This window comes from Pseudomonas sp. ATCC PTA-122608, from assembly GCF_001952855.1.
Classification (GTDB): domain Bacteria; phylum Pseudomonadota; class Gammaproteobacteria; order Pseudomonadales; family Pseudomonadaceae; genus Aquipseudomonas.
In genome coordinates, this window is sequence record NZ_LPNO01000012.1 from 55,780 (window position 1) to 111,034 (window position 55,255).

Consider the following 55,255-nt stretch of genomic DNA (forward strand, 5'->3'; position numbering starts at 1 on the left):
GGCTGCCGAGATCCAGCGTCTGGCCAATGAATTGGGCGGTGCCGACGTACTCAATCAAGTGATTTCACTCAATAGCGTTTACCCCGTTCTCAAGAGCCTGCCGCTGGCAGTGTGGCGTGATACCAGGGGCCGTGAAGAGTGCCTGAACAGCTTTTTGCTGGTGATGGACGAGTACGCACGCACCGAGCGCGGCGCCCGGCATGGTATGGCCTTGCAGGGCCCCGATGCATGAGCGCATTACGGGTCATCAATGGCGTGCTGCTGAAGGTTGCACAACGTGCCGAAGTCTTGGGCGCGGTGGTTATCATGGCCATTGTGTTTATCTTTATTGTGCCGCTGCCCACCTGGCTGGTGGACATCCTGATTGCCCTCAATATCTGTATCTCGTGCCTGTTGATCGTGCTGGCGTTGTACCTGCCTGGGCCGCTGGCGTTTTCCTCGTTTCCGTCGATCCTGTTGCTGACCACGATGTTTCGCCTGGCCCTCTCGATTGCCACCACGCGATTGATTCTGCTGGAGCAGGACGCCGGCGATATCGTCGAGGCCTTCGGCAATTTCGTGGTGGGCGGCAACCTGGCGGTGGGGTTGGTGATCTTCATGATCCTGACCATCGTCAACTTTCTGGTGATCACCAAAGGTTCGGAGCGTGTTGCTGAAGTGGCGGCGCGCTTCAGCCTGGACGCCATGCCCGGCAAGCAAATGTCCATCGACAGTGATTTGCGTGCCGGCCTGATCGATGGCGAGCAGGCCCGGGACAAACGTGAGCAGTTGTCCCGCGAGAGCCAGCTGTTCGGGGCCATGGACGGGGCCATGAAATTCGTCAAGGGCGACGCGATTGCCGGGCTGATTATCGTGGTGATCAACTTGCTGGGCGGTTTCTCCACCGGCATGTTCCAGCACGGCATGAGCGCCGGCGATTCCATGGCGCTGTACTCGGTATTGACCATCGGTGATGGCCTGATTGCGCAGATTCCCGCGCTGCTGATTTCCTTGACCGCCGGCATGATCATCACCCGCGTGGCGCCGTCCGGGCGTAACAAGGGCGCCAACAACATGGGCGCCGAGATCGCCCGGCAAATGACCAGCGAACCCAAGAGCTGGATCATCGCCTCGGTCGGGATGCTCGCGTTTGCGGCGCTTCCCGGGATGCCGACGATGGTATTCATCCTCATTTCATTGATCACCGGTTCCCTGGGTTATTACCTGGTACGCAAGCGCCAGCGGCTAGAGCAGCCGGAGCAAACGAATGCCGATACGGTCGCCCCGCAAGACAATGGTGAAGAAGACTTGCGCGGCTTTGATCCGTCGCGGCCTTACCTGTTGCAGTACCCCGCAGCTTTGCACGGCAGTGCGCAGGTGGCGCAGGTCACCCATGGCATTCGCCAGGCGCGCAATGGCCTGGTCACGCAAATCGGCCTGACGCTGCCGCCGTTTGAAGTCGAGTTCGCACCGGCACTGGCCGACGATGAGTTCCGCTTTTGCGTGCATGAAGTGCCGATGATCAAGGCCACTCTTGGCAATCGCATGGCGGTGGTCCGTGACACCCTGGCCGCTGAGCCCGAAGACGGCGCCAAGGGACTGCCTGAGCGCGACGAACAGGAATGGGTGTGGTTGGCGCCCGATGATCCATTGCTTGACGATGAGCAATTGGAGCGCTTCACCGCAGAGAGCTTGATCATCGAGCGCATGACCCGCGCGATGCTGCTGAGCGGGCCGCAGTTCCTCGGGATTCAGGAGAGCAAGTCGATCCTCAGTTGGCTCGAATTCAACCAGCCGGAACTGGTGCAGGAACTGCAACGCATCATGCCGCTTTCACGTTTCTCGGCGGTGTTGCAGCGCCTGGCCAGCGAGGGTGTTCCGCTGCGTGCCGTGCGTCTGATCGTCGAGGCCTTGATCGAGTACGGCCAGCATGAACGTGAGCCGGACGCCTTGGCCGACTACGCGCGCATCGCCCTCAAGTCGCAGATTTTCCATCAGTACAGCGAAGCCGATGGCCTGCATGCCTGGCTGTTGTCGCCCCACACCGAAAACGTGCTGCGCGATGCATTGCGCCAGACTCAAACGGGGGTGTTCTTTTCCCTCGACAACGACAGCAGCGCGGTGCTGGTAAGCCTGCTCAAACAAGCCTTTACCGTGCGGGCCAAGAGCAAGAGCGTGCTGTTGGTCGCGCAGGATTTGCGCAGCCCTTTGCGTACCTTGCTGCTGGAAGAATTCAACCATGTGCCGGTGCTGTCGTTTGCCGAGTTGGGCAGCTCCTCGAAGGTGAAGGTGCTGGGGCGTTTTGACCTGGGTCAGGATGATCTGTTGCACGGCGCAGTGGCATGAGGGCTTGATGATGTTTGAGTTGCGCGTGCTGGATGGCCAGCACCAGGGGGCGGCGTTGCCGCTGTTTGGCGAGCAGTGGAGTATTGGTGCCGATCCTGATGCGGACCTTTCACTGTTCGACCCGGGCATTGCCGAGTGGCACGTGTGGTTGCGCCTTGCCGGCGGGCAATGGTTGCTGCAGGCCGAGCAAGGGCTGGTGCAGAACGCCGAGGGTCAACTCGTCGCTCAGATCAGTGACTTGCCACTCAACGTGCCTTTTTCGATTGGCCAGATTCGGCTCTGCGTCACCCGGGCCGATCAGCCCTGGCCCAAGGCGCCTGTCGTTACGGCGACGGAGCCGGCATCCGTCAGTGAGACGCCGCCGACGCTGACGTTGTCCTCGATCTCGAGGTCGCAGCAGAAGCGTTTGATCAGCCTGGTGGTGGTGGGGGCGGTCATCATCACGGCGATCGGTATGGCTACCAATGGTGAACGCCAGGCACAGGCATCGCTGATGCCACCAGAGGTCCGCAAGCCCGAGTTGGGCTCGCCCTACGAGGTGCGTCAGCAGTTGCTCAAGATGCTCGGCGAGCGGGAGTTGGGCCATCGCGTGAGCCTGCACGTGATCAATGGCCAGGTCAGCCTCAACGGCGATGTTTCCCGGGATGACGTGGAGTTGGTGTCGCGCATGCTCAGCCGTTTTGGCGAGCAGTTCGAAACCTCGGTCCCGGTGCTCAGCCGTGTCAGCGAACGCAACAGTGAACTGCCCTTCAAGATTTTGCAGATCGTCGGCGGGCCTCATGGGCATGTGGTTCTGGAGCAGGGCAACCGGCTGTTCGTCGGTGACGAGGTGGAGGGTCTGCGGCTGGTGCTGATCGACAACACCAAAGTGGTATTCGATGGCAAGCAACGGTTCGAGGTGCGCTGGTGAGTGAGCAGATACAGGCCCGTCTTGAGGCTTGGCAGCAGCGCCAGTCGAGTGCGCTGGCCAGCTTTGCGCCGGTGGCGGTGCGCGGTCGTATCCAGCGGGTCAACGGCATGTTGCTGCAATGCCGGCTGCCTCAGGCGCGCATCGGCGATTTGTGCCAGGTCGAAAAAACCGTGGGCGATTACATGCTCGCCGAGATTATCGGGTTCGATCAGCAGGATGCCGTGCTCAGTGCCCTGGGCAACCTGGAAGGCGTGCGGGTGGGCGCCAGCGTGCAGCGCCTTGGGGTGCCGCATCGGGTGCGGGTCGGGGACGATCTTTTGGGGCAGGTACTGGATGGCTTTGGCCGGTCGATTGCGGGCGAAGGGCCGAGCGCCTTTGTCGAGGATGACGCGGAGGATGCGAGCCCTGTGTTGTGCGAGGCACCCTTGCCCACCGAGCGGCCGCGGATCAACCGGGCGCTATCCACCGGGGTGCGCTCGATCGATGGGTTGGTGACGCTGGGGGAAGGTCAGCGTGTCGGCCTGTTCGCCGGAGCGGGCTGTGGCAAGACCACCTTGTTGGCCGAGATCGCCCGGAACGTGGAGTGCGATGTGATTGTGTTCGGCCTGATCGGAGAGCGCGGCCGCGAACTGCGCGAGTTTCTCGACCATGAGTTGGACGATCAGCTACGAGCCAAGGCGGTGCTGGTGTGTGCGACCTCTGATCGCTCCAGCATGGAACGGGCGCGCGCCGCCTTCACGGCGACCGCATTGGCCGAAGGGTTTCGACGCAAGGGCAAACGTGTGTTGCTGCTGATTGACTCCCTGACCCGGTTCGCCCGGGCCCAGCGCGAGATCGGCCTGGCCGCCGGTGAGCCACTGGGCCGTGGCGGCCTGCCGCCGTCGGTGTACAGCCTGATGCCGCGCTTGGTGGAGCGCGCCGGGTTGACCCGCGACGGGGTGATCACCGCGATCTACACCGTGCTGATCGAGCAGGACTCGATGAACGACCCGGTGGCCGATGAAGTCCGCTCGCTGCTCGATGGCCATATCGTGTTGTCCCGCAAGCTGGCCGAGCGCGGCCACTACCCGGCGGTGGACGTGTTGGCCAGCCTTTCCCGAATTTTAAGCAACGTGGCTGAGCCCGTGCACATCAAGGCCGGCACCGCATTGCGGCGTTTGTTGTCGGCCTACCAGCAGATCGAGCTGATGCTCAAGCTGGGCGAATACCAGCCTGGCAGCGATGCCCTGACAGACCTGGCGGTGAACAGCCGCCAGGCAGTCGATGGTTTCCTGCGCCAGGACTTGCGTGAGCCGGCGCCGATGCAAGCCACCCTTGATCTGCTGATGGAGCTGACCTGCGATGTCCCTTTCTGAAATAGACACCCTGCGGCGCCTGCGCAAGCATCGGGCTGATCGCGCCGAGCGCACGTTGCGGGCGGCCAAGCGGCTTCAGCAAGCGCTGCTGTTGCAGATCCAGCAGGCACAGGAAGCGCTTGAACACACCCGCCAGGAGGAGGCGCGCAAAACCGCAGAGCTGTTGGGCAAGCATCAAGGGCAAGTGATCTCGTTTCGCGACCTCAAGTCCTGGAATACCCAAGAGCGCACGTTCTCGGCCGAGACCCGGCGCGAGGAAGGGCAGTTGCATGCATTGCACGGCCAGCGTGAGGAGCAGTTGACCCATATCGACAGCGCACAGCGGCACGTTACCCAGTGTTTGCGCGAGGTTGAAAAACTCCAGGAGCTATCCCTTTTGTTGGTGCAGGAAGAGAACGATGACGCAAGTTCCAGTGAACAAACCTGAGCGTCCGCGTCCGCGCGAGCCTCGGGATGAACGTGAGCCCGGTACGGGGGCGTTCGTGCCCGTGGAGCAGAGGCTGTTATTTACCCAACTGTTTACCCGCGACCGTGAGGGGGGCGGCTATGGTTCCTCCCGCACGGCACTGACAGCGCCAACCGAGGCGCTGATGATCGAGGCGATGACTGAGCAATTGGCGCCCCGGATACAGGCCGCTGCGCAGTGGCCGTTGCAAGCGATGTTGTACCTGCCGCGCCTGGGGCGGATCACCGCGAGCGTGCGCCGCGAACAAGGCGCCTGGAACGTTGAGCTGACGGCTGAGGAAACGCACACCGCACGTTGGCTGCCAGGCGTGCGGCAACGCCTTGAGGACGGCTTGGCCGGAGCGCTGGCCCAACCAGTGCACGTGCACCTGGCACACATGGCCCCGGCATGATCATGCCGGTTTTGAGCGTGCCCGTGGTCAACGCAAACACAGTGGCGGCGCGGCGCAGATTAGGGCGTGGCATGCGCATGTCATTTCAGGTCTCTGGGCAGCACGGTGAGTTGCTGATGGTGCCCGGTCGTGCGCCCGTGGGGGGCAAACCGCTGTGTTTCGAGAGTACCAGCGGGGTGCTGGCGTTCGCCGAGCCCGGGCCGCTGTTCAGCCTGCTGGGGGAGTGCCCGGTGACACTGGCAGAGGCCGGCAACGACCCGGATTCCTGGTTCTGGGAATTGTTCCAGCACCACCTGAGTCCCGAGGTGCGAGCGCTGTTCGGTTACCTGCGGTTGTTGCCTGTCCCCAGGAAGTTGACGTTCGGCTGCCGGTTGACGGTGACGCTGGGTGCGTCCCGCGTGGTGGGTTACCTGTGGCTGGCGCCCGAGACCTTGCTGGCGCTGTGCGACGCCGGCCCCTGGCGGCCCATAGCTGCGCCGCTGCCCGCGTCGTTTCAACTGGCGCTTGCGGTGACGCTGGGGTGCCTGCGGCTGCCGATTCTCCAGGTGCGCCACCTGCGTGCCGGTGATGTGGTGATGCTTGAACAACCCACGTTCGACCCTCAGGGAAACGGCCTCCTGCACGTTGGCAGGCACCGGCTGCACGGCCGTATTGATGATGAATCCGGGCCGTTGTGCCTGACGCTTATTTCGATTGAGGAAACGTCCGTGGACGAGGATTTTGCAACACAACAATACCCTGGACATGCGGATGATCAGCCCGTGGTGGACGTCTTCGGCCATGAGCCCTTCGACGAGTTGAGCATGGCTCTGAATGTGCGCTGTGGCACCCTCAGCCTGACCCTCGGCGAACTGCGCAACTTGGCCCCCGGCGCGGTATTGGGCATCTCCGGTTACGCCCCCGGCATGGCGGGGCTCTATTACGGCGATCGGCCGATTGGCCAGGGGCAGTTGGTGGAAGTGGACGGGCGCCTGGGGTTGCAGTTGTCTCGCGTGGTTTTTGCCCGATGATGTTCCAAGGGATTGACCCCCTGATTCTCGCGGTTTTTTTCGGTGCGCTGTCGTTGATGCCGATGCTATTGATCATCTGCACGGCCTTCTTGAAGATCGTCATCGTGCTGATGATTACCCGCAACGCCATTGGCGTGCAGCAGGTGCCACCGAGCATGGCTATCAACGGTATAGCACTGGCCGCGACGTTGTTTATCATGGCGCCCGTGGGGTATGAAATTGCTCAGAACGTGAAAGCCTCCCCTGTGGACACGAGCAATGTGCAGACGCTTATGGACACAGGGGTTGAGGCCATCGCGCCGTTGCGCGCATTCATGCTGCGCAACACCGATCCGGATGTGTTGACTCACCTGCTGGAAAACAGCGCACGCATGTGGCCGCCTGAAATGGCACAAAGCACTCAACGCGAAGACCTGATCCTGTTGATCCCGGCGTTTGTGCTTTCCCAGTTGCAGGCGGGGTTCGAGATCGGCTTCCTGATCTATATTCCGTTCATCGTCATCGACCTGATTGTCTCCAATCTGCTGTTGGCCCTGGGGATGCAAATGGTTTCGCCCATGACCATTTCCCTGCCGCTCAAACTGCTGTTGTTCGTCATGGTTTCCGGGTGGTCGCGATTGCTCGACAGCCTGTTCCTTTCTTACCTCTGAGTGACCTATGGAACCGATCGTGCTGTTCAAGCAGGGCATGCTGCTGGTGGTGGTGCTGTCGGCACCGCCGTTGATCGTAGCGGTGATTGTCGGCGTGCTGACGTCACTGGTGCAGGCCCTGATGCAGATCCAGGACCAGACGCTGCCCTTCGGCATCAAGCTGGTGGCGGTGGGCATTACCCTGGTGTTGACCGGTCGCTGGATCGGCCTGGAGTTGATCCAACTGATCAACCTGATGTTCGACATGATCGCCCGTTCGGCATTGAACTGAGGGACTGCGCGTGCTGCTTTATCTTGAATATTTGCCAAGCCTGCTGGTGGCCATGGCGCGCATTTATCCCTGTGCGTTCCTGGTGCCGGCGTTCAGTTTTCAACATATCCGCGGCCTGCCCCGGCACGTGATTGTGATGGTCATGGCGTTGATTCCGGCGCCCGGTATTCATGCCGTCATGAGTGGCCAGGACTACTCCGCGCTGATGATCTGCGCGCTGCTACTCAAGGAAGCGGCCCTGGGTATTTTGCTGGGTGTCTTGCTGGCCATGCCGTTCTGCATGTTCGAGTCGGTGGGCGCGCTGCTGGATAACCAGCGCGGCGCCTTGGCGGGTGGCCAACTCAACCCGTCGCTGGGGCCGGATGCCACCCCCATCGGGCACCTGTTCAAACAGTTGGTGATATATCTACTGATCGTCATGCTGGGGCTGAGCGTGTTGACCCAAGTGATCTGGGACAGCTACCTGATCTGGCCGGCAACCGCCTGGCTGCCGCTGCCGGCTATCAATGGCTTCAGCGTTTTCCTCGGCGTGCTCGGCGACACCTTTACCCACATGATGCTGTACGCCGCGCCGTTCATTGCGGTGCTGCTGTTTCTCGAATTCGGCTTCGCGGTGCTGGGCTTGTACAGCCCGCAGCTGCAGGTTTCCACCTTGGCAACGCCGGTCAAGAGCCTCGCCGGGCTTGGGATTCTGCTGCTGTATTTTCCATTGCTGCAGGATTTGATCGTCACCCGTATGGCGCAGCTGGCAGACCTTAAACATTCCATCGGCCTGATGTTTCAGGGGGTTGCACCATGAGTGATTCGGGGGAGAAAAAACACGCCGCCACCCCCAAGAAGCTCAAGGACCAGCGCAAGAAAGGCCAGGTCGCGCAGAGCCAGGATGTCGGCAAGTTATTGGTGCTGACCGCCTTGAGTGAAATCGCCTTGCTCACCGCTGAAACCAGCATGCAGCGCCTCCAGCAATTGATCATGCTGGCGATGTCGGGCATCGGCCGGCCCTTCGTGCGGGCCCTGGAAGAAGTGCTGATGGAAGGCCTGCTGATGTTTTTCTCGTTCGCCCTGTTGATGGCCGGGGTGGCGATTGCCGTGAAGCTGATCAGCGGCTGGTTGCAGTTCGGCTTCCTGTTCGCGCCGGATAACTTGGCACCGAACTTCAGTCGCCTTAACCCGCTCAGCCAACTCAAGCAGATGTTCTCCGCCCAGTCGGTGATGAACCTGTTGATGGGGCTGGCTAAGGCGCTGCTGCTGACCCTGGTGTTGTACGTGGTAATCGAGCCATCGTTGGCGGCGTTGATCAACCTGGCCACCAGCGATTTGCAAAGCTACATCCTGGCACTGATCACCTTGTTCCGGCACTTGCTGCATGCCTGCCTTGGATTGTTGCTGGTGCTGGCGCTGATCGACATGGCGATGCAGAAGCACTTCTTCGCCAAGCGCATGCGCATGACCCAGGTGGAGGTGATGAAAGAATACAAGGACATGGAAGGCGACCCCCACGTCAAGGGTCAGCGGCGTCAGCTGGCGTATCAACTGGCCCAGGAAGAGCCGAAGGTCAAGCTGCCCAAGCTTGAAGAGTCCGACATGCTGGTGGTCAACCCGACGCATTTTGCCGTCGCGCTCTACTACCGCCCCGGGAAAACCCCGCTGCCAATGTTGGTAGACAAGGGTACGGATGCCGAGGCCCGCAAACTGATCGACCGCGCCAAGGCGGCCGATGTACCGGTGATCCAGTGCGTATGGCTGGCGCGTACGCTCTATGAGAAGAAACTGGGGGCGCCCATTCCACGGGAGACACTGCAGGCGGTGGCCCTCATCTACCGTACGCTGCGTGAGCTGGATGATGAGGCCAAGCGCGACACCCTGCATTTGCCGGAGCTGGAACAGCGTTAACGCGTGCGGCGTACATCCAGCGCTTCGAGCCTGGCCAGGGACAGTATTCGGCTGACGATGTCACTGAGCGCAGCGTCGCCCACCGGCAACGCGTGCCAGATTACCAGCGCACCCTTGGCATCAAGGTAGACAAAGCACCCGTCGAACGCCTGCGCATGTTCAAAGCGCCGTTCAAGCACGTGTTGCAACTGCCTGGCCTGTAAAGTCTCGGGTGTTATCTGCAAGGCCAGGCCCCGCTGGGTACCGGCCTTGATGGGGAGCAGGGTAATACCTGGAGACAGGGGCAGGTGAGCGTCATTGCCGCTCACCAGCTGGTCCAGGAAAACCTGGCGATGTTGATCATCGTCGGGTAATCCCATGGGGTTCACCGCTCCAGGGATATGGTCTGATAATCCGACCGCTCGCCGGCCGGGCCGGCTTCTACGCGCATCTGTGGCGGCCACCAGACCACCATTTTATCGGCGCTGGATTGTGGGCGTGAGCAGGAGTCGCCCTTGCACGTTGGCGTGCAACCGACGATGAGCAGGGCCAGGCCAATCAAGGTGGCGCAGGACAGTTGTCGTTTCATTGTGGGTTGCTCCGGGCAGGCGTGAGCAGGGAAGGGCGGGGCACGCCGATGTGCTCGTCTTTGATGACAGGGCGGATGGCGATAAACACTTCAGCCTCTTCGCCCGGCTTGAGCCAGGCACGTGGCCAGACGCTGACTGCCAGGGTCTGGGAGTTGCTGCATTCCTTTTCATCAATGCGCACGTGGCGATTGAACTGGTTGCGCAGCACCACCACCGCTACGGTGAACTGCGGGCCGGCGTACCACTGGCTGCGCTCGGTATTGAGGGCCAACAGGTCCCGGGTGGCGCACAAGGTATTCAGGCCAAGTGGCATCGGCGCGGCCTTGAACCCCCTGGGCACTTGCCCGCTGACGAGGTGAGCCAGGGTGCTGGTGATGTCGCTGCGCTTGATCACCGGTTGATGCTCGGCATAGCGCCTGGCCAGAGGCTTGAGCGCCGCCTGCAGTTCGGCCTGGTCTTCCTGTGGCAAGTAGCGTGAAGGGTCGGCCTGATCTCCGATGACCCGCGGGGTCAGGATAAACAGGCGCTCGCGCCGGTTGTTCTGGCGTTCGGTGGAGGAAAACAGCGCTTTGCCCAGCAGCGGTATTTTGTTCTGCTTGTCGGTTCTTTCGGTGACATGGAAACCACCGACCACCAGCGAGCGCTTCTCCGCCATCACCGCCTGGGTACTGACCTTGCCCCGGCGCACATCGGGGCCGATACGCTCGGGGTTCGATTCATCGAAGTTACCGTCTTCGATGTCCACCACCAGATGAATCTGGTGTTGACCCCGGCTTGTGATCACCCTGGGCACAACCTGAAAACTGGTGCCAACGGTGATGGGCAGGATGGTTGCGACTTCCGCGCCGGCAGTCAGGTATTGAGTGCGATTGAAATCAATCACCGCCGGTTGGTTTTCCAGGGTGAGCACCGACGGGTTGGACACCATCGTCGCCAGACCACGCTGCTCCAGGGCGCGTACATCGGCATAGAAGCGGTCGCGGTTTTCGATCGACAGTTGCGATGACGTTCCGGGGGCCATGTTCACGCCGCCACGAAAGCGGCTGTTTTGAAAGCCCCAATTGACCCCGAATTCGCGTAATTGAGTGCGTTCGATATCGAGGATGATTGCGTCGATTTCTACCAGCTTGCGCGCTACGTCGAGCCGGGCGATCAGATCGCGGTACATCGCCTGGCGTTCCGGCAGGTCATAGATCAGCACGGCGTTATTGCGCACATCGGCTTCGACCCGGATTTTACTGCTGGGAGCCGGTGCCCGTGGAGTGAGCGACATGCCGCTGTCCAATTGCCCCGGGTTGATTGCCGTGCCGAGCATCTGCCCCAGCATCGGGTTGCCCAACCGTGGAAAGCTCGGCGTGATGGGCGAGGGCTGTGAGGCTGAGCCGGGGCGTTGGCTCAGCGTCGATAGCGTCGAAGCGGGGCGAGGTTCCAACAATCCGCGCAGCATGGTGGCGACGCCGGGAATGATCAGTTTTTCACCGCGATAATCAATCGGACGGTCCGCGGCATTGGCGAATTTCAGCGGGTAACTGAGGATGCTCTGCTTTTCATCGGGAGATTTGCGCTGGCTGCTGAATTGCTTGATCTGCTCGATATAGCGCTTGGGGCCCGAGACCAGCACCACGCCATCGTCGGACAACTCTCCCCAGCCAAACCGGCTGTCGAGCAGGCCAATATCGGTCAGGGCCTGCTTGAGGTCGGCGAGGGTCTCGGAAGAGACTTCCAGTCGCGCTGACTCTTGTTGGTCCAGGGTGCTGATGTACAGCGTGTTGTTGTACAGGTACCACTGGAAGCGATGCTCTACGCCAAGCCTGTCGAGCAGCGATTGCGGGGTATTGGCGCGTATCTTGCCATTGACGTTGCCTTCCAGCAGGCCGTCGATTTGCAGTTGCGTGCCAAACGACTGGGCGAAGTCTTCCAGCACATCCCGCAGCGGCTTGTGTTCGGCTTCATACGCGAAGGCGGTGTTTTTCCATTCGGCGGGGACGGCGGCGAGGGTGCTTTCCAGGGGGGCCAAGCAGAGCAGCGCGAACAGGCAACGCCAGTGAGCGCGTTTGGCTACACCAATGGGCGAGCGTAATCGCAAGACAGTGCGCTTGTGGGTCTTGTTATACATGACGGACTCTCTGTTTCAGTGCGGCAGTTTACGTAATGAGGTGGGCTGGAACTTGCGCTCGGGCCTTGTCAGGCGCGCAACGACACTGCGCCAGGTGTCGCGTTGGTTGAGAAGGGCTTCAAGGGATTTCAACACGTGTTCCTGGCTGCAATCCCGTGGCAGGGATTGCTGCAACCAGAGGTAGCCGGTTGTGGGAGCCAAGGCCAGCGCGCCCTGGAAATGTGCCAGGCTGGACTGGCCCAGGCGGCTCCAGGATTGCAGCGGGATTTCGAGGTGCGGTTCGGTCAGCTGAACACGTAGCAATACGTGTTGTTCATCGCGATACATGTTGACCTCGTCATTCTCCTCAAGCAGCAGAACCTGCTGTTCGCGACCACGCAAGCAGTCGAACAACGTTTGGTGCCAGCTACTGGACGACATTGATGGCAGCTTTCAGCGTTTCTTGCCTGTAGCTGGAATAGGTCGAACTCAGCGAATAGTTGGTAACAAGGTTGGACTTCGTTTCAAGCAACTGTTCGAAGAGTTGCATGCTTTCTTCGTGCCCTTGACTATTCAGCGCATCGGCCTTGATTTGATCGAGGTGTTTTTCGCTATGGACTTGTTGCCTGTAGAGCTTTTTGAGCAAGTAGTCATTGCTATTCATCGATGTATCTCCGGTGGGTTTCTCCCTCTGTGTGGTGCCTGATTTGTGACCGGTTCCATCGATGGACCTATTTATTTACAAAACGCTTTTACGCAGAGAAATCCTCACTTGGTTTTTGCCTTGGCGGGAGGTGCCATCAGGTTATTCAGGGCATCCGTCCAATTGATGTGAAACCCACCATCGTCGGTTTCAAGCACCAGCGACCGGGCGGGCAGCCCGTTTTCAACCCGAAGCGTCCATGGCACACCGCAATGGCGACCGAGCCATTGCTCGACATGTTCGCGGTCCAACGGATTGCACAGCAGGCTTGCCTTGACCGTTGGCAATTGGGCATCCAGCAGTTTATTGAGCAGCGCACTAACACATTGAGCGGGCAGGGTGTCTTCCAGCAAGTTTCGAATGGCGCTGTTAATGACTGAGGTGGCGGTGTGTTCCAGGTTGTCGTGCATCGCCTGGCGTTCTAACTCCCAGTGAAGCAGCTGGGCATTGGCGCGTTGCCAGAACGCGTTGCCTGCGCTTTCCAGTATGTGCTCGCAATGGGCTTCGGCTTGGCTTATGAGCGTTTGCGCCTGGGCTTCGGCGCGTTCGAGCAGGTGACGGGCCTGGGCATGCTCAGCCAGCATTTCTCTAGGAATCAGGGCCGCCGGAAGGTTGGAGGGTACGGTGTGCAGCTCAATCTTGCGGGTACAAAACATGGTCGGCGTTCTCGCTACGCGCCCGCAGGGCATCATCGGAAGGGTTGGAGGCGGTGCGCCAAAGCGCGGCTTGCCAAAGGGTATCCAGGCGGCCATGGGGGTCTGTCAGCTTGGGATGCTGCTCCACCTGAAGTATCCGTGAGCGGGCAAAGCTCAAGCGCAGTCGCTGCCAGATCACGGGGGCCACCCATGCACGCAGGTACTGCAACGGATCGTCGACGTTGACGGGTATTGGGTCTGGTCCCAGGGCTTTGGCCAGTCGCTGGCACCAAATAAGCTGTTCCTGATTCAACCCACTGTCGCCGGGAGCGTTGCACACCTCATTGACCAGTATCAGGACGAGGTCGCGCTGTTGTGCGCAGATCAGCACCAGTTGCAGCAAGGTCGGAGAAGGGGACGGGGGGAGTTCGGGGTTTATGCCGAACAGGTGACTCACCCGTGCATGGTGGCTGCGTGAAAGCACCGCTGTTTCCACAAAGCCTGTTTGCGTGCGCCAATCCTGGTGGGCCTTCTCCCAGGGGGAAGCCCACCACCGTACCCAAGTGAGATTTTCACTCATGGGCATGGGCTATTGCGGGCGCGGGTGCGCGCGTTGCCCTGCGGCGCCAGACCAGCCACGCAATGCCTCCCAGCACAAGGGCCACCAGAGGCGCCATGATGCTGGTGCGCCAGAATCCAAGGTCTTGCTCCGGTACCAGAAAAGGGCCGAGGTAGGTGAGCTTTTGCTTCTCGGTATAGGCGGTGGCCGGTACGAAAATGACGGTCAGTTTTGTCGTGTTTTCGAGGGCTGAGGCCATGCCGGGAATACCGCTGGCTACCATCCTGCGCACCCGCGCATTGATATTGTCAGGGTCCAGCCGCAGATCATGCTTGATGAACACGGAAGCGGATGCCGGCTGTACCGGCTCGCCGGGCGCCACCCGCTCAGGCAGCACCACATGTACGCGTGCAACGATCACACCGTCTATATTTGACAAGGTCGCTTCCAGTTCCTGGGACAGCGCGTAGATGTAACGTGCGCGCTCCTCCAGCGGCGTGGAGATCACGCCTTCCTTGCGGAAGATGTCCCCCAATGTCGAACGGGCCACCTTGGGCAGTCCGACAGCTTCCAGAGTACGCACAGCCCGGCTGATGTCCCCCGTCCTGACGCGAACAGTTACTCCGTCCTTTGCCGGAACCTTCTGGGCACGGATCTGTTTGTCTGCCAGTTCCGCGATGACTTCATTGGCTTCCTGCTCGGATAGATTGCGGTGCAGCTCTACACTTTCTCCGCAGCCTGCCAGCATCAGCAGTGCCGAAAAAAGTAATGTGGTGCTTAGACGGCGGTACATGCACCTACCCCATGTTCGAGACTTTTTCGATGCCTTTTGTAACCGCGCTCAGTACCTTCACCTTTGCCGTCACCTCGAGGTGCCCGTCGACAAGCGACTGGGGAAACTCGTTGGCTTCCCTGGTGTTCTTGTTCTGGCTCGCATCCCGAAACCCCTTGGCGATGCGGCTTGGCAGCGTCGTCGACGCCGTGGCGCCCAAGAGTGAAAGGGGCGCCGCCAGGGTAGTCGCGCTTTCTCTTCCATGCGGTTTGGTCTGGCTTAGCTCTGCGTTGAAAAAATGAGTGTCGGAAGTCCGGTTGATTGCGGTTGGCGTATCAGGCCACGTGGTGATGTTCCTGCGTTGTGAAAACTCTATGTCGGTGTGGGGAATATCCACATGAACCTCCAGCGAATGTATCGATTGCTGCTCCTGTGAAGATCTCCTCAGCCGTTGAGCTGAGGAGAGCTTCCTTACTTAGGCGAATCTCAATGATTTAACGCGCCCTGCTTTCGCTGTAGTAAGTTCTTGCTCGGCCGTTTTTGCAGCTTCTTCGACAATTTTCTTTTCTTTATCTGCGTTGAGCCGGTCCAGTTGTGCTTGGTTGCCGGCACTAAGGCCGCCTGCGGAACCGATTGTGGACATATGTCACCTTTCGTATGTGTTAAGAAAAGATTCAGATAGCGCGCATACTCGCTATCGTAACGGGGTGAGCGACGATGTTGCTCAATTTATAGGTGGTTGAGGAGGTATGGAGCGTTCCAGTTTGACTGAGTGGACTTGTTTTAAATTGTTTCTTGTATAGATTGAGGCCGATGGTTTATACAGGTTTGCGAGTGACGGCCGAGCCGATATTGTTTCTGCATTTGTGCAAAAAGTTACGAAGAGAGCACTTCCGTCACGCTCCAGACGCTCATGCCAGGGATATTTCGAGCTGCTTCATCCGGTAGTAGAGCGTTCGCTTGGCAACCCCCAATTCGACGGCGACTACGTCCACATTGCGCCCGTGCCGTCGTAAGGCATCTTCAATCAATGACTTCTCGATTTGTTGCAGCCGTTCCTTGAGGCCTGTTTCTGTCTCCTGGTGGTCCTGTGTCGACTCTGAAAGCGGCGGCAGGCCCAACACAAATCGCTTGGCCGTCGAGCGCAGTTCACGGACATTGCCCGGCCAGTGATGGCACAGTAATCGTTGCAGCAGCGCACTGGGCGGCGAGGGAGCAGGGCACTTAAAGTGCTCTGACTCTTCGCGGATCATGTTCAGAAACAACGGCACAATCCGCTCACGGCGTTCGCGCAATGGCGGGAGCTTGATATCGACTACGTTCAGGCGAAAGTAAAGGTCGCGCCTGAACGCTCCCTGTTCGACCATTTCATGCAGTGACTGCTGTGCAGAGGCGATGACCCGCATGTCCACCGGGATAAACCGCGTGGAGCCCAGGCGTTCTACACCCCGGCACTCCAATACGCGCAGTAGCTTGGCCTGCAGGTTGAGCGGCATGCTGTCAATTTCATCAAGATATAAGGTACCCAAGTGGGCGGCCTCGACAAATCCGGCCCGGGATTGCATCGCACCGGTATAGGCCCCGCTGTTGACACCAAACAGTTGGCTTTCAGCCAGGCTTTCCGGTATCGCCGCGCAGTTGACGGCAACAAAGTTGCCCTTTCTCCGAGACAGGATATGTATGCGGTGTGCCAACGTGTCTTTACCTGTTCCGGTTTCTCCCAGCAGTAGCATATCGATATTAAGGGTGGCGGTATTACGGAGAGTGGCTTCTATACAAGGGCATTCGGTAAGGGGTGAGTTTGATACATCCTCAGTGTGATAGGAGACCGACATATTGTTATTACTCCAATATTGGATCGCATCACTGTTGTTAGACTTTTTGAGTCCTTTCGAACGTCCGGAAGTAAATCGGAAAATATCGGGTTTGTCATCTTGAGCGGGTAGTTAAGCCGTAGCGCTCGATGCGCAAGAAAGGTTAAGGGTGGGCGAGGTAATAAGAAGGCAAGTAACGGTGTGAGTTATATTTCTCATTGTGTTAAGGATAAATCCGAAAGTGACTGCGGATTTTTGAATCTGAAGATCTTTTTTGCTACCTATTGGTTGTCAATTAGTGTTGTGAGTGTTTTTGTTTTTTAATATATAAAGTTAATAACTGTGTCGCCGCGCCTTTTATCTATTCAAAAGCGTTTGTCCACAAAAAAGCCGATGCAGTGCATCGGCTTTTTGTTTTGCGGCATAGGCCGCAGGTGTCGCTTACACGTTGAAGCGGAAGTGCATCACGTCGCCATCCTTGACGATGTATTCCTTGCCTTCCAGGCGCCATTTACCGGCTTCCTTGGCACCGGCTTCACCCTTGAACTGGATGAAGTCGTTGTAGGCGATGACTTCGGCACGGATGAAGCCTTTTTCGAAGTCGGTGTGGATCACGCCAGCGGCTTGCGGGGCAGTGGCACCGACCTTGACGGTCCAGGCGCGGACTTCTTCAACACCGGCGGTGAAGTAGGTCTGCAGGTGCAGCATTTCGTAGCCGGCGCGGATCACGCGATTCAGGCCAGGCTCTTCCAGGCCCAGGGCCTCGAGGAACATGTCTTTCTCTTCGCCGTCTTCCAGCTCGGCGATTTCCGCTTCGATCTTGTTGCAGACCGGAACAACGATCGCGCCTTCTTCTTCGGCAATGGCCAGGACCACGTCGAGCAGCGGATTGTTCTCGAAACCGTCTTCAGCGACGTTGGCGATGTACATCACAGGCTTGGTGGTCAGTAGGTGAAAGCCCTTGATCACGGCCTTTTCGTCGGTGCTCATGCTCTTCATCAGGCTGCGTGCCGGCTTGCCCAGGGTGAAGTGGGCAATCAGCTGCTCCAGCAAGGCTTTCTGGACCACTGCGTCCTTGTCGCCGCCCTTGGCGTTGCGCGTGACCTTTTGCAGTTGCTTTTCGCAGCTGTCGAGGTCGGCGAAGATCAGTTCCAGGTCGATGATCTCGATGTCGCGTTTCGGGTCGACGCTGTTGGAGACGTGAATCACGTTCTCGTCTTCGAAGCAGCGGACCACGTGCGCGATGGCATCGGTCTCACGGATGTTGGCGAGGAACTTGTTGCCCAGGCCTTCACCTTTCGACGCGCCGGCTACCAGGCCTGCGATGTCGACGAACTCCATGGTGGTCGGCAGGATGCGCTTTGGATTCACGATGGCCGCCAGGGCGTCCAGGCGTGTATCGGGCATCGGCACGATACCGGTGTTCGGCTCGATGGTGCAGAAGGGGAAGTTCTCCGCCGCAATACCGGATTTGGTCAGGGCGTTGAACAGGGTGGACTTGCCGACGTTAGGTAGGCCGACGATGCCGCAATTGAATCCCATGGTGTTTCCCCTCGGGTAAAGAGTCAGGCCTTCTGGCTGTGCAGGTTTTTCATCGCACGGTTCCATTCACCGGCGAAGATATCCGGCAGCACGCCGAGGGCAAAATCGATGCTGGCATCGAGTTTTTCCTGTTCGGCGCGTGGCGCACGACCCAGGACGAAATTTGAAACCATACTGGCAACGCCCGGGTGGCCAATGCCAAGCCGCAAGCGGTAAAACGTATTCTGATTGCCCAACTGCGCGATGATGTCGCGCAGGCCATTATGCCCGCCATGCCCGCCGCCTTGCTTGAGCTTGGCAACGCCGGGTGGCAGGTCAAGTTCGTCATGGGCCACCAGGATTTCTTCGGGTTTGATCCGGAAGAAGCCCGCAAGCGCCGCGACAGCCTGGCCGCTGCGGTTCATGTAGGTGGTGGGAATCAACAGACGAACATCCTGACCCTGATGCGAAAAGCGTCCGGTCAGGCCAAAATATTTGCGATCGGCCGTAAGGTTTACACCTTGTGCGTGGGCGATGCGCTCAACAAAAAGGGCCCCCGCGTTATGCCGGGTCTGTTCGTATTCGGCGCCTGGATTTCCCAGGCCAACGATCAGTTTAATGGCAGTCACGACAGGGGCCCTTCCTTTGGAGTTGTGGATAACATCGCCGTTGGTGCGGCGAAAGTGGACGACAAAAGCTTAGTAACCGTTAGAGGCCAACTTCGCATTCTCGCCCGCTTTCTCGCTACGTTCCGGTCCGCGATGTTTCCTCAAGCTCCGGCATTACAGAGTGAATTACTCTGCAGCGCCTTCTTCAGCTTCTGGTGCAACGCGTGGAGCGTGTACGTTTGCAACAGCTTTGTCGTCACCGTGAGCCAGTGCAACGAACTCAACGCCTTTAGGAGCCTTGAGGTCGGACAGGTGAACGATCGCGCCGATTTCCAGAGCCGACAAGTCGACTTCGATGAACTCAGGCAGATCTTTCGGCAGGCAGGTCACTTCGATGTCGGCGATAAGGTGCGAAACTTCGCCGCCTTTCTTGACCGGAGCTTCTTCACCAACGAAGTGCACAGGCACGATAGCGGTCAGTTTCTGACCAGCTACTACGCGTACGAAGTCAGCGTGCAGCACGTGGCCTTTAGCTGGGTGGCGTTGCAGTGCCTTGATGATGACGTTCTGCTTGGTGCCGCCAACGTTCAGCTCGATGATGTGGCTGTAAGCCGCGTCGTTTTCGAGCAGTTTGGCGACTTCTTTAGCCAGCATGCTGATGGATTCAGGGGCTTTTTCGCCACCGTAAACTACAGCTGGAACCAGGCTTGCGAGACGACGCAGGCGGCGGCTCGCACCTTTCCCCAGGTCGGAACGCAGTTCAGCATTCAAAGTAAAATCGTTCATGTTGTATCTCCAAAATAACCACATTCGCCCTAGCGTTTGCGACCAGCGCTAAAGGCGATATGGGCAAAAAAGCCCCGCCCCAACAGAATGCTGGGGCGGGGCGCTTTTCGTCAGGTTGATGTCGCTAAGGTTTTACCCTTAACGGAACATCGCGCTGATCGATTCTTCGTTGCTGATGCGGCGAACCGCTTCGGCAACTACCGGTGCGATATCCAGTTGACGGATACGCGAACAGGCTTGAGCGGCAGCGGACAACGGGATGGTGTTAGTCACCACCAGTTCGTCCAGCATTGAGTTCTCGATGTTCTCGATCGCTCGGCCCGACAGCACAGGGTGTGTGCAGTAGGCGAAGACTTTTGCTGCACCGTGCTCTTTCAAGGCTTTCGCCGCGTGGCACAGGGTGCCGGCGGTGTCGACCATGTCATCAACCAGAATACAGGTACGCCCTTCGACATCACCGATGATATGCATCACTTCAGAGTGATTGGCTTTCTCACGGCGTTTGTCGATGATCCCGAGATCCACGCCCAGGGATTTGGCAACAGCCCGTGCACGCACGACGCCACCAATGTCCGGGGACACGATCATCAGGTTTTCAAAGCGCTGGTCTTCGATGTCATCCACCAGGACGGGGGAGCCGTAGATGTTATCTACTGGAATATCGAAGAACCCCTGGATTTGGTCAGCGTGCAGGTCAACCGTGAGAACACGGTCGATGCCTACCACGGTCAGCATGTCAGCAACGACTTTCGCGCTGATAGCCACACGTGCGGAACGCGGACGGCGATCCTGACGGGCATAACCAAAGTAAGGGATTACAGCTGTGATTCGAGTCGCTGAGGAGCGGCGGAAGGCATCAGCCATCACGACGAGTTCCATCAGGTTATCGTTGGTCGGAGCGCAAGTCGGCTGAATAATGAAGACGTCTTTACCGCGAACGTTTTCATTGATCTCGGCTGTAATTTCGCCGTCGGAGAATTTACCGACAGAGATGTCACCGAGAGGGATATGCAGCTGACGTACAACACGCCGAGCCAGATCGGGGTTGGCATTCCCCGTAAAGACCATCATCTTGGACACGCGCAGTACCTAGAGGCTGAGGGTAACCTGGATGAGTATAGAAAATGGCAGGGGCGGCTGGATTCGAACCAACGCATGGCAGGATCAAAACCTGCTGCCTTACCGCTTGGCGACGCCCCTGTATCTGTTGCAACGAGTACCCAGTACTCGGTTCCTTTAGAGCAGACTTTGCAGCTTGCGATGCAACATCGAAACGTTGCTTCCCTTTGCTACAAACCCTGTAAGGGTCTCTGTAAGAAGGGCCGAGACTTTATCAGCTTCAGCTTTGCTTGGGAAGCCCCCAAACACACAACTTCCAGTTCCGGTTAATTTTGCTTCGGTAAAATTACCTAGCAAATTCAAAGCGTTACGTACATCTGGATAACGCCTTGCTACAACCGGTAAGCAGTCATTTCGACTGTTTCCCTTGGGAACGGGGCGCACTTTAATGGGAGGAGAGTTACGTGTCAACAGTGGATCTGAAAAAATTTCTGCTGTACTTACAGATACTTGCGGAACAAGCACCACATACCACGGCTCTTCGGGGTCTACAGGGGTGAGTTTCTCCCCCACGCCTTCGGCAAAAGCGGCGTGCCCACGCACGAAAACCGGGACGTCCGCGCCCAGTGTCAGGCCCAGCGCCGCCAGGCGATCGTGGTCCCAGCCCAGCTGCCACAAGTGATTCAGGCCGAGCAACGTTGTCGCGGCATTCGAGCTGCCGCCACCGATGCCGCCACCCATGGGCAGGATTTTTTCGATCCAGATGTCGATGCCCAATGGGCAACCGGATTGTTCCTGAAGTTTTTTTGCGGCCTTCACAATCAGGTTGCTGTCGTGAGGCACGCCTTCGAATTCGGTGTGCAGTTGAATCACGCCGTCATCACGAACGGCGAAAGTCAGCTCATCGCCGTAGTCAAGAAATTGAAAAATAGTCTGCAGCTCGTGATAGCCGTCTTCACGGCGACCGAGAATGTGCAGCATCAAATTCAGTTTGGCCGGGGAGGGCAGGGTCAGACGTTGCGCGGTCATGTCACTGCCCCAGTTTGCGAGGTTGCCAGTCCTTGATCACCAGCGTGACGTCAAGGTCGGTGCCGTGCAGCTTGATGCGCTCGGGCAGCCAGTAACCGTTCTGTTGCACATAGCTCAGGTACTCGACCTGCCAGCCATCCTGCTCCAGCGAAGCCAGGCGGCTGTCGCCATTGAGGCTCAGGCGGCTCTTGCTGTCTGGCGCGGGAAGACCGCGCACCCACCACACCAGGTGCGATACGGGGAGTTTCCAGCCCATCTGTTCTTCCAGCAGGGCTTCCGGTGTCGGCGCCTCAAAGCGGCCCTGATTGGCCACTTCCAGGCTGACTTGCCCCGGTCGGCCGGTCAGGCGTGCTGCACCGCGGCCCAGCGGGCCGGACAGGCGAATGTCGTAATAGTCCTGGCGTTGCAACCAGAACAGGGTGCCGCTGCCCGAATCTTTCGGGGCGCGAATGCCGACCTTGCCCTCGATCTGCCAGCCATCAAGGCTGCTCAGTTGATCCTTGTGCTGCTGCCATTGCGCCGGGTTGCCCGGGCCTTCGACAGATTCACGGGTGCCAAGGCCTGAACAGCCGGCGAGCAGGGCGATAAAGCTGAAAACGATGACGTGGCGCAAAAACATAAAATTAAAGGGTCTCGGATCCGGTCAGGCGCTTGATGGTGCTGCGCAGGATTGGGCTTTCGGGTTGTTCCTTGAGGAACTTCTCCCAGATTTGTCGCGCTTCGCGCTGTTTGCCATTGGCCCAGAGCACTTCGCCCAGGTGTGCGGCCACTTCCTGGTCGGGGAAGCGCTCCAGCGCCTGGCGCAGCAAGCGTTCGGCTTCGTCCAGGTTGCCCAGGCGGTAATTTACCCAGCCGAGGCTATCGAGTACGGCCGGGTCTTCCGGGTTCAACTGGTGAGCCTTTTCAATCAGCTCCTTGGCTTCGGCGTAGCGCGTTGTACGGTCGGACAAGGTGTAGCCCAGGGCGTTCAGTGCCATGGCGTTGTCCGGGTCGCGCTTGATGATCAGGCGCAGGTCTTTTTCCATCTGCGCCAGGTCATTGCGTTTTTCCGCCTGCATGGCGCGGGTGTACAGCAGGTTCAGGTCGTCCGGGTATTGCAGCAAGGCTTGCTGGAGGATTTTCCAGGCGCGATCGCCTTGCTTGTTGGCCGACAAAGTCTCGGCCTGGATCAGGTACAACTGAATCGCGTAGTCCGGCTCGGCATCCCGTGCGGCAGCCAGGCGTTTTTCCGCCTCGTCGGTGCGGCCGTTGTTCATCAGGATATCGGCCTGGCGCAGTTGCGCCGGCAGGTAATCATTGCCGGGGCCAACCTGGGCGTACTCAAGCAGTGCGGCCTGCGGGTCGTTACGCTCTTCAGCGATGCGGCCAAGGTTCAGGTGCGCCGAATCGACGTGGCTCTCGCGGGCGATCAAGTCTTCCAGGTAACCCTTGGCCTCATCCCACGCCTTGGCTTCCAGGCACACCAGCGCCAGGGAGTAACGCAATTCATCATCGTCCGGGTATTGCTGGACGAGATTGGCGAACTGCACTTTGGCGTCTTCCATGCGGTCCTGTTCAACCAGCATGCGTGCATAGGTCAGCAACAGGCGTTTGTCGCCCGGGTACTTCTTGATGCTTTTTTCCAGCAGCGGAATCGCTTCCTTGCCGCGGTTGAGGTTTTGCAGCAGGCGGGCACGCAGCAGGATCGGCGCTATCTCGCCGTCTTCCGGTGGATGCTGCTCCAGCAGCTTCAACGCGGCCTCGGGCTCGTCATCCTGTTGCAGCAACAGCGCCTTGCCGAAAATCAGCTGGCTGTTGTTCGGGTGTTTCTGCAGCAGGCGGTCGAAACTCTTCATCAGGCCGTTGCGGGTGTCCTGATCGGTGTCGGCGGCCGACAGCGCGAGGAAATCGAAATGCGTGTCGCCCTTGCCCTGCAGGACTTTCTCCATATACACCATGGAGTCGTCATAGCGCCCGGCGCGGGCCAGTTGAATGGCGGCTGCCCGTTGCGCTTCGAGATCGTCCGGCGCGTTTTTCGCCCAGATCAGCGAGGTGTCCAGGGCGGCCTGATCGGCGCCCAGGTACTCGGCGATACGAAATGCGCGCTCGGAAATCCCCGGATCCTGAGTGTTGATGGCCTGGGTCACGTAGTTATCCAGGGCAATGTCGAAACGATTGCGCTGGCCGGCCAGCTCCGCGCTCAGCAGACTGAAGACCGTCTCTTCACTGAACGAGGAATAAACCTTGGGCTTTTCAGGGGCGGGGGTGCTGTCTTCTACCGGCGGCGTACCGTCCGGCGACACGGGTGCCATGGCCTGGCAGCCGCTGAGGAAGACAAAAGCAAGGAGCAACGCGGAAGATCTATTCATATAGGAAGAGGACGACTAACCTGCGGTCGGATCATCATGACACAAGCCTTCGGCCAAACATAACCGGGGCGCCCGTAATACGCTTATTGCTTTCCCTGTAGGAGCGAGCTTGCTCGCGAAGATCGTCAACGATAACGCGTTCATTCTGGATTGACGCGTTGTGTGAGCGTTTTTCGCGAGCAAGCTCGCTCCTACAGGATGCCTTTATAGACACAAGGCATTAGGACAATAGCCTACGGTGGTTGTTCTGAATCATTCGAAGTAGGACAATTGTCGGCTTCCCGACATCATCAGCGATATTGAATGGCCTTCCTTGCACTCGGTATTAACCACAAGACTGCTTCTGTAGACGTCCGCGAGCGCGTGGCTTTTACCCCCGAGCAGTTGGTTGAGGCCTTGCAGCAGCTCTGCCGGCTCACCGACAGTCGCGAAGCTGCGATCCTTTCGACCTGCAATCGCAGTGAGCTCTATATAGAGCAGGAACATCTTTCAGCGGATGTGGTGCTGCGCTGGCTGGCCGATTACCACCATTTGAGCCTCGATGAGCTGCGCCAAAGCGCCTATGTGCACGAAGAGGATGCGGCAGTTCGTCACATGATGCGCGTCGCCTCCGGGCTTGATTCGCTGGTGTTGGGCGAACCGCAGATTCTCGGCCAGATGAAATCGGCCTACGCCGTGGCCCGCGAGGCCGGCACTATCGGCCCGCTGCTGGGGCGCTTGTTCCAGGCTACCTTCAATTCCGCCAAGCAAGTACGCACCGACACCGCCATCGGTGAAAACCCGGTGTCCGTGGCGTTTGCCGCCGTCAGCCTGGCCAAACAGATTTTCAGTGACTTGCAACGCAGCCAGGCCCTGCTGATCGGCGCCGGCGAGACCATCACCCTGGTCGCCCGCCATCTGCATGAGCTGGGGGTGAAGCGTATTGTCGTCGCCAACCGCACCCTGGAGCGCGCCAGTATCCTCGCCGAACAGTTCGGTGCCCATGCGGTGTTGCTCTCGGACATCCCGGCCGAGCTGGTGCGCAGCGACATCGTCATCAGTTCCACCGCCAGCCAGTTGCCGATCCTCGGCAAGGGTGCGGTGGAAAGTGCCCTGAAACTGCGCAAGCACAAGCCGATCTTCATGGTGGATATCGCCGTTCCCCGGGATATCGAGCCTGAAGTCGGCGAGTTGGACGACGTTTATCTCTACAGCGTCGACGACCTGCACGAAGTGGTCGCCGAAAACCTCAAGAGTCGTCAGGGCGCAGCCCAGGCCGCCGAGGAAATGGTCAGCACCGGTGCCGACGATTTCATGGTGCGCCTGCGTGAACTGGCAGCGGTGGATGTGCTCAAGGCCTACCGTCAGCAAGGCGAACGCCTGCGGGACGAGGAATTGATCAAGGCCCAGCGTATGCTCGCCAATGGCAGCAGCGCCGAAGACGTGCTGATGCAACTGGCGCGCGGCCTGACCAACAAATTGCTGCACGCCCCCAGTGTTCAGTTGAAAAAGCTTACCGCCGAAGGCCGCCTTGATGCGCTGGCCATGGCCCAGGAACTCTTTGCCCTCGGTGAGGGCGCGACAGAAAGCTCTTCGGATAAAAAACCGCAATGAAAGCGTCACTGCTCAATAAACTGGACGTCCTTCAGGACCGTTTCGAAGAACTGACCGCCTTGCTCGGCGATGGCGAGGTCATCTCCGATCAAACCAAGTTCCGCACTTATTCCAAGGAATACGCGGAAGTTGAACCGATCGTGGGCACCTATAAACAGTTGCTCAAGGTTCAGGCTGACCTCGAAGGCGCCCAGGCGCTGCTCAAGGATAGCGACCCGGACATGCGTGAAATGGCCGTTGAAGAAGTGCGAGAGGCCAAAGACAAGCTGATCGAACTGGAAGGCGACCTGCAACGCATGCTGCTGCCCAAGGACCCGAATGACGGGCGCAACGTGTTCCTCGAAATCCGCGCAGGCACCGGTGGCGACGAGGCGGCGATTTTTTCCGGCGACTTGTTCCGCATGTACTCGCGGTATGCCGAGCGTCGCGGCTGGCGGGTCGAGATCCTGTCCGAGAACGAGGGCGAACATGGCGGCTATAAAGAAGTCATCGCCCGGGTTGAAGGCGAGAATGTCTACGGCAAGCTGAAGTTCGAGTCTGGCGTGCACCGCGTGCAGCGGGTTCCGGCGACGGAATCCCAGGGTCGCATCCACACTTCCGCCTGCACCGTGGCCGTATTGCCCGAGCCGGACGAACAGGAAGCCATCGAGATCAACCCGGCAGACCTGCGGGTCGACACCTACCGCTCATCGGGCGCCGGTGGTCAGCACGTCAACAAGACCGACTCTGCGATCCGTATCACTCACTTGCCTTCGGGCATCGTGGTGGAATGCCAGGAAGAACGCTCCCAGCACAAGAACCGTGCGCGGGCCATGTCCTGGCTGTCGGCCAAGCTGAATGACCAGCAGACCAGCGCCGCCGCCAACGCGATTGCCAGCGAGCGTAAATTGCTCGTCGGCTCGGGCGACCGTTCCGAGCGTATCCGTACTTACAACTTCGCCCAGGGCCGGGTCACCGACCACCGTGTCAACCTGACGCTGTACTCCCTGGACGAAATCCTCGCCGGTGGCGTTGACGCGGTGATCGAGCCGTTGTTGGCCGAATACCAGGCCGACCAGCTCGCGGCGATAGGTGAATAAATGACCATTATCGCCAGCCTGATACGCGCCGCCGACCTGCCAGACTCACCCACAGCGCGCCTGGACGTGGAATTGTTGCTGGCCGCAGCCTTGGGCAAGTCCCGCAGCTACCTGCATACCTGGCCGGAAAAAATCGTCAGCAGCGAAGATGCACTGACCTTTGCCGCCTACCTGCAACGCCGCCGCACCGGCGAGCCTGTGGCCTACATCCTCGGTCAGCAAGGCTTCTGGAAGCTGGACCTGGAAGTGGCGCCGCACACGCTGATCCCGCGTCCGGAAACCGAGATGCTGGTGGAAGCCGCCCTGGAATTGCTGCCTGCCACACCGGCCAAAGTCCTCGACCTCGGCACCGGCAGCGGCGCGATTGCCCTGGCCCTGGCCAGCGAACGCCCGGCCTGGCAAGTCACGGCTGTCGACCGCGTGCTGGAAGCCGTGGCCCTGGCCGAGCGCAACCGCCAGCGCCTGCACCTGAATAACGCCACGGTGCTGAACAGCCATTGGTTCAGCGCCCTTGAAGGCCACACCTACAACCTGATCATCAGCAACCCGCCTTATATAGCCGACACCGATCCGCATCTGGTGGCCGGTGATGTGCGCTTTGAGCCGGCCAGCGCGCTGGTGGCCGGCCATGATGGCCTGGACGACCTGCGGCTGATCATCGCCCAGGCGCCCGCGCACCTCGACGCTGCGGGCTGGCTGTTGCTGGAACACGGTTATGACCAGGCGGCCGCCGTGCGCGACCTGCTGCTGGGGGAAGGCTTCGAGGAAGTCCACAGCCGCATTGACCTGGGTGGCCACGAACGTATCACCCTGGGGCGCCGGCCGTGCTGAATGATCAGGAGCTGTTGCGCTATAGCCGACAGATTCTGTTGCAGCATGTCGACATCGAAGGCCAGTTGCGTCTGAAAAACAGCCGTGCGCTGATCGTCGGGCTCGGTGGCCTTGGTTCGCCGGTGGCGCTGTATCTGGCGGCGGCGGGTGTGGGTGAGCTGCATTTGGCGGATTTCGACACCGTCGACCTGACCAACCTGCAACGCCAGATCATCCATGACACCGACAGCGTCGGCCTGAGCAAGGTCGATTCGGCGATTCGTCGCCTGAGTGCGATCAATCCTGAGATACAGCTGGTCGCTCATCGCCGCGCGCTGGATGTCGATTCCCTCGCGGCTGCCGTGGCGGCGGTCGACGTGGTGCTCGATTGCAGTGACAACTTCTCCACCCGCGAAGCGGTCAACGCTGCCTGTGTTGCCGCCGGAAAACCTCTGGTCAGCGGCGCCGCGATTCGGCTTGAAGGCCAGCTGTCGGTGTTCGACCCGCGCCGCGCCGAAAGCCCTTGCTACCACTGTTTATACGGGCACGGCAGCGAAGCCGAACTGACCTGCAGCGAAGCCGGCGTCATCGGCCCGTTGGTGGGCCTGGTCGGCAGCCTGCAGGCCCTGGAAGCGTTGAAGTTGCTGGCTGGTTTCGGTGAGCCGTTGGTGGGAAGGCTGTTGTTGATCGACGCCCTGACCACGCGTTTTCGCGAGCTGCGGGTCAAGCGTGATCCCGGTTGCAGCGTCTGCGGTAGCCACCATGGTTAAGGACGCGCCGATTGGTGTGTTCGACTCCGGCGTCGGTGGCCTGTCGGTGCTGGACGAAATCCAGCGCCTGCTGCCCCATGAATCGCTGCTGTACGTGGCGGATTGCGGGCACATCCCTTACGGCGAGAAAACCCCGGCCTTCATCCTTGAGCGCTCGCGTCGGGTGGCGGAATTTTTCCGGGAGAAGGGCGCCAAAGCCTTTGTGATTGCCTGCAACACGGCGACTGTCGCTGCGGTCGCCGACTTGCGCCAGGACTATCCCGACTGGCCGCTGGTAGGTATGGAGCCGGCGGTCAAACCCGCCGCCGCCGCGACCCGCAGCGGCGTGGTCGGAGTGCTCGCGACCACCGGCACCCTGCAAAGCGCCAAGTTCGCCGCCTTGCTCGACCGCTTCGCCACCGATGTACGGGTGATTACCCAGCCGTGCCCGGGCCTGGTGGAACTGATCGAGACCGGCGATCTGGGCAGCCCGGCCTTGCGAGTGATGTTGCAGGGTTATGTCGAACCGTTGATCGCTGCCGGTTGCGACACCATTATCCTCGGCTGCACCCACTACCCATTCCTCAAGCCGCTGCTCGCCGGGATGCTCCCGCCGACGATCATTCTGATCGACACGGGCGCTGCGGTAGCGCGTCAATTGCAGCGCCTGCTAAATGATCGTGAGCTGCTTTCCACAGGCAGTCCGCAGCCTGCAAAGTTCTGGACCAGCGGCGATCCAGAGCACTTCAGAAATATCCTACCGACCCTATGGAAATTCCCCGGCGTTGTGCGTAGTTTTGGCGTGTGAAAAAAACGTGAAATAGCACTGTTTTTCGCTGAACTTCCGCCTATGCGGCAGCTTCTATAGCAAGTTAGCCTGTACAAAACCATACAACTTCGTTCGGAAAGGATGTTTCTTATGAAGCGCTTGTTCTGTTTGGCTGCGATTGCGGCCGCCATGTTGGGGCACTCTTTTTCCGCTCAGGCAGCGGGTCTGGAATTTGGAGTGGGGAGCACCAGCGATTCGACCATGACCTATCGCCTGGGGCTGACGTCGGATTGGGATAAAAGCTGGTTGCAGAGCAACACGGGTCGTCTCACGGGTTACTGGAGCGGCGCGTATACCTATTGGGACGGTGACAAGCGCGCCAGTGTCAGCAGCCTGTCGTTCTCGCCGGTGTTTGTGTATGAGTTTGCCGGGGAGAAGGTGAAGCCATACATAGAGGCCGGGGTCGGCGTGGCGGTATTCTCCCGCACGCGGGTTGAAGACAACAACATCGGCCAGGCTTTCCAGTTTGAAGACCGACTGGGCTTTGGCCTGCGCTTTGTCGGTGGGAGTGAAGTGGGGATTCGGGCCACCCATTACTCCAATGCCGGGATCAGCAGCAACAACGATGGTGTCGAGAGCTATTCGCTGCACTACACGATGCCGCTGTAATTCTTCAGAACACCGCAAAACCATTGTGGGAGCGGGCTTGCTCGCGAAAGCGGTGTATCAGCCACGAATCAGTTGACTGACACACCGCTTTCGCGAGCAAGCCCGCTCCCACATTTGCTCATCGTTGGTTTCAAAATCAGCGATACACCGTCGCAAGCCCCTGGCGCTCATCGATGCACTCCGGGGCGCCCATCTCGAACTCCCGGCAGATCAGCGGCCGCTTCTCGTAAATCGTGCACATCATCGTGTCGCGATCCAGCGCCGCGCACCAACCATCATCCAGGCGCAGCATGACTTCGCCGCCCCAATCGTCGGTATCGATAAAGCGGTCAGGCACGCCAGTGTCGGTGATCAGCATGACTTCCAGCTGGCAGCAGCACGCGGCGCAGGTGGAGCAGGTGACGGCGGGTTCGGCGATTTGTGTGTGGGGGATGTTGGTCATAGGCGCGCAGTGTAAGGCAAGCGGCTTGCATGTGTGTAAAAGGCCTGACGGACGTCAGTGTGACAACTGCCTGGCGACCCAATGCAGCAACGGGAAGATCATGCCCCAGAGCAACGCGAGACCGATGACGGTCGGCACCGTGCCATAGCCGAAACTGACGCCGGCCAACTGGCTGCCTGCGTAATAGGACAACGGTCCGCCCACCGCGCCCAACAGACTGGCGCGCCACCAGGGTTGGGCGCTCCAGGCCAGGCAATGGCGCAGGGTGGTTGCCAGCAGCGCCCACAACAGGATCAGCCACAAAGGCGCCAGCGGCCCAGGCAGGCTGAAATGAAACACACCAAAGGCGCGCAACGCGGTGTCGACCACCGTGCCCAGCAGGGTGACCGCGAGAATCACCTGGCCTTCCTCGGACCACGAACTTATCCACAGCAGGTGGACCGCCAGCACCGCCACTCCCACCAACAGCCACAGGCTGTCGCCGCCCAACACACAGGCAAACCAGCCGCACTGGAACAGCACGGCATTCGCCAGTGGTTTAAGCATCAAAGCGCCCGAGCAGCGGCTGGGTCAACGCCGCCGGCTTGGCCAGCAGCATCTGGGCGGTGCCGATGGTGCGCTCCATAAAGCCGCCCTCGCAGTAGCACAGGTAAAACTCCCACAGCCGCAGGAAGTACTCGTCGTAGCCCATTTCCGTCAGGCGGCTGTGGGCGCGGCGAAAGTTCTCATGCCACAGGCGCAGGGTTCGTGCGTAGTGCAGGCCGAAATCTTCCATGTGCAGCAGGTTCATGTCGGTGTCGCGGCTGACGATCTCGAGCATCTTCTGCACACAGGGCAGGGCGCCGCCGGGGAAGATATAGCGCTGGATGAAATCCACGCTGCTCTTGGCCTGCTCGTAGCGCTGTTCACGAATGGTGATGGCTTGCAGCAACATCAGGCCGTTGCTCTTGAGCAACTGCGCGCATTGTTTGAAATAGGTCGGCAGGAAACGATGGCCCACGGCTTCGATCATCTCGATGGACACCAGCTTGTCGTACTGGCCGGTCAGGTCGCGGTAGTCCTCCAGCAGCAACGTCACCTGATTCTGCAAACCCAGGGCGTCGATGCGTTTTTCGGTGTAGGCAAACTGCTCTTTGGACAAGGTGGTGGTGGTGACCTTGCAGCCGTACTGCTGCGCGGCATAGATCGCCATGCTGCCCCAGCCGGTGCCGATCTCCAACAGATGGTCAGACGGTTTCAGCGCGAGCTTCTGGCAGATGCGCTCCAGCTTGTTCAGTTGTGCCTGTTCCAGGGTGTCGTCGGCGGTGAGGAACTGTGCGGCCGAATACATCATGGTCGGGTCGAGGAATTCTTCGAACAGGTCATTGCCCAGGTCGTAGTGGGCGGCGATGTTTTTCTGCGAGCCCTTGCGTGTGTTGCGGTTGAGCCAATGCAGCCCTTGGGTGAAGGGCCGTGCCAGTTTCGCCAGGCCGCCTTCCAATGCATCCAGCACGTCGAGGTTGCTGACCATCACCCGCACCACGGCGGTCAGGTCGGGGCTGCTCCAGTAACCATGAATAAATGCCTCGCCCGCGCCGATGGAACCGTTGGCCGCCACCAGCCCCCACGCGGCCGAATCGAGGATCTGGATTTCCCCCAGCAGGTGCGCTTCCCGTGCGCCGAAGACTTGCCGCTCGCCGTCCTCGACCACCACCAACTGGCCGTGGCGCAGTTGGCCGAGCTGGCGCAGCACCGCTTTGCGCAGCAGCGCGGCGGTCATGCCGTTGACGTTCAAGCGATTGGATTTGACCGATAAGCTAGGGGATTTCATGGCGGCGATCCTTGGTGTACCCGACTGCGGTGCGAGAAGCGCCTTCGGCGGCGTGATGGGAAAAAATCGGCGTGCGTTTAAGCAGAAGGCGCAGGGCCTGCCAATAAATGGCCAGGCAGGTCTTGGCGGTCATCCACGGGAAGCGCCACAAATAACGGTGCAGGCTGGCGCGGTTCAAGTCTTCACGTTGCAGACTCAAGGTGGCGTCGAACACTTTCAGTTCGCCCTGCCAGTCGGCCATGTGCACGCCGAGTCTGGCGGCGGGCGGGCTGAAGCTCATGCGGTATTCCAGGTCCCGGGGCAAAAACGGCGAGACATGAAAGGCCTTGGCCACGGCGAAGTGCTGATGCTCACCAGCAGGCAGCGCCATGGCCGGCAGCACGTAGTGATAGCGTTCGCGCCACGGCGTGTTGGTCACTTCACACAGAATCGCGGCCAAGGTGCCATCGGCCTCGAAGTAGTAGAAGAAACTCACCGGATTAAAAGCCAGGCCCCAACTGCGGGCCTGGGTCAGCAGGCAGATTGCGCCCTCGGGGATGCGCCCGAGGGCCTTGCCGACTTCTTGGCGCACGGCATCGGTCAAGCTCATGCCGTGACGGGTAAATTCACGCAGGTAGTCCTGCTGGCGAAAAGCAAACGGTGCCCAGCGGTCGCCGGCCAATGGCGACAAGGCGAAGACTTCGTCCTGTTCACTGAGGTCCAGGTACAGCAGGCCAATCCGATAACGGAAGGCGTGGCCCTTGGGCGTAAATCGCCGATGGGCAATCCAGCCGCTATACAGGGCGCTGTTCACAGCGCTTCCCCAAACGCCTTGGCCACGCGCAACGCGCTGACCACACCGTCTTCGTGAAACCCGTTGGCCCAGTAGGCGCCGCAGTAATAGGTGTGCTGCGCGCCGTGCAATTCTTCCCAGCGCGCTTGAGCGGCCACGGCGGCCAGGCTGTATTGCGGGTGGGCGTAGGTGTAGCGGGCGAGGATTTTTAGCGGGTTGATCATCGCCGTCTGGTTGAGGCTGACGCAAAAGGTGGTGGCGCTGTCGATGCCCTGCAGGATGTTCATGTCGTAGGTCACGGCAGCCTGTTTTTGCGTGCTGCTGTCCAGGCGGTAATTCCAGCTGGCCCAGGCCAGTTTGCGCTCGGGCAGCAAACGGGTGTCGGTGTGCAGGACTACGTCGTTGTCGGCGTAGGGCAGGGCACCGAGGATCTGCTGCTCGGCCAGGCTCGCATCCCCCAGCAATGCCAGGGCCTGGTCGCTGTGGCAGGCGAACACGACTTTATCGAACGCCTCGCTGCCCGCCGCGCTGTGGATAAGTACGCCGCTCGGTGTGCGCTCAACCCGGGTGACGGGGCAATTGAGGCGAATTTTTTCACGGAAGGACTGGGTCAGCGGCTCGATATAGCGGCTGGACCCGCCTTCGATCACGCACCACTGCGGCCGGTTACTCACCGATAACAAACCGTGGTTCTTGAAGAACCGCACGAAGAATTGCAGGGGAAATCCGAGCATGTCAGCCAGCGACATCGACCAGATCGCCGAACCCATCGGCACGATGTAGTGCTGGATAAATCGCTGGCCGTAGCCGCCCGCTTGCAGGTACTCGCCCAGGGTCATCTCGGCGCTGATGCGTTGCTCTTGCAGGTCCAGCGGCGCCTGGCGGTTGAAGCGCAGGATGTCGCGCAACATGCCCCAGAACCCCGGCGACAGAATATTGCGGCGCTGGGCAAACAGGCTGTTGAGGTTGTTGCCGTTGTACTCGAACCCGGCGTTCGGGTCGCACACCGAAAAGCTCATCTCGGTGGGTTTGAACGTCACGCCGATCTGCCCGAGCAGCTTGATGAAGTTGGGGTAGGTCCAGTTGTTGAACACGATAAAACCGGTGTCCACCGCGTAGCTTTTGCCATCAACCGTGACATTCACCGTGTGGGTGTGCCCGCCGATGCGGTCGCCCGCTTCGAACAAGGTGATGTCGTGGCGGCGGCTGAGCAGATAAGCGCTGGTCAGCCCGGCTATGCCGCTGCCGATAATCGCGATCTTCACAGGTCGTCCTTCCTCGGCGGCGGGCTGCGCAGCATGCGTTTGCCGATGATCAGCTTGACGCGGTTTGGCAGTTTCGACAGCGGCCATAGCGCGGCAATAAACAGGGCCGGGAAGGCAATTTCCAATGGGCGGTTTTGCAGCTTGGCGAAGATATGCCGTGCGGCCTTGTCCGCCGGCCAGCTCAAGGGCATCGGGAAATCATTGCGGGCGGTCAGCGGTGTGTCGACAAAGCCCGGGCTGACCACGGTGACGTCAATGCCCTCGGGCGACAGGTCGATGCGCAGGGATTCGAACAGATAACGCAGGCCGGCCTTGGAGGCACCATAGGCTTCAGCCCTGGGCATTGGCAGGTAAGTCACGGCGCTGGCTACGCCGACCAGGTGGGGTGTATGGCCGGCACGCAACAGTGGCAGCGCGGCTTCGATGCAGTAACTGCTGGCCAGCAGGTTGGTGCGCACCACGTGCTCGATGATCGAGGAATCAAACTGCTTGGCGTCTACGTATTCGCAGGTGCCGGCGTTGAGAATCACAGTGTCCAGCGAGCCCCAGACCACGGCGATATGCTCGCCGATTTCGCGTACGGTCTGGCTGTTGGTCAGGTCGCCTGCCACCACCAGCACTTGCCCGGGGTATTGCTGCGCGAGCTGTTCCAGCGGCTCTTTGGAGCGGGAGCTCACAGCCACGTGGGCGCCGCTGTCGAGCAGCGCTTTGGCCAGTTCGGCGCCGATGCCACTGCTGGCACCGGTCAACCAGTAACGACGAGGCGGCACGAGGTTCATCCCATTCTCCTTTTTAGCCAGCTGACCACGCCGCCGAGGACCGGCACGTGTTCATACAACAGTGCACCCGCATCAAAATAATCCCGGTGGTGGTACACCTTCTCGCGCCATAGCAGGTGCGAGCAGCCTTCGACACGGATCACTTTACCCCCGCCCAGGCGGGGGTGGCAGAAGCTCATTTTCCAGCGCAGGTAGCCTTCGCCTTCAGCCACTTGATCGAAGCCATGGAAGTCAAAGCGCAACTGGGTCACGTTGTCGTACAGCTCGGCGAAGTAACGCTGCAGCGCCGGCAGCCCGTGCACTTCGTGCAGCGGGTCGGTGAAGCTGATGTCCTTGCTGTACAGGCTGTCGAGCAGGTGCAGATTGTGTTTGTCCACACTGGCAAAGGCCTGGGCGAAGCGGCGCAGGAAGTCACTCATAACCACCCCCGACTGCCTGGCGTGAAGGCAGGCTGCGGAAGGCGGCGAGGGCGCGCTCGCGGGACTTTTTCAGATCGACGATAGGACGAGGATAGTCGGCCACGCCAAACAAGCCGCCCACGGCATCGGGGTTGTGCACTTCCTTTTTGTTCAGCGCTGCCAGTTGTGGCAGCCAATGCTTGATAAACACGCCTTCGCCGTCGAATTTTTCCGACTGGCTCAAGGGGCTGAAGATCCGGAAGTACGGCGCCGAGTCGGTGCCGGTGGACGAACTCCACTGCCAGCCACCGTTGTTTGCTGCCAGGTCGCCATCGATGAGGTGGCGCATGAAAAATCGCTCGCCTTCGCGCCAGTCGATCAACAGGTTTTTGGTCAGGAACATCGCCACCACCATGCGCAGGCGGTTGTGCATCCAGCCGGTTTCCAGCAGTTGGCGCATGGCCGCGTCGATGATCGGCAGGCCGGTGCGTGCTTCCTGCCAGGCTTTCAAGTCTTCCGGGCTGTTGCGCCAGGCCACGGCTTCGGTTTCCGGGCGGAACGCGCGGTGGCGCGAGACCCGTGGGTAACCCACCAGAATATGTTTGTAGAACTCGCGCCACAGCAGCTCGTTGATCCAGGTAATCGCGCCGATGTCGCCGCTTTCGAATTCACCCTGGTTGCTTTGCAGCGCGGCATGCAGGCACTGGCGCGGCGAAACCACACCGGCGGCCAGGTAGGCCGACAGCTGGCTGGTGCCGGGCTTGGCCGGGAAATCGCGTTCGTCCTTGTAATAGCTGATTTGCGCGTCGGCGAATTGATCGAGACGGCGCCCGGCTTCGGCCTCACCCGCCGGCCACAGGGAACGCAAGGCCTCGGTCGGCGTTGCAAAACCCTCGACGTGATCCGGGATCGGTTCGCTTTTGAGCTTGAGTGCCGCCTGTGCCTTGGGTGTGGCGATCAGGCGCGGCAAGGCGCCGTGCAGACGGTTGTAGCAGACCTTGCGGAACTGGCTGAACACCTGGAAGTACGTGCCGGTCTTGGTCAGGACGCTGCCGGGCTGGAAAAACAGCTGGTCCAGGTAATTGTGAAACGTGACGCCCCGGGCTTCGAGGGCCTTGGCCACCGCGGCGTCGCGGCGCTCTTCGTGGATGCCGTATTCGTCATTGACGTGTACCGACTGGATCGACAGCTCCTGGCACATGTCAGCCAGGACGTTCGGTGCCTGATCCCAGGTCGAGGCATGGCGGATCAGTAGCGGGATGTTCAACTCGGCCAGCGCCACGCTCAAGCGCTGCAGGTTGCGCAGCCAGAAGTCGACTTTGCACGGCGCGTCATCGTGGGCCAGCCATTGCTCCGGGCTGATCAGGTAGACAGCCACCGTCGGCCCGCGCTGTGCGGCGGCGGCGAGGGCGGTGTTGTCATGTAGGCGCAGGTCGGTGCGCAGCCAGATCAAGTGCATTTAAATAAGTCCACGCTGGATCAGTACCTGATGGGCCGACAAAGGGTCTTCGGCCAGGAGCAATTCAGGAATGTCTTGGGTTAATACGGACAGCTCCGCCTGGTGGATGCATACCGTTGGTCCGGTTATCAGTTTTGGGCAACTGAAGCCGCTCAACAGTTTGCCCAGTGCCGACACATGGAGTGCCTTGCTCGAATACAACAGCACCGCGCGGGGTTGCAGGTGTTCGACGGCCAGGGCCAGTTCGCCGGCCGGCAATGGCCAGTCGAAGACTTCCACCGGGCAATCGGCACTGCTGGCGAGCCAGGCGGTGAGCCACAGGTGCGGCTCCAACGGCAGGTCGGAATGGTTGATCAGCAGCAGCGGGGCGCCGTTGAGCTGGCGGTTGTTGTGATACATCCGCGCGCCGAATTTGCTGCGCAGCCAGGAATAGAAAAATACCCGCTCCATCTGCGCACCGAATTGGCCTTGCCAGCGCAGCTCAAGTTCCTTGAGCAATGGAAGCAGAAGTTGCTCGCACAGGGTGCGCGGCGGGTACAGCGCCATCGCCTGGTTGAAGGCGTCATCCACCCGGCGCTCGGCCAGCTCGCTGACGGCCTGCAACAGGTGCTGGCGGCGGTTGTGCCATTCATTTTCCACCGGCGGTTCGCTGGCGGTTGGTGCGGTGTCGATCAGGCTCTTGACCTGGCTGACCGGCACCCCGCGGTTGAGCCAGGTCAGGATGGTGTGGATACGTTGTACATGCTCGGCGCTGAACAGGCGGTGCCCCTTGGGCGTGCGCTGGGGCACGATCAAACCGTAGCGCCGCTCCCAGGCGCGCAGGGTCACAGCGTTGACACCGGTTTGCCGCGCCACTTCGCGGATCGGCAGCCAGCCTTGTTCGAGGGCCTCGGCGATGTCTTCCACAGGTTCTTGCAGGGGGAAAGTCATAGGTTAAATCGCATTACGCAGGCTGAGGTTTTCCGGGTGCGGTTGCAGGTAGGCCTGCTGCGCGATGTAGCGGTCCGGATGCTGGCGAAAGTGGTGCTTGAGCAGCGTCAGCGGCACCACCAGCGGCACGATGCCCTGGCGGTATTGGCTAATGATGGTCTGCATTTCCTGTTTGTCTTCGGCGCTGATGGCTTGCTTGAGGTAGCCGCTGATGTGTTGCAGCACGTTGGTATGGGTGCCGCGTGTGGCGCACTGGGTCAGGGCGCTCATCAGTTCGCTGAAGTAGCCGGCGGCCAAGGCGTCGAGGTCGACGTCCTTGGGCATGCTGCCCAGTAGGTTGCCCAGGCTTTTGTAATGCACCGGGCTGTGGGCCATCAGCAGGTATTTGTAGCGTGAGTGAAATTCCAGCAGGCGGTGACGGGTCAGGCCTTCGGCGAGCAGTTGCTGCCAGGTGGCGTAGACGAACACCCGGGTCAGGAAGTTTTCCCGCAGCACCGGGTCATTCAGCCGACCGTCTTCTTCCACCGGCAGGTTGGGATGGCGTGCGCAAAACGCTTGGGCGTAGATGCCGCGCCCGCCACCGTCGATGGGCATGCCGTTGTCCTGGTAGACCTTGACCCGCTCCAGGCCGCAGGACGGGGATTTCTGCATGAAGATGTAACCGCAGAGATCGGTGTGTTCAGCGGCCATTTGTTGGCCGTAGTCATCCAGTGGCTGGGTCACGTTGAGTTCGCGGTGCACGGTGCCGACAGCCTGCGGATTAAGCGGGTCGCCCACCAGGCGAATCGGCTCACGGGGAATGCCCAGGCCGATGGCGACTTCAGGGCACAGCGGCACGAAGTCGAAATAGTCGGCGAGGGTCTGGCTGCACAGTTGGGATTGTTTGTGCCCGCCGTTGAAGCGCACGTTCTCGCCCAGCAGGCAGGCGCTGATGGCGATTTTCGGTTTTCCGGTGGCTGGCAGGGTGCTGGACATGGCCAAACCTCAGTGAAATTCCTGTACAGAGTTAAATTTCTGTACAACTTGATCTCATCATAGGTTTGAAGCTGTACAAGTCAAATAATTTGTACAGGTATTTGCAGGATGGCTATTTCCAACCGATTTTCCAGTCTTCGGCGTTTTGCAGGGTTTGCCAGGCCAGGCGCTGAACCCGATGGCTCATCACCGCTTCCATTTCGATTTCCTGCACATCGCCTTCGTCGTCGCGCAGCAGCTTGGTCACCAGGAAGTGTTTTTCCTTATGCTGCGGACGGGCTGCTGTCCATTTCGACAGCAGCAACTTGGCGGGATTGATCCGGTTCATTGCAGGTGCTCGATCAGCCGCCGTGCCGCTTCCTGGCCGCTGAGCCAGGCGCCTTCCACGCGACCCGACAGGCACCAGTCGCCGCACACGTACAAGCCCAGGTCGGCGTCGGCCAGCACGCCAAATTCATGGCTGGTGGACGGCCGCGCATACAGCCAGCGGTGGGCGAGGGTGAAGGACGGCGCCGGCATGGCGCTGTGCAACAGTTCGGCGAAAGCGCCGTGCAAGTGCTCGACCACCGCTTCCTTGGACAGGTCCAGGTGTTGCTTGCTCCAGGTGCTGGTGGCGTGCAGTACCCAGGTGTCGAGGCGGGTGTCGCGCCCGGGTTTGCTGCGGTTGCGGGCCAGCCAGTCAAGCGGGCTGTCCTGCACGAAGCAGCCTTCCATGGGCGTATCCAACGGTTTGTCGAAGGCCAGGGCGACGGCCCAGGTCGGGTCCATTTTCACCCCGGCTGCGGCACTTGCCAGCTTCGGCGCGGCGGCCAACAGGGCGGTGGCTTGTGGTGCCGGCGTGGCGATAATCACGTGGCTGAACGGGCCGTGGTTTTCGCCGTCGGCGTCCAGCAGGTTCCAGTGGTGTTTGCCCTGGAACACTTCGGTGATGCGGCAACCGAACTGCACCGGCAAGTCATCCAGCAGGGCGCGGGTGATTGCACTCATGCGCGGCGTGCCGACCCAGCGGATCTGTTCATCGGGGGAGGGCGTCAGTTGCCCGGACTTGAAGTTGTACAGCTGCGGCTTCCATTGCTCGGCACAACCATCGGCCTGCCAGCGTTGCACCTCGTTGACGAAGCGCCGGTCGCGGGCGGTGAAGTACTGCGCGCCCATGTCCAGTGCTCCCGCATCGCTGCGCTTGCTGGACATGCGGCCGCCACTGCCGCGGCTTTTATCAAAGAGTTGTACAACGTGCCCCGCGTCTTTTAACGCTCGGGCGGCGGAGAGACCGGCGATGCCGGTGCCTATGATCGCGATGGGAACAGTCATGGGAGGCCTCGTTTTACCGTTGTGTACAGACTACGCCGACACCAATAGCTGTACAATATTGTTTTTTGGTATAAGTTTTGGCGTACCTGATCGTTTGGCGTGACCTATGGTTAACCCTGAGGGTTTAACCACCGTTGCGCCCGATTAGAACATCCCTGTCTATAAAATAGACTAACGGTGGTCGGCGAACGTTACACGAGGAACAACTCATGCACATTTTGCTGACCGGCGGTACGGGTTTGATCGGCCGCCAACTTTGCCAATACTGGCTTACTCAGGGCCATCACCTTACGGTCTGGAGCCGTCACCCGGAACAAGTGGCCAAGTTGTGTGGCGCTCAAGTGCGCGGCATTGCTCGCCTGCAAGACGTAAATGAGCCGGTGGACGCGGTGATCAACCTCGCCGGCGCGCCGATTGCCGATCGGCCCTGGACGCATAAACGCAAGGCGCTGCTGTGGAGCAGCCGCATCGGCCTCACCGAAACGTTGCTGGCCTGGTTTGAGGGGCTTGAGCAAAAACCGGCGGTATTGATCTCCGGTTCTGCGGTGGGCTGGTATGGCGACGGCGGCGAGCGTGAGCTGACCGAAGACAGCGGCCCGGTACAGGACGATTTCGCCAGCCAGCTCTCTATCGCCTGGGAAGAAACCGCCCAGCGCGCCGAGGCTTTGGGGATCCGCGTAGTCCTGGTGCGTACCGGGCTGGTGCTGGCGGCCGAGGGCGGCTTTTTGTCGCGGCTGTTATTGCCGTTCAAACTGGCGCTGGGCGGGCCTATCGGCAATGGTCGGCAGTGGATGCCGTGGGTCCATATAAAGGATCAAATCGCCCTGATTGATTTTCTTCTGCACAAGAGCGATGCCCGCGGTCCTTATAATGCCTGCGCGCCACACCCGGTGCGCAACCTCGAATTCGCCAAGACCCTGGGCAAGGTCCTGCACCGCCCGGCGTTCATGCCCATGCCGGCGTTTGCCTTGCGCATTGGCCTGGGTGAGCTGTCCGGTTTGTTGCTGGGTGGCCAGCGGGCGTTGCCGCAGCGGCTGCTGGCCGCTGGTTTCACTTTTCAGTTCACTGAGTTGCACGCGGCCCTGGACGACTTGTCCAGCCGCCTCTAGAGATAGGATGTTGCATGACGGATCACGCGTTGTTACTGGTCAACCTGGGTTCACCAGCGTCCACTTCGGTGGCGGATGTGCGCAGCTACCTTAATCAATTCCTGATGGACCCTTACGTCATCGACCTGCCATGGCCGGTGCGGCGCTTGCTGGTGTCGCTGATCCTGATCAAACGCCCCGAGCAGTCGGCCCATGCCTACGCCTCGATCTGGTGGGACGAAGGCTCGCCGCTGGTCGTCCTCAGCCGCCGCCTGCAACAACAGATGACCGCGCAATGGACCCAAGGGCCGGTGGAACTGGCAATGCGTTATGGTGAGCCGTCGATTGAAAGCGTACTGACCCGCCTGGCGTCCCAGGGCATCAAGAAAGTCACCCTGGCGCCGTTGTACCCCCAGTTTGCAGACAGCACCGTGACCACGGTGATCGAAGAAGCCCGACGCGTGGTGCGGGACAAAAAGCTGGCGATCGAGTTTTCGATTCTGCAGCCGTTCTACGATGAGCCGGAATACCTCGATGCCTTGGCCAACAGTGCCAGGGCCTATGTGGAACAGGATTTCGATCACCTGCTGCTGAGCTTTCATGGATTGCCCGAGCGTCACCTGAAAAAGCTCGACCCTACCGGGCAACACTGTTTCAAGGACGCCAACTGCTGCCAGAACGCCTCACCCGAGGTGCTTGCCACGTGCTATCGCGCGCAGTGTTTCAGCGTTGCGCGGGACTTCGCGGAGCGCCTGGGGTTGCCGGATGGCAAATGGTCGGTGGCGTTCCAGTCGCGGTTGGGCCGGGCCAAGTGGATCGAACCCTACACCGAGGCACGGCTTGAAGCGTTGGCTCAACAAGGCGTGAAGAAGTTGCTGGTGATGTGCCCGGCGTTTGTCGCGGACTGCATCGAGACGCTGGAAGAGATCGGCGATCGCGGCCTGGAACAATTCCGCGAGTCGGGCGGCGAGGAGTTGGTGTTGGTGCCTTGCCTGAATGATGACCCGCAGTGGGCGGCGGCGCTTAATACCCTGTGTGAAAGAGCGCCGGTTGCACTGTAATCAAGCCGAGTGAGGACTAAATGTGGGAGCGGGCTTGCTCGCGAATACGGTGGGTCAGTTAATGAAGATGGCGACTGACACACCGCCTTCGCGAGCAAGCCCGCTCCCACATTGACTGTGCCCACTCTGAGTTTTCGGTGTTACTCGTGATGCGGCTCGCCCAGGAAGGTCAGGGAACTGAACAGTCCGCGAGTCGCTACATCAGCATTGTCTTTAAGCGGGATCTCCACCTGCGCCGCAATCACATTCAACCCTTCATTCCTCACCATCACCTGGGCGCGACCGTCTTTATCGGTCTCGGTGCTCAAGGTGTTCGGTGCATTGCGATAGTCCCCGATCAGCTTGATTCCTGCCGCCGGCTTGCCATCCAGCAGCACTCGTACGGGCAGTGATTTACCCGGGCCTACGGTCAGCGGATCAACTTCCGGCAAGATCAGCAGTTTGATCTGATCCAGCTTCGGCAACTTCGCGCCCGGCTGGTAGATCGCCAGGCTGTACTTGAAGGTCTGGGTCGACTCAATCGCCCCCGGCACTTTGCTGCGGCCCTCGTTGATCCATTTCTTGTCAGCCGTCTGCGACCACATGCCGTTATCCAGCGCCACGGCCAGAACAGCCGGCGATTTGAGCGGCTTCAGGCGCGCGTGGTCGGGCAGGCGTTCCACGGTCACCGGGATCATTTTGCCGCCCGCGTCATAAGCCCAGGCGCCGCTGATTTTCTGCGCCTTGAACGCGTTGTCTTCGGCGCCGTGGCCGTAGATCACTTCGATATTGCCGCGCCGTTGTTCGGTCCACAGCCCGTGGGCCGAGACTTGGGTGGCAAACAGCAGGCCGAGCACGGCCAGGGATTTGAAGGCTTGCATGGAGACGTCCTTTTACAGGTTGAGGGTCAGGCTGACGGTGAAATTGCGCGGCTCGCCGGGGTTGACCCAGTAATTGCTGTAGGAGCGCTCGTAGTACTTTTCATCGAACAAGTTGTTGAGGTTCAGGCCCACGGTGACGTTGTCGCTGGCCTTGTAATGGGCCAGCAAATCGACGGTGTGGTAGGCCGGTAATTCAAAGCTTTTGCCGGCTTCGCCGGAGCGGTCGCCGACGTAGGTAAAGGCCGCGCCGAGGTCGGAGCCACGCAACAGGCCGTCCTGGAATTCATACACCCCGAGTAAACTGCCGCTGCGTTTGGCCACGCCGAGAATTCGGCTGCCCGCAGGGATGTCTTTGTCACCTTTAGTCACTTCGGCGTCGATGTAGGCGAAAGCGCCGATGACCCGTATCGCGTCAGTCACTTGCCCGGTCAGTTGCAGGTCAAAACCCTGACTGCGGGCCTTGCCCATGGCGCGGTTGGTGTCGGTGGCCGGGTCCAGCGCCAGGACATTTTCCTTCTCGATATGGAAGGCGGCGAGGGTGGTGCTCAGGCGGTCGTCGAACAGCTCGCTCTTGATCCCGATTTCATAACCCACGCCTTCCTCCGGCTTGAAGGATTTGCCGCCGGCGTCCAGGCCATCGTTGGGTTTGAACGAGGTGGAGGCGTTGGCGAACAGGCCCACTTCGGGCGTCAACTGATAGAGCAGGCCGCCGCGTTGGGTCAGGGCGTCATGAGACTGCTGGCTTTTGGCGTGGTTGCGGGCGAAGTCGTCGATGTGTTGCTCGAAGTGTTCGAAGCGCGCGCCGATCATCCCGCGCAAGCGGTCGGTGAAGATGATCTGGTCCTGCAGGTTCAGCGCCTGGCTTTTCACCTGTTCGAAAAAGTCGGTGCCCGAGCGTTCGCCGTTGGGTTTTGGCTTGCCGTAGACCGGCTTATAGATGTCGATGGTGTAGTCGCCGCCAGCAATCGCGGTCACTCGTTCTTTCTTGCGGTAATCCTCGTATTCGGTGCCGATCAGTAATTCGTGCTGCCAGCTGCCAATGTCGAACCGGCCGCGCAGTTCGAGCTGGGTGATGCTGTCGTGCCAACCGGTGGAGCGTTCGCGGTAGCGGCGGTTGAGGGTGTGGCCGTCTGCACTCAATGGGCGGTTTTCCGAAGCGTCGCCCCACAGGCTGCCCTGTTTGTAGTGGCTGGCCAGGCGTAGCTGCCAGGCATCGTTGAGGTGATGTTCGAGGGTAGCTTGCAGGCGGTTGTTGTGGTTGCGGATATCGCCGTCGTTGGGCTCGCCGAGGAAGGTCGAGCGGGAAACGCCGCTCCAGCGATTGTTCGGCGCGACGATGCCACGGTCGAAGGTGGAGCGGTGGCGCACGAATTCGCTTTCTACCAGCAGGCGCGTGTCCGGGTCCAGTTGCCAACTGATGGAGGGCGCGACGAAGACCCGTTTGGCCTCCACGTGGTCGCGGAAGCTTTGGTTGTCTTCCACCGCCAGGTTGACCCGTGACAACACGTTACCCTCGCTGTCGAGCGGCGTGTTCACGTCCAGCGCGGTGCGATAGCGGTCCCAACTGCCGGCGCTGGTCTGCACGGTGGTGAAGGCTTCGGGTTGCGGCTTCTTGCTGACGATATTCACCGTGCCGCCCGGATCTCCACGGCCATACAGGCTGGCGGCGGGGCCCTTGAGCACTTCGATGCGCTCGATATTGGCCGCATCCGGCGTGCTCGGGTAACCGCGGTTGGCGCTGAAACCGTCCACGTAAAACTCAGAGGTGGTGAAGCCCCGAACACTGTATTCGTAAAGCGTCAGGCCGCCGAAGTTGTTCTGTCTGGATACGCCGCCGGCAAATTCCAGGGCGCGCTCGACGTTGGTACTGCCCAGGTCCGTGAGCACCGAGGCGGGAATTACGCTGATGGATTGTGGGATGTCTCGCAAGGCGGTGTCGGTTTTGGTAGCGCTGGCAGAGCGGGTGGCGCGATAGCCTTTGACGGGGCCAGTGGCGGATTCATACGCCTCACTGGTGATGCGGGTAGCCTCCAGTTCTAAGGTGGCAGTGTCTTCGGCGTAGACCGGGTCCACCAGCAAACCCAGGGCGATTCCCGCCAGCGGGGCAAATCTTCGAGACGGCATGATAGAACGTTCCAATAGCGATATTGAAACAATATAACATCTCTATTGAGAGTGATTTCCTTCTGAAACATTAGGTAACAGGAGCCCGCGAGCGGGCTCCTTCCCAGGTTATTCTTCTTCTTTCACCGGCGCCGGAGGCGGACGCAGGCCGATTTCTGCCGACAGCTTGATTTCTTTACCGTTGCGCATCACCTGGATCGCGACCTTGTCGGTCGGCTTGATCCGCGCCACCTGGTTCATCGACTTGCGGCCATCACCGGCCGGCTCGCCGTCGATGCTGAGGATCACATCTCCCAGTTGCAGGCCGGCTTTCTGCGCCGGGCCGTCGCGGAAGATCCCGGCGACCACGATGCCAGGGCGCCCGGTCAGGCCAAACGACTCGGCAAGTTCCTTGGTCAGCGGTTGTACTTCAATCCCCAGCCAGCCACGAATCACCTGGCCATGCTCGATGATCGACTTCATCACTTCCGTGGCGAGTTTTACCGGGATGGCGAAGCCGATGCCCTGGGAGCCACCGGACTTGGAGAAGATCGCGGTGTTGATGCCGGTCAGGTTGCCGTTGGCATCCACCAGCGCGCCGCCGGAGTTACCCGGGTTGATCGCCGCGTCGGTCTGGATAAAGTCTTCGTAGCTGTTGAGGCCCAACTGGTTACGCCCGGTGGCGCTGATGATACCCATGGTCACGGTCTGGCCGACCCCGAACGGGTTGCCGATGGCCAGCGCCACGTCACCTACGCGCAAGCCTTCGGAGCGGCCGATGGTGATCGAGGGCAGGCTTTTCAGATCAATCTTCAACACCGCGAGGTCGGTTTCCGGGTCGCTGCCGACCACGCGGGCGAGGGTTTCCCGGCCATCACGCAGGGCCACGACAATCTGGTCGGCGCCGGTGGTCACGTGGTTGTTGGTGAGGATGTAGCCTTCGGGGCTCATGATCACCCCGGAGCCGAGGCTGGATTCCATGCGTCGCTGCTTGGGCGAGTTGTCGCCGAAAAAGCGCCGGAATTGCGGGTCTTCAAACAGCGGATGCGCCGGTTTGTTGATGACTTTGGTGGTGTACAGATTCACCACCGCGGGCGCGGCGATCACCACCGCGTCGGCGTAAGTCACCGGGCCTTGTACCACCGCGCTGGTTTGCGGTGCCTGTTGCAGGTTGACATCGAGGGTCGGCAGGCCGACCAGTTGTGGATAACGCTGAATAATCAGCATCGCGATCAGCACGCCAGCCAACAATGGCCATCCAAAAAAACGCAGTGCCTTGAGCATTAAGAAAATCCTGACGGGTTGCAGGGGGCGGGAGAGCGCCCATAATGTCGCGCATTATACGAGGCCGTGAGCGCCTCTGAACGGGATATTTAGGAGTCTTTTATGGCCGTCGCCCTGAGCACCTTAGTCGAGGAAGCGGACCGCTACCTTAATAGTGCAAAAATCGCCGATTACTGCCCCAACGGCCTGCAGGTCGAGGGCCGGCCGCAAGTGCTGCGCATCGTCAGCGGCGTGACCGCCAGCCAGGCATTGCTGGACGCAGCGGTCGAAGCCCAGGCCGACCTGGTGCTGGTGCACCACGGTTACTTCTGGAAAGGCGAAAGCCCGTGCATCACCGGCATGAAGCAGCGCCGCCTGAAAACCCTGCTCAAGCACGACATCAGCCTGCTGGCCTACCACTTGCCCCTCGACCTGCACCCGGAAGTCGGCAACAACGTGCAACTGGCCAGGCAATTGGACATCACCGTCGAAGGCCCGCTGGACCCGGACAACCTCAAGGTCGTCGGGCTGGTGGGTTCCCTGGCCGAACCGGTGTCGCCCCGCGACTTCGCCCGCCGCGTGCAGGAAGCCATGGGCCGTGAGCCGCTGCTGATCGAAGGCAGCGAGATGATCCGCCGCGTGGGCTGGTGCACCGGTGGTGGCCAGGGCTACATTGACCAGGCGGTGCTGGCCGGCGTCGACCTGTACCTGAGCGGCGAAGCCTCGGAACAGACCTTCCACAGCGCCCGGGAAAACGACATCAGCTTTATCGCGGCCGGGCATCACGCCACTGAGCGATACGGTGTGCAGGCGTTGGGTGACTATCTGGCGCGGCGTTTTGCCCTGGAACACCTGTTCATTGATTGCCCCAACCCGATCTGACAAACACCGCCGGACACATGTGGGAGCGGGCTTGCTCGCGAATGCGGTGTGTCAGTCAATGCATGTGGCGACTGATGCACCGCATTCGCGAGCAAGCCCGCTCCCACATTTGACCGTGTTTTGCCTTGGTAACCCTCATTCATCCGCCCGACCCAGCCAAACCCAGCGGTATATTGATATACCGTTTCGATCTAGCCAGCTCCCTCAATAGAATCAGGTGCTGTGCTAGCATGCCCCGCTCGAACACGGCCCGCTGGCCGTCCATAAGATCGTTTTTCCGTGAGTAGCCATGGTCGACAAACTGACGCATCTGAAACAGCTGGAGGCGGAAAGCATCCACATCATCCGCGAGGTCGCCGCCGAGTTCGATAACCCGGTGATGCTCTACTCGATCGGTAAAGACTCCGCCGTGATGCTGCACCTGGCACGCAAGGCATTTTTCCCGGGCAAGCTGCCGTTTCCGGTCATGCACGTCGACACCCGCTGGAAATTCCAGGAGATGTACAAGTTCCGCGACAAGATGGTCGAAGAACTGGGCCTGGACCTGATCACCCATATCAACCCCGATGGCGTGGCGCAGAACATCAACCCGTTCACCCACGGCAGCGCCAAGCACACCGACATCATGAAGACCGAAGGCCTCAAGCAGGCCCTGGACAAGCATGGTTTCGACGCAGCATTCGGCGGTGCCCGTCGCGATGAAGAGAAATCCCGCGCCAAAGAGCGCGTGTACTCGTTCCGCGACAGCAAGCACCGCTGGGACCCGAAAAACCAGCGTCCGGAGCTGTGGAACGTCTACAACGGCAACGTCAACAAGGGCGAGTCGATCCGTGTGTTCCCGCTGTCCAACTGGACCGAGCTGGACATCTGGCAGTACATCTACCTGGAAGGCATCCCGATTGTTCCGCTGTACTTCGCCGCCGAGCGCGAAGTGATCGAGAAGAACGGCACGTTGATCATGATCGACGACGACCGCATCCTCGAGCACCTGTCCGACGAAGACAAAGCCCGAATCGTCAAAAAGAAAGTACGTTTCCGTACCCTTGGCTGCTACCCGTTGACGGGCGCGGTGGAGTCCGAAGCCGAGACGCTGACGGACATCATTCAGGAAATGCTCCTGACGCGAACTTCCGAGCGCCAGGGCCGGGTCATCGACCACGATGGCGCAGGCTCGATGGAAGATAAAAAACGTCAAGGCTATTTCTAAGGGGTTGTCATGTCGCACGTATCTGATTTGATCAGCGAGGACATCCTCGCCTACCTGGGCCAGCATGAGCGCAAGGAAATGTTGCGCTTCCTGACCTGTGGCAACGTCGATGACGGCAAAAGCACCCTGATCGGGCGCCTGCTGCACGACTCCAAGATGATCTACGAAGATCACCTGGAAGCCATCACCCGCGATTCGAAGAAGTCCGGCACCACCGGCGATGACATCGACCTGGCCTTGCTGGTCGACGGCCTGCAAGCCGAGCGCGAGCAGGGCATCACCATCGATGTTGCCTACCGCTACTTCTCCACCGCCAAGCGCAAATTCATCATTGCCGACACCCCCGGCCATGAGCAGTACACCCGCAACATGGCCACCGGTGCCTCCACCTGTGACCTGGCGATCATCCTGATCGACGCCCGCTACGGCGTGCAGACCCAGACCCGTCGCCACAGCTTTATCGCCTCATTGCTGGGGATCAAACACATCGTGGTGGCCGTCAACAAGATGGACATCAACGGCTTTGACCAAAGTGTGTTCGAGTCGATCAAGGCCGATTACCTGAAGTTCGCCGACGGTATCGCGTTCAAACCGAGCACCCTGACATTCGTGCCGATGTCGGCGCTCAAGGGCGACAACGTGGTGAACAAGAGCGAGCGTTCGCCTTGGTACACCGGCCAGTCGCTGATGGAAATTCTCGAAACCGTCGAGATCGCCAACGACCGCAACTACACCGACCTGCGTTTCCCGGTGCAGTACGTCAACCGTCCGAACCTGAACTTCCGTGGTTTCGCCGGCACCCTGGCCAGCGGCATCGTGCACAAGGGCGACGAAATCGTGGTGCTGCCGTCGGGCAAGAGCAGCCGCGTGAAATCCATCGTCACCTTTGAAGGCGAGCTGGAAAACGCCGGCCCAGGCCAGGCCGTGACCCTGACCATGGAAGACGAGATCGACATCTCCCGTGGCGACTTGCTGGTACATGCCGACAACGTGCCGCAAGTGACCGACGCCTTCGACGCCATGCTGGTGTGGATGGCTGAAGAGCCGATGCTGCCGGGCAAGAAATACGACATCAAGCGCGCCACCAGCTACGTGCCGGGTTCCATCACCAGCATCGTGCATCGCGTCGATGTGAACACCCTGGAAGAAGGCCCGGCGAGCGCCTTGCAGTTGAACGAGATCGGCCGGGTCAAGGTCAGCCTCGACACGGTCATCGCCCTGGACGGTTACGCGAGCAACCGCACCACCGGTTCGTTTATCGTCATCGACCGCTTGACCAACGGCACCGTGGCAGCCGGCATGATCATCGCGCCGCCGGTGACTCACGGCAGCGCGGCGCAGCATGGCAAGTTGGCTCACGTGGCCACCGAAGAACGCGCCCAGCGCTTCGGCCAGCAACCGGCGACCGTGTTGTTCAGCGGCTTGTCGGGCGCCGGCAAAAGCACCCTGGCCTACGCGGTTGAACGCAAGCTGTTCGACATGGGCCGTGCAGTGTTTGTGCTGGATGGCCAGAACTTGCGCCATGACCTGAACAAGGGCCTGCCGCAGGACCGCGCCGGGCGTACCGAGAACTGGCGCCGTGCCGCGCACGTGGCGCGTCAGTTCAACGAAGCGGGCCTGCTGACTCTGGCAGCGTTCGTTGCCCCGGATGCCGAAGGGCGCGAACAGGCCAAGGCGCTGATCGGCGGTGATCGTTTGCTGACCGTCTACGTGCAGGCTTCGCCGCTGGTGTGTGCCGAGCGTGATCCGCAAGGCTTGTACGCGGCGGGCGGGGATAACATCCCCGGTGAGTCCTTCCCGTATGACGTGCCGTTGAATGCTGACCTTGTGATCGACACCCAGGCGTTGTCGCTGGAAGACAGCGTCAAGCAAGTGCTGGAACTGCTGCGCCAGCGCGGCGCGATCTAAGCGTCACGCGCACAAAAAAGCCCGCCACCGATCACTCGGTGGCGGGCTTTTTCATGCGAACCGTGATCTCTGTAGGAGCGAGCTTGCTCGCGAAAAACCTGAGTGCGCCGCGTTGAATCAGGATGCCAACGTCATCGTTAACGACCTTCGCGAGCAAGCTCGCTCCTACAGGTGTCAGGCAGGAAAGTCGCGGTGAAGCTGTTCCAGCAACACATCCTTCTCTTCCCACAACCGGTTGATCCAACCCTGGAACGCCAACCGATATTCCCCATCCTGCTCATAATTCTTGCCGATAAACTCGGCCGGAATCTGCACTTCCTCAAACTGCACGACAACCTCCTTCACATTCCCGCACAGCAAATCCCAATAACCGGGGCGCCCACCAGGATAGTGAATGGTCACGTTCACCAGCGACTTCAGCTGTTCACCCATGGCATCCAGTACAAACGCGATACCACCGGCCTTCGGCTTGAGCAGATAACGAAACGGTGACTTCTGCTGTGCATGCTTGCCGGGGGTAAACCGCGTGCCTTCGGCAAAGTTGAAAATGCCCACCGGGTTGTGGCGAAACTTCGCGCAGGTCTTGCGGGTGGTTTCCAGGTCTTTGCCTTTCTTTTCCGGATGCTTTTCCAGGTACGCCTTGGTGTAGCGCTTCATGAACGGGAAGCCCAGTGTCCACCACGCCAGACCGATCACCGGGACCCAGATCAGCTCTTGCTTGAGGAAGAACTTCAGCGGGCGAATACGCCGGTTGAGCACGTATTGCAGCACCATGATATCGACCCAGCTCTGGTGGTTACTGGTCACCAGGTACGAGTGTTCATAGTCGAGGCCTTCCAGGCCCTTCAAGTGCCAGCGGGTGCGACATACCAGGTTCATCCAGGCCTTGTTGTTGCTGATCCAGGCCTCGTGGGTCTGGTTCATCAGCCATTCACTGAAGCGTTTGGCAAACGGCAACGCCTTGAACAGCGCCACGATAAACAGGAACGAGCACAGCAGGATCGTGTTCAACGCCAGCAACAGCGAGGCGATCACCCCACGCACGGCAGCAGGTAGAAAATCCAGCATTTAGACATCCATAGGTCGGTTGGCGGCTTGAATCGCGGTCAATGCGATGGTGTACACGATGTCGTCCACCTGCGCCCCACGGGGCAGGTCGTTCACCGGTTTGCGCAGGCCTTGCAGCATCGGCCCCAGGCTCACGCAATCGGCACTGCGCTGCACGGCCTTGTGGGTGGTGTTGCCGGTGTTCAGGTCGGGGAACACGAACACCGTGGCCTTGCCCGCCACCAGGCTGTTGGGCGCCAGTTGCCGGGCCACGGTTTCGTTGGCGGCGGCGTCGTATTGCAACGGGCCGTCGATCAGCAGCGAGCTTTGGGCTTCGTGGGCGAGCAGGGTGGCTTCGCGGACTTTCTCGACTTCTTCGCCCGTGGCCGAATCACCGCTGGAATAACTGATCATCGCCACCCGTGGCGTGATGCCGAACGCGGCGGCCGAGTCGGCGCTTTGCAGGGCGATTTCCGCCAGCTCGGCGGCGCTTGGGTGCGGGTTCATCACGCAGTCGCCGTATACCAGCACTTGCTCCGGGAACAGCATGAAGAACACCGACGAGACCAGGGTGCAGCCCGGCGCGGTCTTGATCAACTGGAGGGCTGGGCGAATGGTGTTGGCGGTGGAGTGGATGACGCCGGAGACCAGGCCGTCGACTTCATCCAGGGCGAGCATCATGGTGGCGATCACCACCGTGTCTTCCAGTTGCTGCTCGGCCATCGGTGCGTTGAGGCTTTTGGTTTTGCGCAGGGCCACCATTGGCTCCACGTAGCGCTGGCGAATCAAGTCCGGGTCGAGAATCTCCAGGCCTTCGGGCAGCTCGATGCCATGGGCGCGGGCCACCGCTTCCACGTCCGCCGGCTTGGCCAGCAGCACGCAACGGGCAATTCCGCGTGCCTGGCAGATGGCGGCAGCCTGCACGGTCAGCGGCTCGCTACCTTCCGGCAAAACGATGCGCTTATTGGCCGCCTGGGCGCGTTGGATCAGTTGATAACGGAATACGGCCGGCGACAGGCGCATCTCCCGCGGCGTGCCGCAGCGTTGATGCAGCCAGCGGGCGTCGAGGTGGCTGGCGACGAAATCGGTGATGATCTCCGCACGTTCGCGGTCATCAATCGGGATTTCCTTGTTCAGGCTGTTGAGCTGGTTGGCGGTGTCGTAAGAGCCGGTGCTCACCGACAGCACCGGCAGCCCGGCCTGGAACGCGCCCCGGCACAGGTCCATGATCCGTGGGTCGGGCAGGGTGTCGCTGGTCAGCAACAGGCCGGCCAGCGGCACGCCGTTGATGGCGGCCAGGCTGACGGCGAGGATGATGTCGTCGCGGTCGCCGGGCGTCACCACCAATACGCCGGGCTTGAGCAGCTCCACGGTGTTGCGCATGGTGCGGGCGCAGATGATGATTTTGGTCATGCGCCGGGTTTCGTAGTCACCGGCGTTGAGGATTTGCGCGCCCATCAGGTCGGCCACGTCGCGGGTGCGCGGGGCGTTGAGTTCCGGCTGGTACGGGATGCAGCCCAACAGGCGGAAATCGCCGCTGCGCAATAACGGCGAGTGCTCTTTGAGGCGCGCCGAGAATGCTTCCATGCTTTCGTCGGTGCGCACCTTGTTCAGGATCACGCCCAACACTTTTGGATCTTTCGGGCCGCCGAACAACTGGGCCTGCAATTCCACGCGGCCGGAGAGTTCGGTGAGCACTTCGTTTTCCGGGGCCGAGACCAGGATTACTTCGGCGTCCAGGCTCTTGGCCAGGTGCAGGTTGACCCGGGCCGCATAGCTGGCGCTGCGGGTTGGCACCATGCCTTCGACAATCAGCACGTCCTTGCCCACGGCAGCTTGTTGGTAAAGGGTGATGATTTCTTCCAGCAGTTCATCCAGTTGGCCGTCGCCGAGCATCCGCTCTACATGGGCCAGGCCCAAGGGCTGGGGTGGTTTCAGGCCGTGGGTACGGGCCACCAGTTCGGTGGAGCGCTCGGGGCCGGTATCGCCGGGGTGTGGCTGGGCAATCGGTTTGAAGAAGCCGACTTTCAGCCCGGCCCGTTCAAGGGTACGCACCAGCCCAAGGCTGATGGAGGTCAGACCCACACCAAAATCGGTGGGCGCGATAAAAAAAGTCTGCATGCGAATTCTCTGGAGGTGCATGGCTTCGGTGGCGGCCTATGGCTGGCTGCCTACCGGGAATCAGGTGCCAAGGTTATCTCTATCTGAGCCTTGCGCACACCAGCCGCACCTAAAGGGCTTGTCTATTTTTTCAAGGCGTTGTGCCGGGTCCGTGACCCAGGCGCGGGATTGCCAGGGTGGCTGGTGGCGCAGGTGCTGGGTGTGGCCGCAGGAAAGGTCGACGACCCAGTGCTGGTCTTCGTCCTGGTGAAATCCGACGACCGTCGGGTCAGTTGTTCGACCCCGTCCGTCCGGGTTGTGTTCGCTTTCGGGCAAATCCTTGTTTAGACTTGTCCGTTCTTCATTCTTCTGCAAAAGGTCTCGCCCCATGCCGATCGCCGCCAATAAGGCTGTCTCCATTGACTATACCCTGACCAACGACGCTGGTGAGGTCATCGACAGTTCTGCCGGCGGCGCGCCGCTGGTCTACCTGCAAGGTGCAGGTAACATCATCCCGGGCCTGGAAAAGGCTCTGGAAGGCAAAGAGGTCGGTGACGAACTGACCGTTGCCGTAGAACCTGAAGATGCCTACGGCGAATACGCTGCCGAACTGGTCAGCACCCTGAGCCGCAGCATGTTCGAAGGCGTTGACGAGCTGGAAGTGGGCATGCAGTTCCACGCTTCCGCTCCGGACGGCCAGATGCAGATCGTCACTATCCGCGACCTGGACGGCGACGACGTGACCGTCGACGGCAACCACCCGCTGGCGGGCCAGCGCCTGAACTTCCAGGTGAAGATCGTCGCTATCCGTGACGCTTCCCAGGAAGAAGTGGCCCACGGCCACGTGCACGGCGAAGGTGGTCACCACCATTAATTGATAGAGCGACGCTCTGTCAGTTGGAAAAAGGCGCCTTCGGGCGCCTTTTTCATTTGGCGGCTATTCTTGCCGACTTGGCGGCTGTAATCTCGAATGGCCGTTACAAAGAACATAGGATATCTGGAGTTCGTCATGAGTGCTTTCCACGACCTTAAACTCAAAGCCCTGGATGGTCAGGAGCTGCCTCTGGCGCCCTTCAAGGGGCAAGTCGTGCTGGTGGTCAACGTCGCCTCCAAATGTGGTTTGACACCACAGTACGCCGCGCTGGAAAACCTCTATCAGCAATACAAAAGCCAGGGTTTCACCGTACTCGGGTTGCCGTGCAATCAATTTGCCGGGCAGGAACCGGGTACTGAAGAAGAAATCCAGGAATTCTGCAGCCTCAACTACGGCGTGACCTTTCCCCTGGGCAGCAAGCTCGACGTGAATGGTCACGATCGCCACCAACTGTATCGATTGCTGGCGGGCGAGGGCGCCGAATTTCCCGGGGACATTACCTGGAACTTCGAAAAATTCCTGCTGGGTAAAGACGGCCGGGTCCTGGCGCGTTTCTCACCGCGTACACCGCCGGATGATCCCACCATCGTGCAGGCAATCGAAAAAGCCTTGAGCTGACTTACAACTGTAGGAGCGAGCTTGCTCGCGATGGACGTTAACGATGACGCGGGGAATTTGATTTAACGCGGCGTCCTCAGGTTTTTCGCGAGCCAGCTCGCTCCTACAGTAATCCCGCGCTTTTACCCCTTAATCACCATAATCAATAGTGCTGTTCAGCGCTTTTCGCACTCCATATTATCCACATCATAAATTTGTCTTCCGTGGAGTGCTCCCATGCCTGTCCAAGCCTTGTTCAAACCGTTCCAGCTCGGCGCACTGCAACTGCCGACACGCGTGGTGATGGCGCCGATGACCCGTTCGTTCTCCCCGGGTGGCGTGCCTAACTCCAAAGTGATCGAGTACTACCGCCGTCGCGCCGCTGCCGGTGTCGGCCTGATCATCACCGAAGGCACCGTGGTCGGTCACCCCGCCTCCAACGGCTACCCGAACGTCCCGCATTTCTACGGTGAGGCCGCCCTGGCCGGCTGGAAAAAAGTGGTCGACGCGGTGCACGCCGAAGGCGGCAAGATCGTCCCGCAACTGTGGCATGTGGGTAGCGTACGGCGCATCGGCACCGAGCCGGATGCCAGCGTCCCGGCTTACGGCCCCACCGAAAAACTCAAGGACGGCAACGTCGTCGTCCACGGCATGACCGTGCAAGACATCAAGGACGTGATCGCCGC

61 protein-coding genes and 1 tRNA gene (2 of these 62 running past the window's edge) are annotated in these 55,255 nt (G+C 60.2%); 25 read left to right on the top strand and 37 right to left on the bottom strand.

Annotated features, from left to right (window positions below):
* The 11 genes in view from sctW to sctU are tightly spaced (at most 10 nt apart) and all read left to right on the top strand, a layout consistent with a single transcriptional unit that may run on beyond the window.
* Nucleotides 1-232, top strand: the end of a protein-coding gene (gene sctW / locus AU074_RS12260; RefSeq protein WP_076014945.1) for a type III secretion system gatekeeper subunit SctW. Its footprint begins 863 nt before the window's first position; 232 of the gene's 1,095 nt are visible here — the last part of the coding sequence; the start codon falls outside the window, past its left edge; the stop codon is at nt 230-232.
* Nucleotides 229-2,325, top strand: coding sequence for a type III secretion system export apparatus subunit SctV (sctV, locus tag AU074_RS12265; RefSeq protein WP_076014946.1), 2,097 nt, complete (start codon nt 229-231; stop codon nt 2,323-2,325). Before sctW ends, sctV begins: the two co-directional genes overlap by 4 nt.
* Before the next feature lie 10 nt (nt 2,326-2,335).
* The gene (locus AU074_RS12270) at nt 2,336-3,235 is read left to right on the top strand and encodes an FHA domain-containing protein (protein ID WP_173860376.1); all 900 of its coding nucleotides are present in this window, start codon (nt 2,336-2,338) and stop codon (nt 3,233-3,235) included.
* Complete coding sequence (locus AU074_RS12275) at nt 3,232-4,590, top strand: FliI/YscN family ATPase (RefSeq protein WP_076014948.1); 1,359 nt, start codon at nt 3,232-3,234, stop codon at nt 4,588-4,590. The genes AU074_RS12270 and AU074_RS12275 overlap by 4 nt, the downstream gene beginning before the upstream one ends.
* The gene (locus AU074_RS12280) at nt 4,577-5,017 is read left to right on the top strand and encodes a YscO family type III secretion system apparatus protein (RefSeq protein WP_076014949.1); all 441 of its coding nucleotides are present in this window, start codon (nt 4,577-4,579) and stop codon (nt 5,015-5,017) included. The genes AU074_RS12275 and AU074_RS12280 overlap by 14 nt, the downstream gene beginning before the upstream one ends.
* A complete protein-coding gene (locus AU074_RS34155) occupies nt 4,989-5,447 on the top strand; it encodes a type III secretion system HrpP C-terminal domain-containing protein (RefSeq protein ID WP_076014950.1) in 459 nt (152 codons plus the stop codon). Before AU074_RS12280 ends, AU074_RS34155 begins: the two co-directional genes overlap by 29 nt.
* Nucleotides 5,444-6,457: a FliM/FliN family flagellar motor switch protein gene (locus AU074_RS12290; RefSeq protein ID WP_076014951.1), complete on the top strand. Its 1,014-nt coding sequence runs from the start codon at nt 5,444-5,446 to the stop codon at nt 6,455-6,457. Before AU074_RS34155 ends, AU074_RS12290 begins: the two co-directional genes overlap by 4 nt.
* Nucleotides 6,454-7,107, top strand: a complete 654-nt coding sequence (gene sctR, locus AU074_RS12295; RefSeq protein ID WP_076014952.1) for a type III secretion system export apparatus subunit SctR — start codon at nt 6,454-6,456, stop codon at nt 7,105-7,107. Before AU074_RS12290 ends, sctR begins: the two co-directional genes overlap by 4 nt.
* 7 nt (nt 7,108-7,114) lie before the next feature.
* The gene (sctS, locus tag AU074_RS12300) at nt 7,115-7,378 is read left to right on the top strand and encodes a type III secretion system export apparatus subunit SctS (protein ID WP_010177045.1); all 264 of its coding nucleotides are present in this window, start codon (nt 7,115-7,117) and stop codon (nt 7,376-7,378) included.
* 10 nt (nt 7,379-7,388) lie between these two features.
* Nucleotides 7,389-8,177 carry a type III secretion system export apparatus subunit SctT gene (gene sctT / locus AU074_RS12305; protein WP_076014953.1) on the top strand — a complete coding sequence of 263 codons (789 nt, stop codon included), beginning with the start codon at nt 7,389-7,391 and terminating at the stop codon, nt 8,175-8,177.
* Complete coding sequence (gene sctU / locus AU074_RS12310; protein ID WP_076014954.1) at nt 8,174-9,271, top strand: type III secretion system export apparatus subunit SctU; 1,098 nt, start codon at nt 8,174-8,176, stop codon at nt 9,269-9,271. The genes sctT and sctU overlap by 4 nt, the downstream gene beginning before the upstream one ends.
* On the opposite strand, the gene AU074_RS12315 is transcribed toward sctU, so the two are convergent.
* The 19 genes from AU074_RS12315 to AU074_RS12400 form a co-directional block, all read right to left on the bottom strand.
* Entirely contained in the window at nt 9,268-9,630 is a 363-nt protein-coding gene (locus tag AU074_RS12315) for a transcriptional regulator (RefSeq protein ID WP_076014955.1), read from the bottom strand. The genes sctU and AU074_RS12315 overlap by 4 nt on opposite strands.
* A gap of 5 nt (nt 9,631-9,635) precedes the next feature.
* On the bottom strand, nt 9,636-9,839 hold the full coding sequence (gene hrpT, locus AU074_RS12320) for an HrpT family type III secretion system protein (protein ID WP_076014956.1): 204 nt from the start codon (nt 9,837-9,839) through the stop codon (nt 9,636-9,638).
* The gene (gene sctC / locus AU074_RS12325) at nt 9,836-11,956 is read right to left on the bottom strand and encodes a type III secretion system outer membrane ring subunit SctC (protein ID WP_076014957.1); all 2,121 of its coding nucleotides are present in this window, start codon (nt 11,954-11,956) and stop codon (nt 9,836-9,838) included. The genes hrpT and sctC overlap by 4 nt, the downstream gene beginning before the upstream one ends.
* Before the next feature lie 15 nt (nt 11,957-11,971).
* Nucleotides 11,972-12,376: a hypothetical protein gene (locus AU074_RS12330; RefSeq protein ID WP_076014958.1), complete on the bottom strand. Its 405-nt coding sequence runs from the start codon at nt 12,374-12,376 to the stop codon at nt 11,972-11,974.
* Complete coding sequence (locus AU074_RS12335) at nt 12,363-12,599, bottom strand: hypothetical protein (RefSeq protein ID WP_076014959.1); 237 nt, start codon at nt 12,597-12,599, stop codon at nt 12,363-12,365. The genes AU074_RS12330 and AU074_RS12335 overlap by 14 nt, the downstream gene beginning before the upstream one ends.
* A gap of 104 nt (nt 12,600-12,703) precedes the next feature.
* A complete protein-coding gene (sctL, locus tag AU074_RS12340; protein ID WP_076014960.1) occupies nt 12,704-13,294 on the bottom strand; it encodes a type III secretion system stator protein SctL in 591 nt (196 codons plus the stop codon).
* A complete protein-coding gene (locus tag AU074_RS12345; RefSeq protein WP_178106615.1) occupies nt 13,272-13,757 on the bottom strand; it encodes a type III secretion protein in 486 nt (161 codons plus the stop codon). Before AU074_RS12345 ends, sctL begins: the two co-directional genes overlap by 23 nt.
* An 88-nt stretch (nt 13,758-13,845) precedes the next feature.
* Complete coding sequence (sctJ, locus tag AU074_RS12350; RefSeq protein WP_076014962.1) at nt 13,846-14,625, bottom strand: type III secretion system inner membrane ring lipoprotein SctJ; 780 nt, start codon at nt 14,623-14,625, stop codon at nt 13,846-13,848.
* A 4-nt stretch (nt 14,626-14,629) separates the two neighbouring features.
* Nucleotides 14,630-15,001: a hypothetical protein gene (locus tag AU074_RS12355; RefSeq protein WP_076014963.1), complete on the bottom strand. Its 372-nt coding sequence runs from the start codon at nt 14,999-15,001 to the stop codon at nt 14,630-14,632.
* A 78-nt stretch (nt 15,002-15,079) separates the two neighbouring features.
* Nucleotides 15,080-15,247, bottom strand: a complete 168-nt coding sequence (locus AU074_RS34055; RefSeq protein ID WP_159442634.1) for a hypothetical protein — start codon at nt 15,245-15,247, stop codon at nt 15,080-15,082.
* 268 nt (nt 15,248-15,515) lie between these two features.
* Nucleotides 15,516-16,439 (bottom strand): sigma 54-interacting transcriptional regulator, encoded by a 924-nt coding sequence (locus AU074_RS12360; RefSeq protein WP_076014964.1) that lies wholly within the window; start codon nt 16,437-16,439, stop codon nt 15,516-15,518.
* Nucleotides 16,440-16,859: 420 nt separating this feature from the next.
* On the bottom strand, nt 16,860-17,960 hold the full coding sequence (gene ychF, locus AU074_RS12365) for a redox-regulated ATPase YchF (protein ID WP_076014965.1): 1,101 nt from the start codon (nt 17,958-17,960) through the stop codon (nt 16,860-16,862).
* Between the two features lie 23 nt (nt 17,961-17,983).
* Nucleotides 17,984-18,568 carry an aminoacyl-tRNA hydrolase gene (gene pth, locus AU074_RS12370; protein ID WP_017475979.1) on the bottom strand — a complete coding sequence of 195 codons (585 nt, stop codon included), beginning with the start codon at nt 18,566-18,568 and terminating at the stop codon, nt 17,984-17,986.
* 165 nt (nt 18,569-18,733) lie between these two features.
* Nucleotides 18,734-19,333, bottom strand: a complete 600-nt coding sequence (locus AU074_RS12375) for a 50S ribosomal protein L25/general stress protein Ctc (RefSeq protein ID WP_076014966.1) — start codon at nt 19,331-19,333, stop codon at nt 18,734-18,736.
* Between the two features lie 138 nt (nt 19,334-19,471).
* On the bottom strand, nt 19,472-20,413 hold the full coding sequence (locus AU074_RS12380) for a ribose-phosphate pyrophosphokinase (RefSeq protein ID WP_003208392.1): 942 nt from the start codon (nt 20,411-20,413) through the stop codon (nt 19,472-19,474).
* Between the two features lie 45 nt (nt 20,414-20,458).
* A tRNA-Gln gene (locus AU074_RS12385) sits at nt 20,459-20,533 on the bottom strand.
* 36 nt (nt 20,534-20,569) lie between these two features.
* A complete protein-coding gene (ispE, locus tag AU074_RS12390) occupies nt 20,570-21,421 on the bottom strand; it encodes a 4-(cytidine 5'-diphospho)-2-C-methyl-D-erythritol kinase (protein WP_076014967.1) in 852 nt (283 codons plus the stop codon).
* A 1-nt stretch (nt 21,422) separates the two neighbouring features.
* Nucleotides 21,423-22,040 (bottom strand): lipoprotein insertase outer membrane protein LolB, encoded by a 618-nt coding sequence (gene lolB, locus AU074_RS12395; RefSeq protein ID WP_063033130.1) that lies wholly within the window; start codon nt 22,038-22,040, stop codon nt 21,423-21,425.
* A gap of 4 nt (nt 22,041-22,044) precedes the next feature.
* Nucleotides 22,045-23,769 (bottom strand): tetratricopeptide repeat protein, encoded by a 1,725-nt coding sequence (locus AU074_RS12400; protein ID WP_076014968.1) that lies wholly within the window; start codon nt 23,767-23,769, stop codon nt 22,045-22,047.
* 303 nt (nt 23,770-24,072) lie between these two features.
* On the opposite strand from AU074_RS12400, the gene hemA reads away from it, so the two are divergent.
* From hemA to AU074_RS12430, 6 genes are all read left to right on the top strand, one after another.
* Entirely contained in the window at nt 24,073-25,362 is a 1,290-nt protein-coding gene (gene hemA, locus AU074_RS12405; protein WP_076014969.1) for a glutamyl-tRNA reductase, read from the top strand.
* Complete coding sequence (gene prfA / locus AU074_RS12410) at nt 25,359-26,441, top strand: peptide chain release factor 1 (protein ID WP_003208405.1); 1,083 nt, start codon at nt 25,359-25,361, stop codon at nt 26,439-26,441. Before hemA ends, prfA begins: the two co-directional genes overlap by 4 nt.
* On the top strand, nt 26,442-27,272 hold the full coding sequence (gene prmC / locus AU074_RS12415) for a peptide chain release factor N(5)-glutamine methyltransferase (protein ID WP_076014970.1): 831 nt from the start codon (nt 26,442-26,444) through the stop codon (nt 27,270-27,272).
* Nucleotides 27,266-28,021: a molybdopterin-synthase adenylyltransferase MoeB gene (locus AU074_RS12420; RefSeq protein ID WP_076014971.1), complete on the top strand. Its 756-nt coding sequence runs from the start codon at nt 27,266-27,268 to the stop codon at nt 28,019-28,021. Before prmC ends, AU074_RS12420 begins: the two co-directional genes overlap by 7 nt.
* On the top strand, nt 28,014-28,808 hold the full coding sequence (gene murI, locus AU074_RS12425; protein WP_076014972.1) for a glutamate racemase: 795 nt from the start codon (nt 28,014-28,016) through the stop codon (nt 28,806-28,808). The genes AU074_RS12420 and murI overlap by 8 nt, the downstream gene beginning before the upstream one ends.
* A gap of 111 nt (nt 28,809-28,919) precedes the next feature.
* Nucleotides 28,920-29,438, top strand: a complete 519-nt coding sequence (locus AU074_RS12430; RefSeq protein ID WP_076014973.1) for an acyloxyacyl hydrolase — start codon at nt 28,920-28,922, stop codon at nt 29,436-29,438.
* A 136-nt stretch (nt 29,439-29,574) separates the two neighbouring features.
* Here the strand turns inward: AU074_RS12430 and AU074_RS12435 are convergent, their stop codons facing one another.
* The 12 genes from AU074_RS12435 to AU074_RS12490 form a co-directional block, all read right to left on the bottom strand.
* Complete coding sequence (locus AU074_RS12435; protein WP_063033124.1) at nt 29,575-29,880, bottom strand: YkgJ family cysteine cluster protein; 306 nt, start codon at nt 29,878-29,880, stop codon at nt 29,575-29,577.
* A gap of 54 nt (nt 29,881-29,934) precedes the next feature.
* Nucleotides 29,935-30,426 carry a DUF2878 domain-containing protein gene (locus AU074_RS12440; RefSeq protein WP_076014974.1) on the bottom strand — a complete coding sequence of 164 codons (492 nt, stop codon included), beginning with the start codon at nt 30,424-30,426 and terminating at the stop codon, nt 29,935-29,937.
* The gene (locus tag AU074_RS12445; protein ID WP_076014975.1) at nt 30,419-31,690 is read right to left on the bottom strand and encodes a cyclopropane-fatty-acyl-phospholipid synthase family protein; all 1,272 of its coding nucleotides are present in this window, start codon (nt 31,688-31,690) and stop codon (nt 30,419-30,421) included. Before AU074_RS12445 ends, AU074_RS12440 begins: the two co-directional genes overlap by 8 nt.
* A complete protein-coding gene (locus tag AU074_RS12450) occupies nt 31,677-32,483 on the bottom strand; it encodes a DUF1365 domain-containing protein (protein WP_076014976.1) in 807 nt (268 codons plus the stop codon). The genes AU074_RS12445 and AU074_RS12450 overlap by 14 nt, the downstream gene beginning before the upstream one ends.
* Entirely contained in the window at nt 32,480-33,727 is a 1,248-nt protein-coding gene (locus tag AU074_RS12455; RefSeq protein ID WP_076014977.1) for an NAD(P)/FAD-dependent oxidoreductase, read from the bottom strand. The genes AU074_RS12450 and AU074_RS12455 overlap by 4 nt, the downstream gene beginning before the upstream one ends.
* Entirely contained in the window at nt 33,724-34,506 is a 783-nt protein-coding gene (locus AU074_RS12460) for an SDR family oxidoreductase (RefSeq protein ID WP_076014978.1), read from the bottom strand. Before AU074_RS12460 ends, AU074_RS12455 begins: the two co-directional genes overlap by 4 nt.
* Nucleotides 34,503-34,925 (bottom strand): nuclear transport factor 2 family protein, encoded by a 423-nt coding sequence (locus tag AU074_RS12465; protein ID WP_076014979.1) that lies wholly within the window; start codon nt 34,923-34,925, stop codon nt 34,503-34,505. The genes AU074_RS12460 and AU074_RS12465 overlap by 4 nt, the downstream gene beginning before the upstream one ends.
* Nucleotides 34,918-36,363: a deoxyribodipyrimidine photo-lyase gene (phrB, locus tag AU074_RS12470; protein WP_076014980.1), complete on the bottom strand. Its 1,446-nt coding sequence runs from the start codon at nt 36,361-36,363 to the stop codon at nt 34,918-34,920. Before phrB ends, AU074_RS12465 begins: the two co-directional genes overlap by 8 nt.
* The gene (locus AU074_RS12475; protein ID WP_076014981.1) at nt 36,364-37,293 is read right to left on the bottom strand and encodes a MerR family transcriptional regulator; all 930 of its coding nucleotides are present in this window, start codon (nt 37,291-37,293) and stop codon (nt 36,364-36,366) included. It lies immediately after the preceding gene.
* Nucleotides 37,294-37,296: 3 nt separating this feature from the next.
* Nucleotides 37,297-38,268: a DUF523 and DUF1722 domain-containing protein gene (locus AU074_RS12480; RefSeq protein ID WP_256576889.1), complete on the bottom strand. Its 972-nt coding sequence runs from the start codon at nt 38,266-38,268 to the stop codon at nt 37,297-37,299.
* A 112-nt stretch (nt 38,269-38,380) separates the two neighbouring features.
* Nucleotides 38,381-38,596 (bottom strand): TIGR02450 family Trp-rich protein, encoded by a 216-nt coding sequence (locus tag AU074_RS12485; RefSeq protein WP_076014982.1) that lies wholly within the window; start codon nt 38,594-38,596, stop codon nt 38,381-38,383.
* Nucleotides 38,593-39,579, bottom strand: coding sequence for an NAD(P)/FAD-dependent oxidoreductase (locus AU074_RS12490; RefSeq protein WP_076014983.1), 987 nt, complete (start codon nt 39,577-39,579; stop codon nt 38,593-38,595). The genes AU074_RS12485 and AU074_RS12490 overlap by 4 nt, the downstream gene beginning before the upstream one ends.
* Nucleotides 39,580-39,788: 209 nt before the next feature.
* Between AU074_RS12490 and AU074_RS12495 the strand changes: the two genes are divergently transcribed.
* On the top strand, nt 39,789-40,688 hold the full coding sequence (locus AU074_RS12495) for a TIGR01777 family oxidoreductase (RefSeq protein WP_076014984.1): 900 nt from the start codon (nt 39,789-39,791) through the stop codon (nt 40,686-40,688).
* Nucleotides 40,689-40,702: 14 nt separating this feature from the next.
* Entirely contained in the window at nt 40,703-41,728 is a 1,026-nt protein-coding gene (hemH, locus tag AU074_RS12500) for a ferrochelatase (RefSeq protein WP_076014985.1), read from the top strand.
* Between the two features lie 140 nt (nt 41,729-41,868).
* Here hemH and AU074_RS12505 read toward each other — a convergent pair whose 3' ends face one another.
* The 3 genes from AU074_RS12505 to algW all read right to left on the bottom strand — a co-directional run bounded on the left by AU074_RS12505 (nt 41,869) and on the right by algW (nt 45,975).
* Nucleotides 41,869-42,588, bottom strand: a complete 720-nt coding sequence (locus AU074_RS12505; RefSeq protein WP_076014986.1) for a DUF4198 domain-containing protein — start codon at nt 42,586-42,588, stop codon at nt 41,869-41,871.
* A 12-nt stretch (nt 42,589-42,600) separates the two neighbouring features.
* The gene (locus AU074_RS12510) at nt 42,601-44,712 is read right to left on the bottom strand and encodes a TonB-dependent siderophore receptor (protein ID WP_076014987.1); all 2,112 of its coding nucleotides are present in this window, start codon (nt 44,710-44,712) and stop codon (nt 42,601-42,603) included.
* A 108-nt stretch (nt 44,713-44,820) separates the two neighbouring features.
* Complete coding sequence (gene algW / locus AU074_RS12515; protein WP_063033109.1) at nt 44,821-45,975, bottom strand: Do family serine endopeptidase AlgW; 1,155 nt, start codon at nt 45,973-45,975, stop codon at nt 44,821-44,823.
* Nucleotides 45,976-46,077: 102 nt separating this feature from the next.
* On the opposite strand from algW, the gene AU074_RS12520 reads away from it, so the two are divergent.
* The 3 genes from AU074_RS12520 to cysN all read left to right on the top strand — a co-directional run bounded on the left by AU074_RS12520 (nt 46,078) and on the right by cysN (nt 49,951).
* Nucleotides 46,078-46,836, top strand: a complete 759-nt coding sequence (locus tag AU074_RS12520) for a Nif3-like dinuclear metal center hexameric protein (protein ID WP_010177002.1) — start codon at nt 46,078-46,080, stop codon at nt 46,834-46,836.
* A 289-nt stretch (nt 46,837-47,125) separates the two neighbouring features.
* Complete coding sequence (cysD, locus tag AU074_RS12525) at nt 47,126-48,043, top strand: sulfate adenylyltransferase subunit CysD (protein ID WP_016971196.1); 918 nt, start codon at nt 47,126-47,128, stop codon at nt 48,041-48,043.
* A 9-nt stretch (nt 48,044-48,052) separates the two neighbouring features.
* Nucleotides 48,053-49,951, top strand: coding sequence for a sulfate adenylyltransferase subunit CysN (cysN, locus tag AU074_RS12530; protein WP_076014988.1), 1,899 nt, complete (start codon nt 48,053-48,055; stop codon nt 49,949-49,951).
* A gap of 174 nt (nt 49,952-50,125) precedes the next feature.
* Here the strand turns inward: cysN and AU074_RS12535 are convergent, their stop codons facing one another.
* Genes AU074_RS12535 through AU074_RS12545 form a run of 3 tightly spaced genes read right to left on the bottom strand, consistent with a single transcriptional unit; the run spans nt 50,126 to nt 53,518 of the window.
* Nucleotides 50,126-51,019 (bottom strand): acyltransferase, encoded by an 894-nt coding sequence (locus AU074_RS12535; RefSeq protein WP_076014989.1) that lies wholly within the window; start codon nt 51,017-51,019, stop codon nt 50,126-50,128.
* Nucleotides 51,020-53,119, bottom strand: a complete 2,100-nt coding sequence (pta, locus tag AU074_RS12540; protein WP_017476010.1) for a phosphate acetyltransferase — start codon at nt 53,117-53,119, stop codon at nt 51,020-51,022.
* Between the two features lie 60 nt (nt 53,120-53,179).
* On the bottom strand, nt 53,180-53,518 hold the full coding sequence (locus AU074_RS12545; RefSeq protein WP_076014990.1) for a DUF3565 domain-containing protein: 339 nt from the start codon (nt 53,516-53,518) through the stop codon (nt 53,180-53,182).
* Between AU074_RS12545 and AU074_RS12550 the strand changes: the two genes are divergently transcribed.
* The 3 genes from AU074_RS12550 to AU074_RS12560 all read left to right on the top strand — a co-directional run.
* Nucleotides 53,487-53,972 carry a peptidylprolyl isomerase gene (locus AU074_RS12550; RefSeq protein WP_003208457.1) on the top strand — a complete coding sequence of 162 codons (486 nt, stop codon included), beginning with the start codon at nt 53,487-53,489 and terminating at the stop codon, nt 53,970-53,972. The genes AU074_RS12545 and AU074_RS12550 overlap by 32 nt on opposite strands.
* Before the next feature lie 135 nt (nt 53,973-54,107).
* Entirely contained in the window at nt 54,108-54,590 is a 483-nt protein-coding gene (locus tag AU074_RS12555) for a glutathione peroxidase (protein WP_076014991.1), read from the top strand.
* A 216-nt stretch (nt 54,591-54,806) separates the two neighbouring features.
* Nucleotides 54,807-55,255, top strand: partial view of an NADH:flavin oxidoreductase gene (locus AU074_RS12560; protein ID WP_076014992.1) — the beginning only. The gene runs 655 nt beyond the window's last position; 449 of the gene's 1,104 nt are visible here — the first part of the coding sequence; it begins with the start codon at nt 54,807-54,809; the stop codon falls past the right edge of the window.

Excerpts from the sequence above, each read along its gene's own strand:
- AU074_RS12535 (WP_076014989.1), bottom strand. The coding sequence starts at position 51,019 with ATGCTGGATTTTCTACCTGCTGCCGTGCGTGGGGTGATCGCCTCGCTG.
- AU074_RS12435 (WP_063033124.1), bottom strand. The coding sequence starts at position 29,880 with ATGACCAACATCCCCCACACACAAATCGCCGAACCCGCCGTCACCTGC.
- AU074_RS12280 (WP_076014949.1), top strand. The coding sequence starts at position 4,577 with ATGTCCCTTTCTGAAATAGACACCCTGCGGCGCCTGCGCAAGCATCGG.
- hrpT (WP_076014956.1), bottom strand. The coding sequence starts at position 9,839 with ATGAAACGACAACTGTCCTGCGCCACCTTGATTGGCCTGGCCCTGCTC.
- AU074_RS12520 (WP_010177002.1), top strand. The coding sequence starts at position 46,078 with ATGGCCGTCGCCCTGAGCACCTTAGTCGAGGAAGCGGACCGCTACCTT.
- AU074_RS12555 (WP_076014991.1), top strand. The coding sequence starts at position 54,108 with ATGAGTGCTTTCCACGACCTTAAACTCAAAGCCCTGGATGGTCAGGAG.
- phrB (WP_076014980.1), bottom strand. The coding sequence starts at position 36,363 with ATGCACTTGATCTGGCTGCGCACCGACCTGCGCCTACATGACAACACC.
- AU074_RS12360 (WP_076014964.1), bottom strand. The coding sequence starts at position 16,439 with ATGTCGGTCTCCTATCACACTGAGGATGTATCAAACTCACCCCTTACC.
- AU074_RS12485 (WP_076014982.1), bottom strand. The coding sequence starts at position 38,596 with ATGAACCGGATCAATCCCGCCAAGTTGCTGCTGTCGAAATGGACAGCA.
- AU074_RS12505 (WP_076014986.1), bottom strand. The coding sequence starts at position 42,588 with ATGCAAGCCTTCAAATCCCTGGCCGTGCTCGGCCTGCTGTTTGCCACC.
- prmC (WP_076014970.1), top strand. The coding sequence starts at position 26,442 with ATGACCATTATCGCCAGCCTGATACGCGCCGCCGACCTGCCAGACTCA.
- ychF (WP_076014965.1), bottom strand. The coding sequence starts at position 17,960 with ATGGGATTCAATTGCGGCATCGTCGGCCTACCTAACGTCGGCAAGTCC.
- AU074_RS12375 (WP_076014966.1), bottom strand. The coding sequence starts at position 19,333 with ATGAACGATTTTACTTTGAATGCTGAACTGCGTTCCGACCTGGGGAAA.
- AU074_RS12545 (WP_076014990.1), bottom strand. The coding sequence starts at position 53,518 with ATGGAGACAGCCTTATTGGCGGCGATCGGCATGGGGCGAGACCTTTTG.
- AU074_RS12445 (WP_076014975.1), bottom strand. The coding sequence starts at position 31,690 with ATGAAATCCCCTAGCTTATCGGTCAAATCCAATCGCTTGAACGTCAAC.
- AU074_RS34155 (WP_076014950.1), top strand. The coding sequence starts at position 4,989 with ATGACGCAAGTTCCAGTGAACAAACCTGAGCGTCCGCGTCCGCGCGAG.
- cysN (WP_076014988.1), top strand. The coding sequence starts at position 48,053 with ATGTCGCACGTATCTGATTTGATCAGCGAGGACATCCTCGCCTACCTG.
- AU074_RS12465 (WP_076014979.1), bottom strand. The coding sequence starts at position 34,925 with ATGAGTGACTTCCTGCGCCGCTTCGCCCAGGCCTTTGCCAGTGTGGAC.
- AU074_RS12330 (WP_076014958.1), bottom strand. The coding sequence starts at position 12,376 with ATGTCGTCCAGTAGCTGGCACCAAACGTTGTTCGACTGCTTGCGTGGT.
- prfA (WP_003208405.1), top strand. The coding sequence starts at position 25,359 with ATGAAAGCGTCACTGCTCAATAAACTGGACGTCCTTCAGGACCGTTTC.
- hemH (WP_076014985.1), top strand. The coding sequence starts at position 40,703 with ATGACGGATCACGCGTTGTTACTGGTCAACCTGGGTTCACCAGCGTCC.
- hemA (WP_076014969.1), top strand. The coding sequence starts at position 24,073 with ATGGCCTTCCTTGCACTCGGTATTAACCACAAGACTGCTTCTGTAGAC.
- AU074_RS12315 (WP_076014955.1), bottom strand. The coding sequence starts at position 9,630 with ATGGGATTACCCGACGATGATCAACATCGCCAGGTTTTCCTGGACCAG.
- AU074_RS12495 (WP_076014984.1), top strand. The coding sequence starts at position 39,789 with ATGCACATTTTGCTGACCGGCGGTACGGGTTTGATCGGCCGCCAACTT.
- AU074_RS12440 (WP_076014974.1), bottom strand. The coding sequence starts at position 30,426 with ATGCTTAAACCACTGGCGAATGCCGTGCTGTTCCAGTGCGGCTGGTTT.
- AU074_RS34055 (WP_159442634.1), bottom strand. The coding sequence starts at position 15,247 with ATGTCCACAATCGGTTCCGCAGGCGGCCTTAGTGCCGGCAACCAAGCA.
- AU074_RS12335 (WP_076014959.1), bottom strand. The coding sequence starts at position 12,599 with ATGAATAGCAATGACTACTTGCTCAAAAAGCTCTACAGGCAACAAGTC.
- ispE (WP_076014967.1), bottom strand. The coding sequence starts at position 21,421 with ATGACCGCGCAACGTCTGACCCTGCCCTCCCCGGCCAAACTGAATTTG.
- AU074_RS12475 (WP_076014981.1), bottom strand. The coding sequence starts at position 37,293 with ATGACTTTCCCCCTGCAAGAACCTGTGGAAGACATCGCCGAGGCCCTC.
- AU074_RS12460 (WP_076014978.1), bottom strand. The coding sequence starts at position 34,506 with ATGAACCTCGTGCCGCCTCGTCGTTACTGGTTGACCGGTGCCAGCAGT.
- sctS (WP_010177045.1), top strand. The coding sequence starts at position 7,115 with ATGGAACCGATCGTGCTGTTCAAGCAGGGCATGCTGCTGGTGGTGGTG.
- lolB (WP_063033130.1), bottom strand. The coding sequence starts at position 22,040 with ATGTTTTTGCGCCACGTCATCGTTTTCAGCTTTATCGCCCTGCTCGCC.
- AU074_RS12270 (WP_173860376.1), top strand. The coding sequence starts at position 2,336 with ATGTTTGAGTTGCGCGTGCTGGATGGCCAGCACCAGGGGGCGGCGTTG.
- sctR (WP_076014952.1), top strand. The coding sequence starts at position 6,454 with ATGATGTTCCAAGGGATTGACCCCCTGATTCTCGCGGTTTTTTTCGGT.
- AU074_RS12550 (WP_003208457.1), top strand. The coding sequence starts at position 53,487 with ATGCCGATCGCCGCCAATAAGGCTGTCTCCATTGACTATACCCTGACC.
- AU074_RS12490 (WP_076014983.1), bottom strand. The coding sequence starts at position 39,579 with ATGACTGTTCCCATCGCGATCATAGGCACCGGCATCGCCGGTCTCTCC.
- AU074_RS12510 (WP_076014987.1), bottom strand. The coding sequence starts at position 44,712 with ATGCCGTCTCGAAGATTTGCCCCGCTGGCGGGAATCGCCCTGGGTTTG.
- sctJ (WP_076014962.1), bottom strand. The coding sequence starts at position 14,625 with ATGTACCGCCGTCTAAGCACCACATTACTTTTTTCGGCACTGCTGATG.
- AU074_RS12290 (WP_076014951.1), top strand. The coding sequence starts at position 5,444 with ATGATCATGCCGGTTTTGAGCGTGCCCGTGGTCAACGCAAACACAGTG.
- algW (WP_063033109.1), bottom strand. The coding sequence starts at position 45,975 with ATGCTCAAGGCACTGCGTTTTTTTGGATGGCCATTGTTGGCTGGCGTG.
- cysD (WP_016971196.1), top strand. The coding sequence starts at position 47,126 with ATGGTCGACAAACTGACGCATCTGAAACAGCTGGAGGCGGAAAGCATC.
- AU074_RS12480 (WP_256576889.1), bottom strand. The coding sequence starts at position 38,268 with ATGTCCAGCACCCTGCCAGCCACCGGAAAACCGAAAATCGCCATCAGC.
- pta (WP_017476010.1), bottom strand. The coding sequence starts at position 53,119 with ATGCAGACTTTTTTTATCGCGCCCACCGATTTTGGTGTGGGTCTGACC.
- AU074_RS12400 (WP_076014968.1), bottom strand. The coding sequence starts at position 23,769 with ATGAATAGATCTTCCGCGTTGCTCCTTGCTTTTGTCTTCCTCAGCGGC.
- sctU (WP_076014954.1), top strand. The coding sequence starts at position 8,174 with ATGAGTGATTCGGGGGAGAAAAAACACGCCGCCACCCCCAAGAAGCTC.
- sctV (WP_076014946.1), top strand. The coding sequence starts at position 229 with ATGAGCGCATTACGGGTCATCAATGGCGTGCTGCTGAAGGTTGCACAA.
- sctC (WP_076014957.1), bottom strand. The coding sequence starts at position 11,956 with ATGTATAACAAGACCCACAAGCGCACTGTCTTGCGATTACGCTCGCCC.
- murI (WP_076014972.1), top strand. The coding sequence starts at position 28,014 with ATGGTTAAGGACGCGCCGATTGGTGTGTTCGACTCCGGCGTCGGTGGC.
- AU074_RS12430 (WP_076014973.1), top strand. The coding sequence starts at position 28,920 with ATGAAGCGCTTGTTCTGTTTGGCTGCGATTGCGGCCGCCATGTTGGGG.
- sctL (WP_076014960.1), bottom strand. The coding sequence starts at position 13,294 with ATGTTTTGTACCCGCAAGATTGAGCTGCACACCGTACCCTCCAACCTT.